At 45.2% G+C, this 57671-nt stretch carries 57 protein-coding genes (1 of these 57 running past the window's edge); 25 read left to right on the top strand and 32 right to left on the bottom strand.

The genetic code is table 11. From position 1 onward, the window contains the following. From atpF to mioC, 9 genes are all read right to left on the bottom strand, one after another. Positions 1–213, bottom strand: partial view of a F0F1 ATP synthase subunit B gene (gene atpF / locus L5M40_RS20400; protein ID WP_006083841.1) — the 5' portion only. Its footprint begins 258 nt before the window's first position; the window shows 213 of its 471 coding nt (coding positions 1–213); its start codon is at positions 211–213; its stop codon lies off the left edge, out of view. 37 nt (positions 214–250) lie between these two features. Next, on the bottom strand, positions 251–502 hold the full coding sequence (gene atpE, locus L5M40_RS20395) for a F0F1 ATP synthase subunit C (protein ID WP_006083840.1): 252 nt from the start codon (positions 500–502) through the stop codon (positions 251–253). 64 nt (positions 503–566) lie between these two features. Continuing rightward, positions 567–1361 (bottom strand): F0F1 ATP synthase subunit A, encoded by a 795-nt coding sequence (atpB, locus tag L5M40_RS20390; RefSeq protein WP_263257153.1) that lies wholly within the window; start codon positions 1359–1361, stop codon positions 567–569. A 12-nt stretch (positions 1362–1373) separates the two neighbouring features. After that, positions 1374–1757, bottom strand: coding sequence for an ATP synthase subunit I (locus L5M40_RS20385; protein WP_105250794.1), 384 nt, complete (start codon positions 1755–1757; stop codon positions 1374–1376). Between the two features lie 225 nt (positions 1758–1982). Then, positions 1983–2861: a ParB/RepB/Spo0J family partition protein gene (locus L5M40_RS20380; RefSeq protein ID WP_131524523.1), complete on the bottom strand. Its 879-nt coding sequence runs from the start codon at positions 2859–2861 to the stop codon at positions 1983–1985. A gap of 9 nt (positions 2862–2870) precedes the next feature. Then, a complete protein-coding gene (locus L5M40_RS20375) occupies positions 2871–3659 on the bottom strand; it encodes a ParA family protein (RefSeq protein WP_131524522.1) in 789 nt (262 codons plus the stop codon). A 73-nt stretch (positions 3660–3732) separates the two neighbouring features. Continuing rightward, the gene (gene rsmG / locus L5M40_RS20370; protein WP_131524521.1) at positions 3733–4353 is read right to left on the bottom strand and encodes a 16S rRNA (guanine(527)-N(7))-methyltransferase RsmG; all 621 of its coding nucleotides are present in this window, start codon (positions 4351–4353) and stop codon (positions 3733–3735) included. Between the two features lie 117 nt (positions 4354–4470). Further along, positions 4471–6360, bottom strand: a complete 1890-nt coding sequence (mnmG, locus tag L5M40_RS20365) for a tRNA uridine-5-carboxymethylaminomethyl(34) synthesis enzyme MnmG (RefSeq protein ID WP_168827624.1) — start codon at positions 6358–6360, stop codon at positions 4471–4473. A 439-nt stretch (positions 6361–6799) separates the two neighbouring features. Continuing rightward, positions 6800–7240: an FMN-binding protein MioC gene (gene mioC / locus L5M40_RS20360; protein ID WP_263176976.1), complete on the bottom strand. Its 441-nt coding sequence runs from the start codon at positions 7238–7240 to the stop codon at positions 6800–6802. Between the two features lie 257 nt (positions 7241–7497). On the opposite strand from mioC, the gene L5M40_RS20355 reads away from it, so the two are divergent. Beyond that, positions 7498–9051 (top strand): oligopeptide:H+ symporter, encoded by a 1554-nt coding sequence (locus L5M40_RS20355; protein ID WP_131524519.1) that lies wholly within the window; start codon positions 7498–7500, stop codon positions 9049–9051. Between the two features lie 90 nt (positions 9052–9141). Here L5M40_RS20355 and mnmE read toward each other — a convergent pair whose 3' ends face one another. From mnmE to rpmH, 5 genes are all read right to left on the bottom strand, one after another. Next, entirely contained in the window at positions 9142–10503 is a 1362-nt protein-coding gene (mnmE, locus tag L5M40_RS20350; protein ID WP_263176975.1) for a tRNA uridine-5-carboxymethylaminomethyl(34) synthesis GTPase MnmE, read from the bottom strand. Between the two features lie 106 nt (positions 10504–10609). Further along, positions 10610–12238 carry a membrane protein insertase YidC gene (gene yidC, locus L5M40_RS20345; RefSeq protein WP_105250801.1) on the bottom strand — a complete coding sequence of 543 codons (1629 nt, stop codon included), beginning with the start codon at positions 12236–12238 and terminating at the stop codon, positions 10610–10612. 3 nt (positions 12239–12241) lie between these two features. Then, positions 12242–12496 carry a membrane protein insertion efficiency factor YidD gene (gene yidD, locus L5M40_RS20340; protein WP_006083829.1) on the bottom strand — a complete coding sequence of 85 codons (255 nt, stop codon included), beginning with the start codon at positions 12494–12496 and terminating at the stop codon, positions 12242–12244. Then, a complete protein-coding gene (rnpA, locus tag L5M40_RS20335; RefSeq protein WP_105250802.1) occupies positions 12463–12819 on the bottom strand; it encodes a ribonuclease P protein component in 357 nt (118 codons plus the stop codon). Before rnpA ends, yidD begins: the two co-directional genes overlap by 34 nt. A gap of 15 nt (positions 12820–12834) precedes the next feature. Continuing rightward, positions 12835–12972, bottom strand: coding sequence for a 50S ribosomal protein L34 (gene rpmH, locus L5M40_RS20330; RefSeq protein WP_006083827.1), 138 nt, complete (start codon positions 12970–12972; stop codon positions 12835–12837). A 445-nt stretch (positions 12973–13417) separates the two neighbouring features. On the opposite strand from rpmH, the gene dnaA reads away from it, so the two are divergent. Genes dnaA through gyrB form a run of 5 tightly spaced genes read left to right on the top strand, consistent with a single transcriptional unit; the run spans position 13418 to position 19644 of the window. Further along, the gene (dnaA, locus tag L5M40_RS20325) at positions 13418–14806 is read left to right on the top strand and encodes a chromosomal replication initiator protein DnaA (RefSeq protein ID WP_113941415.1); all 1389 of its coding nucleotides are present in this window, start codon (positions 13418–13420) and stop codon (positions 14804–14806) included. Between the two features lie 19 nt (positions 14807–14825). Then, positions 14826–15926: a DNA polymerase III subunit beta gene (dnaN, locus tag L5M40_RS20320; protein WP_105250803.1), complete on the top strand. Its 1101-nt coding sequence runs from the start codon at positions 14826–14828 to the stop codon at positions 15924–15926. Then, positions 15901–16131, top strand: coding sequence for a hypothetical protein (locus L5M40_RS20315; protein WP_147250508.1), 231 nt, complete (start codon positions 15901–15903; stop codon positions 16129–16131). The genes dnaN and L5M40_RS20315 overlap by 26 nt, the downstream gene beginning before the upstream one ends. After that, positions 16128–17210 carry a DNA replication/repair protein RecF gene (gene recF / locus L5M40_RS20310; protein WP_219255772.1) on the top strand — a complete coding sequence of 361 codons (1083 nt, stop codon included), beginning with the start codon at positions 16128–16130 and terminating at the stop codon, positions 17208–17210. The genes L5M40_RS20315 and recF overlap by 4 nt, the downstream gene beginning before the upstream one ends. Before the next feature lie 16 nt (positions 17211–17226). Further along, positions 17227–19644: a DNA topoisomerase (ATP-hydrolyzing) subunit B gene (gyrB, locus tag L5M40_RS20305; protein WP_113941413.1), complete on the top strand. Its 2418-nt coding sequence runs from the start codon at positions 17227–17229 to the stop codon at positions 19642–19644. Positions 19645–19742: 98 nt separating this feature from the next. On the opposite strand, the gene L5M40_RS20300 is transcribed toward gyrB, so the two are convergent. After that, a complete protein-coding gene (locus L5M40_RS20300; protein WP_263176974.1) occupies positions 19743–20405 on the bottom strand; it encodes a glutathione S-transferase family protein in 663 nt (220 codons plus the stop codon). A gap of 211 nt (positions 20406–20616) precedes the next feature. On the opposite strand from L5M40_RS20300, the gene L5M40_RS20295 reads away from it, so the two are divergent. The 4 genes from L5M40_RS20295 to L5M40_RS20280 are packed head-to-tail and all read left to right on the top strand — an operon-like array spanning position 20617 to position 22889. Then, complete coding sequence (locus L5M40_RS20295) at positions 20617–20946, top strand: c-type cytochrome (RefSeq protein WP_263176973.1); 330 nt, start codon at positions 20617–20619, stop codon at positions 20944–20946. Between the two features lies 1 nt (position 20947). Continuing rightward, positions 20948–22174 (top strand): sulfite oxidase, encoded by a 1227-nt coding sequence (locus L5M40_RS20290; RefSeq protein ID WP_263176972.1) that lies wholly within the window; start codon positions 20948–20950, stop codon positions 22172–22174. Continuing rightward, the gene (locus L5M40_RS20285) at positions 22174–22557 is read left to right on the top strand and encodes a cytochrome C (RefSeq protein WP_198573715.1); all 384 of its coding nucleotides are present in this window, start codon (positions 22174–22176) and stop codon (positions 22555–22557) included. The genes L5M40_RS20290 and L5M40_RS20285 overlap by 1 nt, the downstream gene beginning before the upstream one ends. Next, positions 22554–22889: a c-type cytochrome gene (locus L5M40_RS20280; RefSeq protein ID WP_198573716.1), complete on the top strand. Its 336-nt coding sequence runs from the start codon at positions 22554–22556 to the stop codon at positions 22887–22889. The genes L5M40_RS20285 and L5M40_RS20280 overlap by 4 nt, the downstream gene beginning before the upstream one ends. Positions 22890–22982: 93 nt before the next feature. Here the strand turns inward: L5M40_RS20280 and L5M40_RS20275 are convergent, their stop codons facing one another. Then, entirely contained in the window at positions 22983–23903 is a 921-nt protein-coding gene (locus tag L5M40_RS20275; RefSeq protein WP_198573717.1) for a biotin-dependent carboxyltransferase family protein, read from the bottom strand. A 333-nt stretch (positions 23904–24236) separates the two neighbouring features. Between L5M40_RS20275 and L5M40_RS20270 the strand changes: the two genes are divergently transcribed. Next, positions 24237–25277, top strand: coding sequence for an HDOD domain-containing protein (locus tag L5M40_RS20270; RefSeq protein WP_263148668.1), 1041 nt, complete (start codon positions 24237–24239; stop codon positions 25275–25277). 101 nt (positions 25278–25378) lie between these two features. Here L5M40_RS20270 and glyS read toward each other — a convergent pair whose 3' ends face one another. Together glyS and glyQ are read right to left on the bottom strand one after the other, a co-directional pair. Beyond that, positions 25379–27448, bottom strand: a complete 2070-nt coding sequence (glyS, locus tag L5M40_RS20265; RefSeq protein WP_263176971.1) for a glycine--tRNA ligase subunit beta — start codon at positions 27446–27448, stop codon at positions 25379–25381. Between the two features lie 10 nt (positions 27449–27458). Beyond that, positions 27459–28364 carry a glycine--tRNA ligase subunit alpha gene (glyQ, locus tag L5M40_RS20260; protein ID WP_006084781.1) on the bottom strand — a complete coding sequence of 302 codons (906 nt, stop codon included), beginning with the start codon at positions 28362–28364 and terminating at the stop codon, positions 27459–27461. Between the two features lie 117 nt (positions 28365–28481). Here glyQ and L5M40_RS20255 point away from each other — a divergent pair, with 117 nt between their 5' ends. Then, positions 28482–29072 (top strand): DNA-3-methyladenine glycosylase I, encoded by a 591-nt coding sequence (locus L5M40_RS20255; protein ID WP_263176970.1) that lies wholly within the window; start codon positions 28482–28484, stop codon positions 29070–29072. Positions 29073–29242: 170 nt separating this feature from the next. Here L5M40_RS20255 and L5M40_RS20250 read toward each other — a convergent pair whose 3' ends face one another. The 6 genes from L5M40_RS20250 to fadB form a co-directional block, all read right to left on the bottom strand. After that, a complete protein-coding gene (locus L5M40_RS20250; RefSeq protein WP_263257152.1) occupies positions 29243–32431 on the bottom strand; it encodes an amidohydrolase family protein in 3189 nt (1062 codons plus the stop codon). Positions 32432–32675: 244 nt separating this feature from the next. Beyond that, a complete protein-coding gene (locus L5M40_RS20245; protein ID WP_113941403.1) occupies positions 32676–33122 on the bottom strand; it encodes an MOSC domain-containing protein in 447 nt (148 codons plus the stop codon). A gap of 48 nt (positions 33123–33170) precedes the next feature. After that, positions 33171–33416, bottom strand: coding sequence for a sulfurtransferase TusA (gene tusA, locus L5M40_RS20240; protein WP_173496110.1), 246 nt, complete (start codon positions 33414–33416; stop codon positions 33171–33173). A gap of 175 nt (positions 33417–33591) precedes the next feature. Then, on the bottom strand, positions 33592–34758 hold the full coding sequence (locus L5M40_RS20235; RefSeq protein WP_263176968.1) for a diguanylate cyclase domain-containing protein: 1167 nt from the start codon (positions 34756–34758) through the stop codon (positions 33592–33594). A gap of 244 nt (positions 34759–35002) precedes the next feature. Next, positions 35003–36166 (bottom strand): acetyl-CoA C-acyltransferase FadA, encoded by a 1164-nt coding sequence (fadA, locus tag L5M40_RS20230; RefSeq protein ID WP_014609502.1) that lies wholly within the window; start codon positions 36164–36166, stop codon positions 35003–35005. Positions 36167–36188: 22 nt separating this feature from the next. Further along, on the bottom strand, positions 36189–38339 hold the full coding sequence (fadB, locus tag L5M40_RS20225; protein WP_263257150.1) for a fatty acid oxidation complex subunit alpha FadB: 2151 nt from the start codon (positions 38337–38339) through the stop codon (positions 36189–36191). A 490-nt stretch (positions 38340–38829) separates the two neighbouring features. Here fadB and pepQ point away from each other — a divergent pair, with 490 nt between their 5' ends. From pepQ to hemG (L5M40_RS20205), 4 genes are all read left to right on the top strand, one after another. After that, positions 38830–40152, top strand: coding sequence for a Xaa-Pro dipeptidase (gene pepQ / locus L5M40_RS20220; protein WP_014609504.1), 1323 nt, complete (start codon positions 38830–38832; stop codon positions 40150–40152). A gap of 27 nt (positions 40153–40179) precedes the next feature. Next, complete coding sequence (locus L5M40_RS20215) at positions 40180–40794, top strand: YigZ family protein (protein WP_105250820.1); 615 nt, start codon at positions 40180–40182, stop codon at positions 40792–40794. 77 nt (positions 40795–40871) lie between these two features. Then, a complete protein-coding gene (locus L5M40_RS20210) occupies positions 40872–42329 on the top strand; it encodes a TrkH family potassium uptake protein (RefSeq protein WP_105250821.1) in 1458 nt (485 codons plus the stop codon). Between the two features lie 2 nt (positions 42330–42331). After that, positions 42332–42856 carry a menaquinone-dependent protoporphyrinogen IX dehydrogenase gene (gene hemG / locus L5M40_RS20205; protein ID WP_263176966.1) on the top strand — a complete coding sequence of 175 codons (525 nt, stop codon included), beginning with the start codon at positions 42332–42334 and terminating at the stop codon, positions 42854–42856. Positions 42857–42919: 63 nt separating this feature from the next. Here the strand turns inward: hemG (L5M40_RS20205) and L5M40_RS20200 are convergent, their stop codons facing one another. Continuing rightward, positions 42920–43228 (bottom strand): ArsR/SmtB family transcription factor, encoded by a 309-nt coding sequence (locus L5M40_RS20200; protein WP_105250823.1) that lies wholly within the window; start codon positions 43226–43228, stop codon positions 42920–42922. Positions 43229–43427: 199 nt separating this feature from the next. Between L5M40_RS20200 and hemG (L5M40_RS20195) the strand changes: the two genes are divergently transcribed. Then, the gene (gene hemG, locus L5M40_RS20195) at positions 43428–43982 is read left to right on the top strand and encodes a menaquinone-dependent protoporphyrinogen IX dehydrogenase (RefSeq protein ID WP_263174260.1); all 555 of its coding nucleotides are present in this window, start codon (positions 43428–43430) and stop codon (positions 43980–43982) included. 54 nt (positions 43983–44036) lie between these two features. On the opposite strand, the gene L5M40_RS20190 is transcribed toward hemG (L5M40_RS20195), so the two are convergent. Genes L5M40_RS20190 through def form a run of 5 tightly spaced genes read right to left on the bottom strand, consistent with a single transcriptional unit; the run spans position 44037 to position 49690 of the window. Continuing rightward, positions 44037–45479, bottom strand: coding sequence for a TrkH family potassium uptake protein (locus tag L5M40_RS20190; protein ID WP_113941395.1), 1443 nt, complete (start codon positions 45477–45479; stop codon positions 44037–44039). Positions 45480–45499: 20 nt separating this feature from the next. Then, on the bottom strand, positions 45500–46909 hold the full coding sequence (gene trkA, locus L5M40_RS20185) for a Trk system potassium transporter TrkA (protein WP_105250826.1): 1410 nt from the start codon (positions 46907–46909) through the stop codon (positions 45500–45502). 15 nt (positions 46910–46924) lie between these two features. Continuing rightward, the gene (gene rsmB / locus L5M40_RS20180; protein WP_263176965.1) at positions 46925–48211 is read right to left on the bottom strand and encodes a 16S rRNA (cytosine(967)-C(5))-methyltransferase RsmB; all 1287 of its coding nucleotides are present in this window, start codon (positions 48209–48211) and stop codon (positions 46925–46927) included. Between the two features lies 1 nt (position 48212). Continuing rightward, entirely contained in the window at positions 48213–49169 is a 957-nt protein-coding gene (fmt, locus tag L5M40_RS20175; protein WP_263176964.1) for a methionyl-tRNA formyltransferase, read from the bottom strand. Between the two features lie 8 nt (positions 49170–49177). Then, the gene (gene def / locus L5M40_RS20170) at positions 49178–49690 is read right to left on the bottom strand and encodes a peptide deformylase (protein ID WP_206766142.1); all 513 of its coding nucleotides are present in this window, start codon (positions 49688–49690) and stop codon (positions 49178–49180) included. A 125-nt stretch (positions 49691–49815) separates the two neighbouring features. On the opposite strand from def, the gene L5M40_RS20165 reads away from it, so the two are divergent. The 6 genes from L5M40_RS20165 (at position 49816) to hemF (ending at position 54853) form a co-directional block, all read left to right on the top strand. Continuing rightward, a complete protein-coding gene (locus L5M40_RS20165; RefSeq protein ID WP_105250830.1) occupies positions 49816–50946 on the top strand; it encodes a LysM peptidoglycan-binding domain-containing protein in 1131 nt (376 codons plus the stop codon). 83 nt (positions 50947–51029) lie between these two features. Then, the gene (gene dprA, locus L5M40_RS20160) at positions 51030–52046 is read left to right on the top strand and encodes a DNA-processing protein DprA (RefSeq protein WP_263176963.1); all 1017 of its coding nucleotides are present in this window, start codon (positions 51030–51032) and stop codon (positions 52044–52046) included. Positions 52047–52048: 2 nt separating this feature from the next. Continuing rightward, a complete protein-coding gene (locus L5M40_RS20155) occupies positions 52049–52522 on the top strand; it encodes a DUF494 family protein (RefSeq protein WP_006083793.1) in 474 nt (157 codons plus the stop codon). Between the two features lie 119 nt (positions 52523–52641). Continuing rightward, positions 52642–53205 (top strand): type I DNA topoisomerase, encoded by a 564-nt coding sequence (locus L5M40_RS20150; RefSeq protein WP_173248520.1) that lies wholly within the window; start codon positions 52642–52644, stop codon positions 53203–53205. 147 nt (positions 53206–53352) lie between these two features. Next, a complete protein-coding gene (locus tag L5M40_RS20145; RefSeq protein WP_263176962.1) occupies positions 53353–53919 on the top strand; it encodes an L-threonylcarbamoyladenylate synthase in 567 nt (188 codons plus the stop codon). A gap of 25 nt (positions 53920–53944) precedes the next feature. After that, a complete protein-coding gene (gene hemF, locus L5M40_RS20140) occupies positions 53945–54853 on the top strand; it encodes an oxygen-dependent coproporphyrinogen oxidase (RefSeq protein WP_131524495.1) in 909 nt (302 codons plus the stop codon). A 34-nt stretch (positions 54854–54887) separates the two neighbouring features. On the opposite strand, the gene L5M40_RS20135 is transcribed toward hemF, so the two are convergent. Continuing rightward, positions 54888–55325, bottom strand: a complete 438-nt coding sequence (locus tag L5M40_RS20135) for a group II truncated hemoglobin (protein ID WP_173248522.1) — start codon at positions 55323–55325, stop codon at positions 54888–54890. A gap of 153 nt (positions 55326–55478) precedes the next feature. On the opposite strand from L5M40_RS20135, the gene aroE reads away from it, so the two are divergent. Beyond that, complete coding sequence (aroE, locus tag L5M40_RS20130; RefSeq protein WP_263176979.1) at positions 55479–56327, top strand: shikimate dehydrogenase; 849 nt, start codon at positions 55479–55481, stop codon at positions 56325–56327. A gap of 5 nt (positions 56328–56332) precedes the next feature. Then, positions 56333–56608: a DUF1488 domain-containing protein gene (locus L5M40_RS20125; RefSeq protein WP_113941387.1), complete on the top strand. Its 276-nt coding sequence runs from the start codon at positions 56333–56335 to the stop codon at positions 56606–56608. 134 nt (positions 56609–56742) lie between these two features. Here L5M40_RS20125 and L5M40_RS20120 read toward each other — a convergent pair whose 3' ends face one another. Then, complete coding sequence (locus L5M40_RS20120) at positions 56743–57291, bottom strand: gamma carbonic anhydrase family protein (RefSeq protein WP_168827558.1); 549 nt, start codon at positions 57289–57291, stop codon at positions 56743–56745. Positions 57292–57671: the final 380 nt, after the last annotated feature.

Below are 57671 nucleotides of genomic sequence, written 5' to 3'. Positions count from 1 at the left end.
CGTTACCTTGGCTTCTTTTAGTTGGTCAGTCGCTTTCGCTTGTGCCAACTCCAGGTCTTTTACCGCACGATCAGCATCAGCTAGACCGTCAGCAATCCTTTTTTGGCGCTCTTCGATGGCATTCATCAAAGGGGGCCATACAAACTTCATGCAAAACCACACGAAGATGATAAAGGCGACCGTCTGACCGATTAGGGTAGCGTTGAAATTCACAACAGCCTCCTATTTAGAGTTAAGACAGAAGCGTTTTTTACAGCATTGCACCCAGTGGGTTGGTAAATAGCATAAATAATGCGATACCAACACCGATCATAGTTACGGCGTCAAGAAGACCCGCTACGATGAACATTTTAACTTGTAGCATAGGAGCCATTTCTGGTTGACGCGCTGCGCCTTCCAAGAACTTACCGCCTAATAAGCCGAAACCGATTGCAGTACCAAGAGCACCCATACCAATCAGCAGAGCAACAGCGATAGCTGTCATGCCTAAAATCGTTTCCATCTGTATCTCCAGTATCTAAATCTATATTAGTTGATGATTTAGTTTAAAATTTCTTCAGCAATCCTTAATGATCTTCATGCGCCATGCTTAAATAAACAATGGTCAACATCATGAAGATAAACGCCTGCAGCGTGATAACCAAAATGTGGAATATTAACCAGCCCAGTTGCAGAGTCACACCTAGGGTAGATAATAACAAGTTGGTACCATACATCAGCGCAATAAGGATGAAGATCAACTCACCTGCGTACAAGTTACCAAAGAGTCGCAATGCCAATGAAATTGGCTTAGCAATCAAAGTAACAGTCTCTAATAGGAGGTTGACGGGTATCATTGCCTTATGGTTAAAGGGCTGTAGTGTCAGTTCTTTAACAAACCCAGACACACCTTTGACCTTAATGCTGTAGAAAATAATCAGCACGAACACACCGATAGCTAAGCTAAAGGTAATGTTAACGTCAGTCGTCGGAACCGCTTTAAGATATGGAATACCCATTAAACTTGCTGCGTGAGGCAGCCAATCTACAGGGATCATATCCATGAAGTTCATCATGAATACCCATACAAAAATGGTCAGAGCTAAAGGTGCGATCAGAGCATTGCGACCATGAAAACTTTCTTTCACGCTGTTATTTACGAACTCAACGAGCATCTCAACAAAACATTGCAGTTTGCCAGGAACACCGGAAGTCGCTTTTTTACCAACGCTGCGGAAAATCCACAGGAACAGAACACCAAGACCAACCGAAAAGAACAACGAATCAATGTGCCATGTCCAAAAGCCTTCACCAACACTTAAGTTGGTAAGGTGATGTTGGATATAGCCCTGCGGTGTTAACGCTTCACCAGTTGCAGCCATGATTCATCCCACTTAACTTTGCTTGAAGTATAAAGGAGCTGTCCAATGCACGATTAGCGTCAGCACATAACAAACAAAAAGCGGCATAAAAGCGACCTTAAGATTGATAAACACAAACGAAAACATTGCGATGGTTAACAGCAACTTTACCGCTTCCCCCCAGTAAAAAGTCTTTATGACTTTTGCAGCTGAACTTGCTCCCGTGTGGGAGAAAGCGAGGGTTGCGAATACAAAATTAGGGAGCACAGCGATTGAACCACCTGCTAATGCAGAATAGCCAAACTGAACTCCCCACACGGCGAAAAAGAGAATTGAAGCACCCCCAGCGACCGCCGCCTGCATCATCACCAATTTATAGGCTGACCACCGGCCACGACGCGCTAAAACCTTACTCAATTCATCCTCTCCGCATTCATACTTTTTGTTTCGATGACCGGATGACAAATACCCGTATTTATGTCGATGCACAAAAAGCTTGCGAAAGTATACCTTTTCACGCCTTCATTGCAACTTTGAGATAAGGAAAAACAACACTTTTAACGTGATCTCGCGCCAAACGAGTTAAAATGTAAGATTAGCATCTGTCACAAATTTACATTAAAAACTGTTAATCTACAGACATTAATGAATTTTACTAAGAATTCCGTCTAATTCAGCCAGATTCTGATAGTTAATTACAATTTTACCCGTGCCCTTACTGCTATGAGCGATCGAAACCTTGGCACCTAATCTTTCAATTAACTGCTGCTCTAAACGACAAACATCTTGATCTTTAGTCGTAGTTTCGGCTTGTTTAGGCGGATTTAAGGTTTGATTAATTAATCGTTCAGTTTCGCGAACGGTTAATTCCTTAGCGGCCACTAATCTCGCAAGATTTGTTTGTTCTTCTCCCTCAATTGCCAACAAAGCGCGAGCATGACCCATATCAATGTCGCCATACTCGAGTAGACGCTTAACAGGCTCATTTAGGCCGTTTAAACGTAACAAGTTAGATACACTCGCTCTGGATTTTCCCACAACATCGGCAACCTGTTGGTGAGTCAGTTCAAACTCTTGCATTAAACGTTGCAATGCAATGGCTTCTTCCATGGCATTTAAGTCTTCACGCTGGATGTTTTCAATCAAAGCAATAGCAACAGCGGCTTCATCAGGTACTTGCTTTACTATGCAGGGGATTTTATTCAAGCCAGCAAGTTGCGCAGCACGCCAACGACGTTCACCCGCAATGATCTCATACATGTTATTCGTCACTTGTCTCACAACGATAGGCTGAATAATGCCTTGATTGCGGATAGAGTGTGCCAGTTCTTCCAACGCTTCGGGGGACATGTCTTTACGAGGTTGATACTTACCTGGCTGTAATAAGTCTAAATCGAGATGGATAAGCTCTTCTTTTTTATCGACAACATCAGCTTCGTCAGTGTGCTTTTTACTGGCGGCATGGCTGTTACTCAGTAGGGCATCTAACCCTTTGCCTAATCCTCTTTTCTTTAACGTCATGGTGATCCTTTACGCTTGCTTAGCCTGAGTTTGTTGTTCTGAACGACGGATCATTTCACCCGCAAGCGCTAGATACGCCTTAGCGCCAGCACTCGATTTATCGTAATACATAGCAGGCGCTCCAAAACTTGGTGCTTCTGCCAGCCTCACATTACGTGGGATAACAGTACGGTAGACTTTGTCACCAAAATGCTGTTTTAGCTGATCGGACACATCATTAGATAAACGATTACGCGGATCATACATAGTACGTAAAATGCCTTCGATGCCAAGTCCAGGATTAACCATAGCAGCAAGCTTAGTGATGGTATCAATCAGCGCAGTTAAGCCTTCAAGGGCATAATATTCACACTGCATAGGCACGAGTACAGAGTCGGCCGCAGACATAGCATTTACGGTCAACATGTTCAATGAAGGAGGGCAGTCGATGAAGATATAATCATATTGATCTTTGATCGGTGCGAGCGCGTTACGCAAACGAACCTCACGGGCAAAAAACTCCATCAATTTGATTTCTGCCGCAGTGACATCGCCATTACTGGCGATCAGATCATACTTACCCGCAGTGTTTTTAATGACGATCTCGTCGAAAGATTTTTCTTCAACCAATAATTCATAGGCTGTATTAGCTACGTCATACTTATCGACACCGCTCCCCATGGTGGCATTACCTTGAGGATCGAGATCGATCAATAATACTTTACGTTTTGTTGCTGCTAACGAAGCGGCGAGGTTAACGCAAGTAGTTGTTTTTCCTACGCCACCTTTCTGGTTAGCCACGGCAATCACTTTACCCACAATATCACCCTGTATGTAAATGCTGGTTTATTGCCCTTGCTTATAAATGATTTATTTATCACTTTTAAGCCTGTTATTCTTTGATTATCTTCAATAAATGTCTTTTTTCATCGAGTTTAGGCACCTTAAGCTCGATAACTTCTTTCACCACAAATCCACTTGGAATATGTTGCATCTCTTCATCATTCAACTGGCCTTTGAGTGCATAAAACTGTCCGTGTTCAGCGGGGAGATGATGGCACCAAGTCAGCATATCTTGGATTGAGGCAAATGCACGACTTAATACACCGTCGAATTTATCCTCCGGTTGATAAGCTTCTACGCGGCTTTCAACTGAGCTGATGTTATGTATGCCTAATTCAAAGGACACTTGTTTTTGAAAACGAATACGTTTACCTAAGCTATCCAATAACACAAATTGTTTATCGGGGTTCATAATGGCTAACGGGATCCCAGGTAAACCCGGTCCAGTGCCTACATCGATAAAACGTTCACCTTGCAGGTGTTTTGAAACCACTAAACTGTCCATGATATGACGGATCAGCATAGCTTCGGGATCTCTCACCGATGTCAGGTTATAGGCTTTATTCCATTTGTTGAGCATACCAACAAAATCAATTAGTTGTTTTTTCTGCTCGACGGTTGCGGGCAAATTAATTTCGGCTAAATAAGCCTCTAACTGGGCAGATAACACTGAGCAACCTCAACAAAGATACGATTATGAACGCGAAGGCTATTATGAAGCCCGAAAACGATGAAGGGAAGCCTGAATGCTTCCCTTCTATGACCTAAGCAGCGATTAAGCTAGCTTTTACGCACTCTTACGTAATAAGCCACGCTTTTTGAGGTGAACCAACAAAATTGAAATAGCCGCAGGCGTAATACCAGAGATCCGTGAGGCTTGGCCTATGGTTTCTGGTTTATGGTTATTTAACTTAGCAATCACCTCGTTCGATAAGCCCGGTACTTCTTTGTAATCGAGCGTCAAAGGTAAACCAGTGTTCTCATTACGCACAGCTTTGTTGATCTCTTCCTGCTGACGTTGAATATATCCAGAATACTTAACTTGGATCTGAACTTGCTCAGCCGCCTGTGGATCTTCAAGCCCTGGACCAAAACCTTCGATCTGCATCAACTTGCTGTAATCCATTTCTGGACGACGCAGTAATTCTTCAAATGATGCTTCGCGAGAGATCGGCGTATTCAAGTGTGGGTTTAACGCATGGATCAAAGGTGAATTTGGATGCACCCATTGAGCGCGCAAACGTTGTAACTCAAGTTCGATCGATTCTAACTTCTCACTAAATGCCGCCCAGCGAGTGTCGTCAACTAAACCTAATTCGCGACCTTTTGCCGTTAAGCGAATATCAGCGTTATCTTCACGAAGTAGCAAACGGTATTCGGCACGGCTAGTAAACATGCGGTACGGTTCTTTGGTACCCAGAGTTGATAAATCGTCAACTAGTACTCCAAGATATGCTTCGTCACGGCGTGGACACCAGGCTTCTTTGCCTTGTACTTGCAGTGAGGCATTCATGCCTGCTAATAAACCTTGAGCACCAGCTTCTTCATAACCTGTAGTGCCGTTTATTTGGCCTGCGAAGAATAAACCGTTGATCGCTTTCGTTTCTAATGAGTTTTTTAGATCTCTTGGATCGAAATAATCGTATTCGATCGCATAACCTGGACGCATGATTTCTGCGTTTTCCATGCCTTTGATCGAACGTACTAAATTCAACTGTACATCAAAAGGTAAGCTAGTAGAGATCCCGTTAGGATAGATCTCATTGGTATTTAAACCTTCTGGTTCGATGAAGATCTGATGCGAAGATTTATCCGCAAAGCGGTGGATCTTGTCTTCAATCGATGGGCAATAACGTGGACCAATACCTTCGATGACGCCTGAATACATAGGGCTTCTGTCTAAACCACCACGAATAATTTCATGGGTTTTTTCATTGGTGTGAGTGATCCAGCAAGAAATCTGTTTTGGATGATGACTGATATCCCCCATAAATGACATGACAGGTAACGGAGAATCGCCCTTCTGTTCAGCCATTTGAGAAAAATCGATCGTGTTTGCATCGATACGTGGCGGTGTACCTGTTTTTAAACGACCGACTCGGATCGGTAATTCACGTAATCGATTTGCTAAAGCAATCGCTGGTGGATCGCCTGCACGACCACCGCTGTAGTTTTCTAAGCCTATATGAATTTTGCCGCTTAAGAATGTACCTGCTGTTAATACAACAGCTGGAGATTCAAAAGCTAAACCCATTTGGGTAACTACACCAACTACTTGATGATTTTCAACAATTAAGTCATCTACGGCTTGTTGGAAAATACGTAAGTTAGGTTGGTTTTGTAATATATTTTGGATTTTTTGACGATACAGTGCACGGTCAGCTTGTGCACGTGTTGCTCGTACTGCTGGGCCTTTACTTGAATTTAAGGTTCTAAATTGGATCCCTGCATAATCGGTTGCGATTGCCATTGCACCACCTAAGGCGTCAATTTCTTTCACTAAATGGCCTTTGCCTATGCCACCGATCGCTGGATTACATGACATTTGTCCTAACGTATCGATATTGTGCGTTAGTAATAATGTTTTTGATCCCATTCTTGCTGCTGCCAACGCGGCTTCAGTTCCGGCATGACCACCACCAACAACAATAACATCAAACCGTTCATGAAAATGCATGCCACTACCTTCAATTGCTAAGAGACTCAGTACGAGCCGATCATTTTAGCATTTGCTTCGTCTTAGGTGAATGATCATTTTACGCTGTTCGATCGAGATGATCCGGACTAATAGATCTTAAGATCTTTATATAGATCTTCTTATTATGTTTACTATTAGGATCGCGCTTTTCTGTGCATAACCCAAATTCATTATATAAATCATTAATTAGCGCGATCTTGATCCTGTGATCTGATCGCGATCTAATGTCATTAAACATGGGGATAGATCGCCTACTTATCCACAAGGCGGATCATTAAGCAGATCGGACTGTGAATAGTACAGAGGTTGATCAGATCTAAATAATAGCTTATCCACATGTTTATACTTTAAATAAGTAAATTGTGGATAAATAGGATCTAAACTGTACATAGATAGGGACCTTATCCAATAAGCGATCTTAAATGTCCTGTTGCCATTGTGCTAACCATGCAAGGGCTGGGTCTTCCGGCACAGGATCAAGCTGTACATCGATCTGGATCTTATCCACAAAGGCTTTTGCATCGCAGTCTTGAATGGCCGAAATTAATTTTTCTGGGCCTTGGCAAAAGGTATCGTAACTTGAGTCACCAATTGCACATAAGGCAAAGTTTACTTGGCTGAGATCCGGTTTTTGGTCGGTAATTTCGTTGAAAAAAGGCTGAATATTATCTGGAAGATCACCAGCTCCATGAGTTGATGACACGATAATCCACAGTGCATGGGTGTCTATTTCGCACAATGTTGGGGTTAAATGAACTTGAACTTGGTGTCCTTGCTCCGTTAATTGGACCATCATTTCGTCGGCAACATACTCTGCACTGCCCAATGTTGTACCAACGATTACTTCAATCTTTGCCATTATGATTTCTCAGTGTGTTGTTGTTGTTGTTTTTAAAACTAATTTCAATTAAATAGATAGCTGAATGGCTATTATTATGTTCATCATAAAGGAAATGTGGATAGGACCACAGAAGCAATATGTGATTTTTGCAGTTTTTGCATCCTTTATATAAGGTTGGTTTCGCTTACATGTTACCTTTAGCTTCTTGATACATAATTAATATATTTAAAAAAGTTAATTTCATTTAAAATCAAATAATTATAATAGGATGATCCATGACAACACCCGTAAATGCGCCCCAGTGGCCACGGCAAATTCCTTACATCATAGCCAGTGAAGCTTGTGAACGTTTTAGCTTTTACGGTATGCGGAATATTCTTACCCCATTCTTGATGACAGCACTTTTGTTGTCTATTCCAGAAGAATTGCGCGGAACTATGGCTAAGGATGTGTTCCATTCCTTTGTCATTGGAGTGTACTTTTTCCCGTTACTCGGTGGTTGGATTGCCGATCGTTTTTTCGGTAAATACAATACTATCTTATGGTTAAGCTTGATTTACTGTGTTGGTCATGCGTTTCTCGCTATTTTTGAACACAGTATTCAAGGGTTTTATACGGGATTATTTTTAATTGCGCTCGGATCGGGCGGGATTAAGCCCTTGGTTTCTTCCTTTATGGGGGATCAATTTGATCAAACCAATAAAACATTGGCGCAGAAAGCGTTTGATCTATTTTATTTTACGATTAACTTTGGCTCCTTCTTCGCCTCGTTATCGATGCCATTACTATTGAAATATTATGGTGCTGCGGTCGCATTTGGGATCCCTGGTGTCTTGATGTTTATTGCAACTGTGTTCTTCTGGTTAGGCCGCAAACGTTATGTGCATATGCCACCCGAACCGAAAAATCCCCATGGTTTTTTACCCGTTATTCGTACCGCATTGCTCACTAAAATCGCTGGTCAAGCCAACATAGGTTTAGTGTTAGCTTTAGTTGGGATAATTTCTGCAGCGTATGCTTTAGTGAATATTCCAACCTTAGGTATCGTTGCTGGTTTGTGTTGTGCGTTAGTGCTTGTGATGGGATTTGTTGGCGCTGGAGCTTCATTGCAACTCGAACGCGCTAGGGGGATCCATCCGGATATCGCCGTTGATGGGGTGCGTTCAGTACTACGGATCTTAATCTTATTTGCGTTAGTGACTCCTTTTTGGTCTTTGTTCGATCAGAAAGCGTCCACATGGATACTGCAAGCCAATGACATGTCTAAACCGGAATGGTTTGAACCTGCCATGATGCAAGCTTTAAACCCATTATTAGTTATGTTATTGATCCCATTTAATAACTTTGTGTTATATCCTGCGATTGAGCGCATGGGGATAAAGTTAACTGCCTTGCGTAAAATGGGGGCTGGGATTGCCATCACGGGCGTGAGTTGGATAGTCGTTGGTAGCATTCAATTGGTGATGGATGGCGGCTCGGTATTATCAATATTTTGGCAGATTGTACCCTATGCTTTGCTCACCTTTGGTGAAGTATTAGTCTCTGCTACTGGGCTAGAGTTTGCTTACAGCCAAGCGCCTAAAGCCATGAAAGGCACTATCATGAGTTTTTGGACCTTATCAGTGACCGTCGGTAACTTATGGGTGTTACTGGCGAACGTCAGTGTGAAAAGTCCGGCTGTGACCGAACAAATTGCCCAGACAGGGATCAGTATTACCGCATTTCAGATGTTTTTCTTCGCAGGTTTTGCCATCTTGGCGGCATTGATGTTTGCGCTTTATGCAAGATCCTATCAAATGCAAGATCATTACCGCCACGTCGAATCATGAGTTAGTCGATGAGTGGAAATATTCAGTTGTAGATAAAAAATCAGCCCATATTGTATGGGCTGATTTATCTGGAAATAATATTAAGGTTAGTTATTTTCCGATACAGAAAGAGCTGAAAATCTTGCCGAGTAAATCGTCAGAAGTGAAGCGGCCAGTGATTTCTGATAGTGCTAATTGGCATATGCGTAACTCTTCTGCTAGCAGTTCTCCTGCTAGATACACTTCTAATTGTTCTTTACCCAATTGCAGATGGCTTGCGGCGAGTTCAAGGGCTTCTAAGTGACGACGCCGGGCGATAAAGCCACCTTCGAGGTTACTCTGGTAGCCCATGAGTGATTTTAAATGCTGCTTTAACTGTTCAACACCTAAGCCCGTTTTAGCCGAGATCCGGTAAACACTATAACCTTGTTCCTCTGTCATCATTAAGTCTTCGCCAGTAAGATCGGCTTTATTGCGGATCACTGTCACACCTAAATTTGAGGGCAGGCGATCGACAAAGTCAGGCCAAATATCATGGGGATTAACGGCGGCAGTGGTGGTGCCATCCACCATAAATAACACCCGATCGGCACTGTTTATTTCATTCCACGCGCGTTCTATACCAATTTGTTCAACGGTATCTGTCGTATCACGTAGACCTGCGGTATCGATAATGTGCAGCGGCATGCCATCTAAGTGGATGTGCTCACGTAATACATCTCGTGTTGTACCAGCAATTTCGGTAACGATAGCCGATTCTTTACCGGCTAAGGCGTTTAATAAGCTGGATTTTCCGGCGTTAGGACGACCCGCGATCACGACTTTCATGCCTTCGCGGATGATAGAACCTTGTTTAGCACTGGCTTGCACTAGGTCAAGTTTGTCGATGATTTTATAGAGTGCATTGGCAATTTTGCCATCACTTAAAAAGTCGACTTCTTCATCGGGGAAATCAATCGCAGCTTCTACATATAAACGTAGGTTAGTGACTTGATCCACCAGCTCATGTACTTCCTTAGAAAATTCACCTTGGAGTGATTGCAGCGCGCTTTTAGCCGCTTGCTCACTGGTGGCATCGATAAGATCGGCAATCGCTTCGGCTTGGGTTAAGTCTAGCTTGTCGTTCATAAAGGCTTGTTCGCTGAACTCACCGGGTTTGGCTATTCGAATACCACCGACTTCCATTACACGTTTGATCAGCATGTCTAGAACGATTTGGCCGCCGTGGCCTTGAAGTTCCAATACATCTTCGCCAGTAAAGGAATTGGGGCCTTTAAAAAACAGCGCTATGCCTTGGTCGATTACTTGGCCTGTTGCACTTTTAAAGTCGCAATAATCGGCATATCTCGTTTTAGGAAGATGACCTAATACGGCCATAGCGACATCACTGGCCTTGTTGCCTGAAATTCGGATGATGCCAACGCCGCCACGTCCGGGCGCGGTGGCTTGAGCCACGATAGTGTCAGTTGTCACGGAAATACCCACCAAACTAATATCTACCAAATCATGTAAAGGAAAAGGCGGCTAATTAAGCCGCCTTTAGTATTATTTTCACTTTATGCTTTGCTAAAGGTAGGGCTTATTTTAAGCCTTTTTTCTCAAGACCTGCATAAATAATCTTCTGCTGCGTGATGGCAACTATGTTACCTACTAACCAGTACAGTACTAGACCTGATGGGAACCACAGGAAGAATACGGTAAAGATTACTGGCATCCATTGCATCATTTTCACTTGCATTGGATCCATTGTCGGCGCAATTGGTTGCATCTTCTGCATTACAAACATAGAGACGCCCATCAGCAGCGGCAGTATGTAGTAAGGATCTTGTACCGATAAATCGTGGATCCACAGCATAAATGGTGCATGACGTAATTCGAAGCTTTCTAGCAATACCCAGTATAAGGCAATGAAGATTGGCATCTGTAAAATAATAGGTAAACAGCCACCCATAGGGTTAACTTTTTCTTTCTTATACAGTTCCATCATGGCTTGACCCATCTTTTGACGGTCATCACCAAAGCGTTCTTTCAAATCTGTCAGCTTAGGTTGCAGGTTACGCATCTTAGCCATTGAGGTGTACTGCGCTTTTGTCAGCGGGAACAGTAAACCACGAACGGTTAATGTGATCAGAATAATTGCCACACCCCAGTTACCGACGAATGATTGATAGAACATCAATAGCCAGTGAATAGGAACCGCTAACCACCATAAGAAACCGTAATCGACCACGAGATTTAAGGTTTCAGAAATCGCTGACAGTGCCGCTTGATCCTTAGGACCAACATAGAACTGTGAGCTAATTTCTTGGCTGGCACCAGGTGCAATATCGTATACCGCGCCGCGGAAACCAATATTAGCTAAACCGCCAGCACTGACACTAGAAAAAATGGTGTTGCTGTCAGTTGCGGGTGGTACCCAAGCTGAAACGAAATAGTGTTGTAACATGGCTGCCCAACCGCCTAAAGTGGCTTGGTTCAGGTTACTTTTGGCCATGTCGTCAAAGTTGTATTTTTCATAGCGCACATCATTCGTTGAGAACGCACCACCACGATAGGTAGGCATCATCATGCTGCTTTCAGATGGCTTGATCGTTTGTTTAATCTGACCGTACATCTGAACTTGCAGCGGTGCTGCTGAAGTGTTGTTGATTTTATAGTCAACATCTATGTTGAACTTACCGCGATGGAATACGAACACTTTAGTGTAAGTTACACCATTGTCAGCGATATAAGTTAACGGTACTTCTAAGGTATCTTGGCCTTCGGCTAAGGTATATTCAGTTGCCGTTGTGCTAAATGCGGCACGGCCTTTTGCGCTGCTATCGATACCATCGCGACCAATTAGGCCGCTTTGAGCGATATAAGTGAAATCATTCGTTTGCTCAAGCAATACGAACGGTTGATCTTTCTCTAGTTCTTTTTTGTGCGAAACTAACGCAGCAAAAACGATGTCACCACCCACTGGATTGATCTGAATGTCTAACTGATCTGTTTTTACCGTAATCAGTTTGCTGTTTGCAGTAACTGCAGCAGCAGGAACACCTGTATCAGCTTCTGGAACATCGGCACTGTGCGAGCTTGCCGCGTTCGCCACTAAGGACGATTCGGTTGCAACGGGTTTAGGAGCTTTGTCTGCTTGCCACTGTTGCCACAGCAAAAAGCTGACAAACAGTAGTCCTATGAGCAATATATTGCGTTGAGATTCCATAGCCTATTTATTACACCTATCATTTTTAGGGGGGACGGGATCACTACCGCCGGGATGTAAAGGGTGACATTTTAATATGCGTTTCAATGCAAACCAACAACCTTTCGCGGTTCCATGCACTTTTATTGCTTCAATAGCGTAGTGAGAGCAGGTGGGATTGAAACGGCATCGAGGGCCCAGTATAGGGCTTATGAATACTTGATAGCCACGAATTAACGTGGTCGCTAGCCATTGTAGCGGCGACTGAGTTTGCGCCATAGCTTTTCTATCAATTTGTTGATTTCAGCGTTTTCCATTTCCATCACGCCATTTCTGACAAGCACAACAATATCAAGATGAGGAATGTCGTGTTGATTTAAGCGAAAACTATCTCTGATCACGCGCTTAATACGGTTACGTTGATTGGCGCGTTTTACATAGCGTTTAGCAACAGTAAGGCCCATACGCGGATGTTGTTCCGTGTTAGGAATAGCGAGCAAGGTAATTTCAGCAGAAGATGCTTTGATGGGATTGGAAAATACAGATTTAAATTGCGCGGGAGTTAACAAACGTAACTCCCGCGAAAAGGTATAGCTAGTCAACTAGTTACCCACTTATTAAGCAGATAAACGAGCGCGACCTTTCGCACGACGACGTGCAAGCACCTTACGGCCGCCTACAGTAGCCATACGAGCGCGGAAGCCGTGAGAACGCTTGCGCTTCAGGTTGCTAGGTTGAAAAGTACGTTTACTCATGATGGCAATCCGTCTTTGTTATTAGTGAACATATCCTTATCTCTAGGATAGAGGTAAGGGCAAAAAAGAGGCCGAATTGTAATCACAATACTTAGTCACGTCAACAACGAAAGTAAGTAAGTGCTTTATTTCTGCCAGCGTATCCTTAGATCAATCCCCAGAATACACCATAAGATGTGGATAACTCTGTGCACGGACACTACATGTAGTAGTGCAGGGGATCTTCGAGCCGATCGAAGGGGCGCCATTATAGATCAATGTGGATCGCTTAATAAAGCAGGATTTGCGGTTAGTGCTGAATAAAAGGATCGTTTTGGATCTTTGATGATCGAGGATATCCACATGGAATGATCTCGCTGGGGATAAATATTTTTTAAGGATAGCGATCCTTGAGATCTCGCTATAGAATACACCTCTTTTTTGATGATCTTTTGGGGATAACTAAGTGGCTGTTTCACTTTGGCAACAATGTATCGGACGACTGCAAGATGAGCTTTCTGCTCAGCAGTTCAGTATGTGGATCAGACCGTTACAAGCCGAAATGGATGGAGATACTCTGGTGCTTTATGCGCCCAACCGCTTCGTGCTTGATTGGGTCAGAGATAAGTACATCAATATCATTAATCAGTTCTTTACTGAGCAAATGGGTAGTGACGCGCCTAAATTGCGTTTCGATATCGGTAGTCGTCCTTCGGCGAAAAAGCCAAGTGTACCGGCACCGATTGCGCCAACTCGAGCACCCAATACCCAAACGAAAGCGACTGTGGGCACGACCTTTAATGTCCAAGCCGAGCCTATGGCGAACGCGAATCACCGCAGTAACATCAATCCTAGCTACCAGTTTGATAACTTCGTAGAAGGTAAGTCGAACCAATTAGGTAAGGCTGCGGCGTTACAAGTGGCTGAAAATCCGGGTGGTGCTTATAACCCACTATTTTTATATGGCGGAACAGGTCTAGGTAAGACTCACTTGTTGCACGCTGTCGGTAACGGGATCATTAAAAATAATCCTAATGCCAAAGTGGTTTACATGCATTCCGAGCGTTTTGTCCAGGACATGGTTAAAGCGCTGCAAAACAACGCGATCGAAGAATTTAAACGTTATTACCGTAGCGTCGATGCCTTGTTTATCGATGATATTCAATTTTTTGCCAATAAAGACAGATCCCAAGAAGAATTCTTCCATACCTTCAATGCGTTGCTTGAAGGAAATCACCAAATTATTTTGACTTCAGATCGTTATCCAAAAGAGATCGACGGTGTTGAAGACAGATTGAAATCGCGTTTCGGTTGGGGTTTAACTGTGGCCATTGAGCCACCAGAGTTAGAAACCCGCGTAGCGATTTTGATGCGTAAAGCTCAAGAGAGCGGCATTAATTTGCCCGATGAAGTGGCTTTCTTTATTGCTAAGCGTTTACGTTCAAACGTGCGCGAGCTAGAAGGGGCATTAAACCGTGTTATCGCCAACGCTAACTTCACGGGTCGGCCAATTACTATTGATTTTGTTCGTGAAGCCTTACGTGACCTCTTGGCACTTCAAGAAAAATTAGTCACTATAGACAATATTCAGAAAACCGTAGCTGAATACTACAAGATCAAGATGGCTGATATGTTGTCTAAGCGTCGTTCACGCAGTGTCGCGCGCCCAAGGCAAGTGGCAATGGCGTTATCCAAAGAATTAACTAACCAAAGCTTGCCGGAAATTGGTGATGCTTTTGGTGGTAGAGATCACACCACAGTGTTGCATGCCTGTCGTAAGATTGCTCAGCTACGGGAAGAGAGCCACGACATTAAAGAAGATTATGCTAATTTGATTAGAACCTTATCTTCTTAAAACAAGGAATTTGGACACGATGAAATTCTCAATTGATAGGGATGCCCTATTAAAGCCGTTGCAATTGGTGTGTGGTGCGGTAGAAAGACGCCATAACTTGCCCATTTTGTCTAACCTCCTTGTAGAAGTAAGTGGTCACTCACTTAAGCTGACTGGTACAGATTTAGAAGTCGAACTCGTGGGCCAAGCTGTGGTTCACGGTGATATCGAAGAAGGTCGTACTACGGTTCCAGCGAAGAAACTGCTCGATATTGTTAAGTCTTTGCCAGAACAAAGCGAACTGAAAGTCGAACAACAAGATAATAAATGGTTGCTGCGCTCAGGCCGTAGCCGTTTTTCCTTAGCGACTTTGCCCGCAGAAGAATACCCTAACGTTGAAGCCTTCCAAGCTGAGATTGAATTTAGCTTGAAGCAGGGCGTGTTGAAGTCAATTATCGACTCGACGCAGTTTTCGATGGCTAACCAAGATGTACGCTATTACCTCAACGGATTATTGTTTGAAACAGAAGGTAATGTTTTGCGTGCGATAGCGACCGACGGTCATCGTTTAGCCTTAAGTCATCGTACGATTGAAGCACAATTACCGGAAAAACAAGTCATTGTGCCCCGTAAAGGCGTAATTGAAATGGCGCGCTTATTGGAGTCTGACGATCTCGATATCACCATTGCTATTGGTGATAATGCTATTCGTGCTACTACGGCTAACACAGTATTTACCAGTAAATTAGTCGATGGTCGCTTCCCTGATTATCGCCGTGTATTGCCAAAGGGCGGTGATAAAATTGTGATTGCGAGTCGTAATCACCTGAAGCAAGCGCTGACGCGGGCTTCTATTTTATCCAATGAAAAATTCCGTGGTGTGCGTATTCAACTCGAAAATGGTCTGCTCAAGATCACCGCTAATAACCCTGAACAGGAAGAAGCGGAAGAAATCATCGATGTGGAATACAACAATCAGGCCCTAGAAATTGGTTTTAACGTCAGTTACTTACTGGACGTGCTCAACAACCTTAAGTCCGATGATGTGCGTATCACACTCATTGATGGTAACTCCAGCGCCCTAATCGAAAACCATTTGGAAGAAGATTCCATGTATGTGGTTATGCCGATGCGCTTATAAACCATCGATTTTTACGTTACCCGTGTCTGTACCTCTGTCTTTGATGTCTATGCCGCTTAACGGCGGCACAGTGTTTAATGCACAGCATTGGCCATTCCTTCACTCATTTACCGATAGTCTTAGCCTGTGGCAGCGATTGAGTTGCTCGTTAAGTGCTATGAATCCTTGCCTACGCCGTTTACGCGGCTTAATGAGTAATGCATGAGCCTGACCCGTCTCAATATCGAAGCGTTTCGCAACATTCAGTCCGCACAGTTAATCCCAGCATCTGGGATTAACGTGATTTATGGTCAAAATGGCAGCGGAAAAACCAGTATTTTAGAAGCCATTTATTTCCTCGGTATGGGGCGCTCGTTTCGCAGTCATTTATCCCAACGAGTGATTAATCACGATGACGATAAATTAACGCTATTTGCGACTTTAAATTTAGCGCGCGGTGACAGTAAAATTGGTTTACGCCGATTTCGCAATGGTGAGACGGAAGTGAAAATCGACGGCGAAAAAGTCAAACGTCTGTCGACCTTAGCCGAAGCTTTACCTATTCAAGTGATCACACCTGAAAGCTTTTCTTTACTGTTTGAAGGCCCAAAATCCCGTCGACAATTTATCGATTGGGGCGCATTTCATGCTGACCCACAGTTTTATGGCGCTTGGACGAATGTTCGTCGCGTTCTTAAGCAAAGAAATCAATTGCTTAGAAACGGTTCGGCTTACAGTCATATTCAATTTTGGGATCAAGAGTTTGTGCGCTATGCCGAGCAGGTCACCGAAATACGAAACCATTATGTAGACTCGTTAAATGAGCTACTTAAGGGTATAATCGGGGAGTTTTTACCGAGTGTAGATGTGAAGGTTTCATTTACGCGCGGCTGGGATAGTAAAACGGATTTTGCAGAACTACTCGAAAACCAATATTCCAGAGATTTGGCCACAGGTCATACCGTCAGCGGTCCCCATAAAGCTGACCTTAGACTTCGTGTAGGCACTTTGCCGGCGCAGGATGCCCTGTCCCGTGGTCAATTGAAATTATTAGTCTGTGCACTGCGTATTGCACAGGGAAAGTTGCTCAAACAACAAATAGATAAAAACAGTATTTATCTTGTGGACGATCTTCCGTCCGAGTTGGATGCACAGCATAGGCAGCTATTGCTTAAGCAGTTAACGGATACCGGAGCACAAGTTTTTGTGACCGCCATTGATCCTGCTGCAATAGTCGATTCGTTACACACGCCTCCCAGTAGGATGTTTCATGTGGAACAGGGACGTGTAACGGTAATTGAATAACCATTGAGAGAATAATATGTCAGAGAATAGTTACGATTCTTCGAGTATTAAGGTCCTTAAGGGCCTTGATGCAGTACGTAAGAGACCTGGGATGTATATTGGTGACACCGACGACGGTACGGGTCTACATCATATGGTGTTCGAAGTAGTCGATAACTCTATCGATGAAGCCTTAGCCGGCCACTGTAGCGATATTACGATTACTATCCATGTAGATGGTTCGGTTTCTGTTAAGGATGACGGCCGTGGTATTCCGGTCTCTATCCATGAGGAAGAAGGCGTATCGGCGGCAGAAGTTATTATGACGGTATTGCATGCCGGCGGTAAGTTCGACGATAACTCCTATAAAGTGTCTGGCGGTCTCCACGGCGTGGGTGTATCGGTTGTAAACGCTTTATCTAAAAAGCTGCAAATGACCATTCGTCGTGCTGGCAAAGTATACGAGCAGTTTTATACTCACGGTGTACCTGATGCGCCGATCAAAGAGATTGGTGACGCGACTAAAACTGGTACCGAAATCCGTTTTTGGCCAAGTGAAGATACCTTCAGCGATGTTGAGTTTCACTTTGAAATTCTGGCAAAGCGTGTGCGTGAACTGTCTTTCCTTAACTCAGGCGTGGGTATTCGTCTGGTTGATGAACGCGACAATAAAAATGAATTCTTTAAATACGAAGGCGGTATTAGCGCATTCGTCGATTACCTGAACCGTAACAAAACCCCAGTCAACAAAGATGTATTCCACTTTATGCAAGAGCGTGAAGATGGCATTACCGTTGAAGTGGCTATGCAGTGGAATGACGGTTATCAAGAAAATATTTTCTGTTTTACCAACAACATCCCACAGCGTGATGGTGGTACTCACTTAGTCGGTTTCCGTAGTGCGTTGACACGTAACCTCAACAGCTACATGGAAAACGAAGGCTATAACAAGAAAGGCAAAACCAGCGCGACTGGCGACGATGCCCGCGAAGGCTTGACTGCCGTTATCTCTGTTAAAGTGCCAGATCCTAAGTTCAGCTCGCAAACCAAAGACAAACTGGTTTCTAGTGAAGTGAAAACCGCGGTTGAACAAACCATGGGTGAGAAGCTGAACGATTATCTGCTGGAAAACCCAGCTGATGCGAAGTTGATCGTCGGTAAGATTGTCGATGCGGCCCGTGCCCGTGAAGCGGCGCGTAAAGCTCGTGAAATGACCCGTCGTAAAGGCGCACTCGATTTAGGTGGTTTGCCAGGTAAGCTGGCTGATTGCCAAGAAAAAGATCCTGGTCTTTCAGAAATTTACATAGTGGAAGGTGACTCTGCTGGCGGTAGCGCTAAGCAGGGACGTAACCGTAAGAACCAAGCGATTCTGCCACTGAAAGGTAAAATTCTAAACGTTGAGAAGGCCCGCTTCGATAAGATGTTGTCTTCTCAAGAAGTGGCCACACTGATCACGGCACTTGGCTGTGGTATTGGTCGCGACGAATATAACCCAGATAAAACCCGTTATCACAACATCATCATCATGACGGATGCTGACGTCGACGGCTCGCACATTCGTACTTTGCTGTTGACCTTCTTCTTCCGTCAAATGCCTGAATTGATTGAACGTGGTTATGTGTATATTGCTCAGCCGCCTTTATTTAAAGTGAAAAAGGGCAAGCAAGAACAGTATTTGAAAGATGAGCCAGCATTGACTCAATACCTCACGACTCAAGCATTGGATGGCACTGTTGTGTATCCAACGCAAGGTGCGATTGGTATGTCAGGTGAGCCGTTAGAGCGTTTAGTGACTCAGTATCGTGAAGTGGAAGCCATTGTGGCTCGTTTAGAGCAGCGCTATCCAACGCACATTACTAACCGTATGCTTTACCATCCAATGATCACCAACGAGATGTTGGCCGATGAAGGCAAGATGAAAGAGTGGATCGATGCCTTTATCCATGAGCTGGTGGAAATGGAAAACAGCGGTGTACTGTATTCTGCTGAGCCGATTCTCGATCCTGAGCGTAAAGTGTATCTGCCTAAGATCACCATTCGTAAGCACGGTATCGATACTAACTATCTGTTTACTTATGACTTCTTCCAATCAAGCGATTATCAACGTATCGGTAAGTTAGGTGCGGCGTTAGATGGCATGATTGAAGAAGGCGGCTATGTACAACGCGGCGATCGTGTTAAAGAAGTCGGCAGCTTCCTCGAAGCGCTAGATTGGACGATTTCTGAAGCCAAACGCGGCTTATACATTCAACGTTATAAAGGATTGGGTGAGATGAACCCTGAGCAATTGTGGGAAACTACAATGGATCCTGAATCACGCCGTATGTTGCAAGTCACGATTGATGATGCTGTGGGTGCCGATCAGTTGTTCACTTGTTTGATGGGTGATCAAGTTGAACCTCGTCGTGAGTTCATCGAAGCGAACGCATTGAACGTGGCTAACTTAGACGTTTAATGCTAGATGTATAATGCGTGTTAAGTGACACGCGTTAGTACGTGAATGATTAAGGGAAAGCCAAGGCTTTCCCTTTTTTATCTCTATGATTTATCTCTTTATCGATCAATACCCGCTTCATCCGCTGCAACAATTTCTGTCTCTGCTTTAGCCGCATTAATCCACGCCTGCATTTCCGGACAGCTGATCACATGCTGCATATAGGCACGGCTTGCCTGCGAGACTTCAATATCGTAGGTAAGAAAACGCATAACCACAGGGGCAAACATCATGTCGGCAATCGACCATTGGCCAAATAACCAAGTACCTTCGGAATTTGATGGGGCAAACTCGGCCATCTGTGCAGACCAAATCGCATCGATGCGCTCAATGTCTTTGCGGACCGCATCAGTGAGCTCAACATAGCGCCTCGCGCGTATGTTCATTGGTAGAGCGTTACGCACGGCATTAAAGCCTGAATGCATTTCACTGGCAATCGATCTAGCCTTGGCTTTTTGTTTAGGATCTTGCGGCCATGCGCTACCTGCAAGATAGGTGTCGTTGAGGTATTCACAAATTGATAGTGAATCCCATACCGTAATGTCACCATCGACTAATGTCGGTACTTTTAAAGTCGGCGAAATGGCTTTGAGTTGCTGATAGAAGCTGTCGGTATCGAGTTGCAGTAATACTTCGTTGAACTGCACGCCAGATTTTGCGGCCATTAACCAAGCTCGCAGTGACCAGCTAGAGTAATTTTTATTGCCGATATAAAGATCCATTGTTTGTCCTTGAGTGAAATGCAGAGTTTCTGCAAAGCTACTATATGGACTCATTTCACCTATGACTAATAAATATTTTACCCTTTCTACATCCGCTAATACGCGTCATTTCTCTTGAGCTTACGAGTCACTTTTATTGAATTTAAACGACTCACAGCATTGAGATAATTTAACCATATCTTAATTACTTTGTTCGATGGATTCTGTCGAGATGAAGGCTAATTGGCGAGATAAATGGATGTGGCAGCGAGTGATTTACCCCGTAAGTGCACTGATTTTTATGCTATCGGCGGTGGCAAACGCCGATGAGGCAAATAAGTTATTGAATATGTGTAAGGCCTGTCATGGCGAGTCCGGTGTGAGTCGTTTTGAGCATATTCCTAACATTGAATGGCAAAACTCAGAATACCTATTGAAGCAACTGCAAGCCTTTAAGGCGGGGGATCGCCAAGATCCCACTATGACTAAAGTCGCCCAACTCTTGACTGAGGCTGATATGCAGCAGATAGCGGATTACTTTTACCTCGGAAAGGATAAATAACATGGATCTTAATCGTCGGGTTTTTATTAAAGGTGCGGTAGCGACGTCTGTGTTATCTGCCTTACCCGTTAAGTGGGTATTTGCCGATCAGCTTCCCGCAGAGGTCATTCCTCTGGATATATCAGCATTAACTTGGACTAAGGGTGAGGACTTGCCGAGTTATTTCAAAGTGTTAAACACTCATCCACTGAATGCGTTTCCGCCGGAGCATAAGCTCGCTCCAGCTGTGACGCCTGCCGATGCCTCGTTTATCCGTTGGAATGGCATAGTGCCTGACTTTAAGGCGTTAGATGCTAAAATTTGGACTTTTCAAGTGGATGGTGAGTCTGTTATTACCCCAAAAACCTACACAATTGATGAACTTAAGCGTCGCTTTAAGCATTACACATTGCAGTTGCTGATTGAATGTGGCGGCAATAGTCGCTCTGGCTTTTTTCCTAGTACTAAGGGTAATCAGTGGAATAATGCCGGCGTATTTTGCTCCGAGTGGACAGGTGTCTTAGTGAGTGATGTGCTTAAGGATTGTGGTATTAAAGCTGATGCTGTTTATACAGGCCACCACGGTGTTGATCGGCATTTGAGCGGCAAAGGTGAGGCGATTTCACGCGGCGTACCAATAAAGGCGGCGCTCGAAGAGCTTGGGCTTATTGCATGGTCGATGAACGGTGAGGACATTCCGTATTTACATGGATATCCCTTACGTATTGTGTTTGGTGGACGGCCAGGCTCCGTTTCGCAAAAAGCGGCGACGGGGATCAGTGTGCGTAATAAAGTCCATGATGGACATAAAATGGAAGCACCAGCGTATCAACTCCCTAAATATCCGATAGCGCCAGGTGAGTCCGTTGATGATAAAGACTATAAAATCATTGAAGAAATGATAGTGAAGTCATTGATCACTCAACCCCAATCTGGAACCGAATTAGCTGTGGGTCAAAAGATGACTATCGCAGGCCATGCTTGGGCGGGATTGCGGGAAGTGGTTAAGGTGGAAGTAAGCTACGATTATGGCACCCGTTGGTTTGCCGCTGAATTAGAAAAACCTAAAAACATAACAGCATGGCAGCAATGGAAGATTGAATTGCAATTACCGTCGCAGGGCTATTATGAAATCTGGGCCAAAGCAACCGATAGTGAAGGTGATAGTCAGCCTGTCGTACAACCGCAATGGAATCCTAAGGGATATATGTTTAACGGCTGCCACCGTATTGCCGTTAGGGTGGTGTGATGAAGTCGCATATCAATAAACTGATATTGCTTGGGCTAGTAGCATCCAGTATTTCGCTAGCCGCTGAGTATCCAGTGGACCCTAAATCGGGTTTGATCATGGCTCCTGGCTGGGAGTTAGTGAACTATCAATGTAATGCCTGCCATACCAGTATGATAGTCGTGCAAAACCACGGCGATAAAGCCTTTTGGAAAGAGACTTTGCAGTGGATGATAGACACTCAGGGTTTATGGGACTTGTCGGATACTTGGGAGCCGACCTTGAGTTATCTAAGCACTCATTATGGGCAGGCTGAAATGGATATGACGATCTTCAGACGTCTACCTTTAGAACCGAACCTGCAGCCTACGCTAGTTAACCCTTTCCCTAAGGAACCAAAATGAAAGCGATTATCATAAGTTTGATTGCGCTATGTGGTTTATCCACAGAGGTTAATGGAGAGGTTTATCAAGCAGATATAGAGCGAGGTCAGGCATTGGCTACAGCACAGTGTGAGTCATGCCATGGCAATGCGGTGATCGCTATGGCCAAGCAATTCCCAAACTTAAAGGGACAAAAATTAGCTTATCTTAATAAACAGCTCGTCGATTTTAAAACCGGTTTACGACTCGATCCTTTGATGCAATCACAAGTCAGCGCGTTAAGCTCTGAGCAATTACAAGATGTGGCGCTGTTTTATAGCCAGCAAGTTACACCGAACCTAAGTGCGAATTAGCGCGAGCATAGTGTGTTATTTGAATTAAACCGATATAGGGTTTAGTAGGGATTACGGGGTGATATTTTGTAGATTTGATTATGTAGTGGTTCGTTAACCTAGGCTACGTTGTAGTCGATAGAAGTAGTCATGCCATTCTGCTTGCGCCGTTGCGGCTTGTTCATCGTCAACCAATTCGAATTTAACTGTCTGCCCTGGGCGAGTTTGCGCGAGTTTCCATAGATCGGCTTCAATAATCACGGCGATTTGAGGATGATTGCTGGTGGTCTTAGCATCGGCAAGTAACACTAAAGGTTGCCCCGAAGCTGACACTTGAATGACTCCGGGCTTGACTGTATGGGATTGAACGGGAAATGGTTTTGCTAAGGTCAATATTTCCCCGTTGAGTATTGCACTTGCACGATTGCTTTCTGCCGACAGTTGCCACTGTGTTTGCCAGAATGTTTGCTGAGATTTCAACGAGAAGGCTTGGGTGTGCTTTGTTGCGAGTGCGCGAATATGCCCATTCCAACTTTTTTGAATTGCGCCAACTTGCCTTCTTAGTGGATGAGCTGAACCTAAGGTCAGGTTATCGCCAGCTTCTAATGCGCGACCATGAAATCCACCGATACCTGAGGTTAAATCAGTTGCAGCAGAATCCATCACTAACGGCACTCTAACGCCGCCATCAATCGCAACATAGGCACGCATGCCTTTATTTCCCCCTCTAAGACTGAGTTTTTGTCCTGCCTTAATGGAGTAGCGCCAGCCGCAAACTATGGGTTTATTGTCTATGCGGGCATCGAAATCGGCACCCGTTAAGGCAATCCAAGCATCACGTTTAAACAAAAAAATCGATTGGCCGAAGGTCAATTCCAGTACGGGTGTATTGTCTGGGTTTGAGAGTAGGCGGTTTGCTAAACACAGTGCAGGTCTATCTAAGGCACCAGCTTGGGTTACGCCTAAATGTCGATATCCCATGCGTCCGATATCTTGAACTGTGGTTAGTGCACCCGCTTTTATTACCTCGATCATCAAATTTTCCGTTGTTAGCTCGCGAGTAGATTGTTAATCACTTAAAGGGAGGCAAAATACGTATCCCTTTATGAATGGTAGGCATATTGTCAGTTAAATGATGCTGAAATGTAAGTTTTTTGAGGTTTCAACTTGTAACCAAGATTGTCTTTGTAAAAGCAGTAATGGTGGGATAGAAGAAGTCCGAAATGAATTGAATATGTTACACTTAAGCTAAGTATTAGCCTGTCTACAATGTCTTAATACACGGCTTGAGCTGATCAAAATGGATTTATGATGGGCAATATTTAAATGACTTTTTAACAATTATTTATAATGACAGGTTGATGCTTCTTGATTAAATCACTTTTTAATAAACTCTTTAATATTCGCGATACGGCGACCGTTGAGAGACCCAAAAGTTTTTCAACGACGGACTTAGGTAAGTCGCTTGAACCTGCGCGAAAGCCTGCTAAACCTCTCGAAGACATTAGCGTGGTATCTGTTGATTTATCTGCTCTCTTTTATAGTTTGTTATTTCCGACACGGGTTAAGGACACTGGCGGTGTAGCGAATAATCTTGAACGTAGAGTCATGGCGGAGATAGAGCAGGCCTTGGCATCGCCACAAGTGATCGCCGAGAAAGTGTTAAAGCTGCCGTCAAAGGTATTGGAATTAGATCGTAAGCTGGCCGATCCTCAGTTTGATATTAAGGATCTATTAGCGCTTATTGAGCGAGATCCTTTATTGAGTGTGGAGGTGCTTAAGCTGTGTAATTCTCCCGCGTTTAAACGTAGCGATAGGGATATCACCAGTTTACAGCAGGCTTTGGTACAGCTTGGCCGCGAACAGTTGAGAAAATTTGTCACTACTTGTTTAGTGCGTGAAATGTTGGATATTAAACCAATCTATTTCCGTCGTTTTGGGGCTGAAATTTGGCGCCATTCGATGCAGGTTGCTTTTCTTGCCAGTGAGTTAAGCGATGAAGATCAAGATACGGCTTTTTTATTGGGCTTATTACACGATGTCGGCAAGTTGGCCATTTTTAAAATGCTTCTCGATGCATTTGTACAGGCAGAGCCGGGAGAACAGCCTAATTCTGGATTATTTAGACAAGTGATGACGACGAAATCGTTAACCTTGAGTTCATTGCTTGCTAAGTATTGGCAGTTACCCAATACCTTTGAAACAGAATTAGACAAGCTCGCCAGTGTAAACTCGCGCCCGCAAGCGGGGCTCGCCGCTGTGGTGTGGCGGGCGAATGTGATTAGCGAGATTTCTATGCTGCATCAAGCAGGGCAATTGTCCCCTGAGATACTGGCGAATTTACTGCAGCAAGTTAACTTAGATCAAACTCAATTTGATGGCTTACATCAAAAACTGACGCAGTTTTGATTGGGCAATTTAATACGTTTGGTATAAGAAATCAGGACAATAAAAAACGCGCTATGAAGCGCGTTTTTTATAAAGCGATAATTTTATAAACCTTAGTATCGTTATTGCAGTAGTGATATATCTGCTACGTGCAGGAACTGCTCGCGTAGATTATTCAACAATGCTAAACGATTGTTTTTCAAAGCTTCATCATCCGCCATAACCATTACATCTTCGAAGAACTGATCCACGCTTTCACGTAGGGCAGCTAACAAAGTTAAGGCCTGTTGGTAATCTGCATTGGCAAACAAAGGTGCCAACTGTGGTTGCAGCTCGTTCAACTTGGCCGCCAATGCTTGCTCTGCGGCTTCGGTCAACAAACTTGCATTGATGGTTGTTGGTAAAGCGCCTTCAATCTTAGCCAGAATGTTGGATACCCGTTTGTTCGCTGCTGCAAGTGCGCCAGAAGCTTCTAGGCTTCTAAAGTGTGATACCGCATTGATACGACTATCAAAATCAGCTGGGCGTGTTGGGCGACGTGCTAGCACGGCTAAGATCACATCAACACCAATGCCTTTATCTTGATACCAAGCGCGGAAGCGAGCCATTAAGAACTCTAACACTTCGTCGCTTGCATTGGCGTTGCTTAAGTTAGTACCGTGGAGCTCCTGAGCTTTAGCAATCAGCGTTACTAAGTCCAGTGGCAGTTTGTTCTCTACGATAATACGCAGCACACCAATGGCGGCACGGCGTAGGGCAAAGGGATCGGCTGCGCCTTTTGGTGCTTGGCCAATACCAAAGATACCGACTAAAGTATCGAGCTTATCTGCTAATGCGACTGCGCAAGATACGCCAGCACTAGGCACTGTATCGCCAGAGAACTTAGGCTTGTATTGCTCTTCCATTGCAACCGCAACGGCTTCGGTTTCACCATCGAGGCGGGCGTAGTGCATGCCCATAGTGCCTTGAGTGTCGGTAAACTCCATCACCATATTGGTCATCAAATCGGTTTTAGATAACAAACCTGCACGGGCTGCATCAACCGCATTCGCGCCAGTTTGCTCGGCAATAAAGGCGGCTAGGGCAGAAATACGATTCACTTTGTCTTTTAAGGTACCGAGCTGCTGTTGGAACAGGACGGTTTCTAGGCTAGGTAAACGCGATTCCAGCGTGTGTTTTTTATCGGTATTAAAAAAGAACTCGGCGTCGGCAAGACGTGGGCGAACGACTTTCTCGTTACCAGAGATAATTTGCGCGGGATCTTTAGATTCGATATTGGCCACAAAGATAAAGTTTGGCAGTAACTTGCCTGCATCATCAAAGACAGGGAAGTATTTTTGATCGCCCTTCATGGTATAGACCAAAGCTTCAGACGGTACACTTAAGAATTTTTCTTCGAAGCTAGCGGTCAATACTACTGGCCATTCAACCAAAGAGGTGACCTCTTCAAGCAGGCTATCTTCGATATCGGCTGTGCCACCAATCTTAGCGGCGGCTTTTTCGGCATCGGCTTTGATTAATGCTTTACGGCTTTCGTAATCGGCGATGACTTTGCCTTTTTCTTTTAGGTCGGCAAGGTAGTGATCAGCGTGTGCTAATTCAAACTGCTTGAGCCCCATAAAGCGGTGACCGCGAACAGTGCGTGCCGATTTGATACCCAGCAATTCACCTTCAATCAACTCACTGCCTAACAACATAGTTGCTGTGTGCACAGGGCGAATAAATTGGGTTTTATTATTGCCCCAACGCATTGGCTTAGGAATGGGCAATTTATCGAGTGCACGTTGAGCCATAGCAGCGATCAAACTTTTGGTTTCGACGCCTTCAACTTTGGCGTTATGGACTAACCATTCGCCTTTATCTGTAACTAAACGTTCGGCTTGTTCAACAGTAATACCATTACCACGTGCCCAACCTTCGGCGGCTTTAGTCGGTTTGCCTTCAGCATCGAATGCTGAACTCACTGCTGGGCCGCGTTTTTCAACGACTTTGTCAGCTTGTGCAAGGGCAAGTTCAGTGACGTTAATTGCCAGACGACGTGGCGCTGCGTACCAAACGGCTGAGCTGAACGCTAAATCGGCTTTGGTGAGTTCTTCAGTAAAGTTAGCTAAAAAGGATTCAGCCAGTTTACGCAGTGACTTAGGTGGTAATTCTTCCGTGCCTAACTCTATGAGTAAGTTTTCAAAATTCATGTTTTTACCTCTACTTACACATTGGGAAGCCAAGCGCTTCGCGTGCCTGATAATAAGATTCAGCGACCGCTTTCGCCATAGTACGAACGCGTAAGATGTAGCGTTGGCGCTCGGTAACTGAAATGGCATGGCGGGCATCGAGCAGGTTGAAGGCGTGTGAGGCTTTCATCACTTGCTCGTAGGCAGGCAGAGGTAAGGGTTTTTCTAGCGACAATAAATGCTGACACATTTTTTCGCACTGATCGAACAGGGTGAACATAAAATCCACATCGGCGTGTTCGAAGTTATAGGTCGATTGCTCGACTTCGTTTTGATGGAACACATCGCCATAGGTGATTAGGCCTAGTGGACCATCGGTCCATACGAGATCATAAACACTATCTACGCCTTGGATATACATGGCCAGACGCTCTAGGCCATAGGTGATTTCACCTGTGACAGGGCTGCATTCGATGCCGCCGACCTGTTGGAAGTAAGTAAACTGAGTCACTTCCATACCATTAAGCCAAACTTCCCAGCCTAAGCCCCAAGCACCTAGTGTTGGTGATTCCCAGTTATCTTCCACAAAGCGGATATCGTGGATTTGAGTATCAATACCCAGTGCTTGCAGTGAGCCTAAATACAGCTCCTGAATATTGTCAGGCGAAGGTTTTAACACGACTTGGAACTGGTAGTAGTGCTGCAGGCGGTTAGGGTTTTCACCGTAACGACCATCCGTAGGGCGGCGCGATGGCTGCACATAGGCACTGCTCATAGGTTCAGGTCCTAAAGAACGTAGGAAAGTTTGTGGGTGGAATGTACCAGCGCCGACTTCCATATCTAGAGGTTGAACAATTGCACAGCCTTGCTGTGCCCAATATTCCTGCAGGGTGAGAATGAAACCCTGAAATGTTTTTACGTCGTGTTTTGTCGTCATGTCTACTTGTCTACTGCCGTCAGCCTGAATAGAAAATGGGTTCGATTATACCTTGTAGATATCTGCTTATGTAGGTTATTTTTTACCTTCTTAATTAAAACAATAAGGTTATATACCATGGAAGAGATCCGCTGTGGCTGGGTAAGTGATGATCCCTTGTATCGTGAGTATCACGACAAAGTGTGGGGGCGACCTGTGTATGATCCAAAAGAGCTGTTTGCTAAGTTGTGTTTAGATGGTCAACAGGCCGGATTATCTTGGATAACTATCCTGAAGAAGCAACAAAACTATGAACAGGCCTTTGCTAATTTTGAACCTGAGATTATTGCGACTTTCGATGAGGCGAAAGTAGAGGAACTCATGTTGAATCCCGGTATAGTGCGCAATCGCTTGAAGGTGAACTCTATCATCAAGAATGCCAAAGGTTATTTAGCCTATACTGCCGATGGGAAGGATTTCTCTGCATTTTTATGGAGCTTTGTGGGCGGAAAACCCATAGTTAATCAGATTACGGCAATGTCGCAGGTTCCAGCACAAACACCAGAATCTGAAGCCATGTCAAAAGCGTTAAAGAAGCTTGGATTTAATTTTGTCGGCCCAACCATTTGTTATGCCTTTATGCAGGCTGTGGGTATGGTGAACGATCACCTTGTCGAGTGTATTTCCTATCAGGCCTGTGTCGATTCCTGTGCTGAGCATTGCCACTAGAATCATTAATCGTTGAGCTGACTGATATTAAAGAAAACTCTTGTAGAGTATCCAAATACAAAAAAGCATGTTCCACGTGGAACATGCTTTTTGAGCTTCGCTGGAACTCATCTTGTTAAACTTAAACGGTCTCAACAGGAAAGCTATTCTCCTTAGACTTGAAAGTGCCCTTAGAGTTTCTCAAAGAAAAACGGCTTACGCTGTGCTTTATCCCCATTAAGTTCATTCATAGTCTCTGCATCAAATAACTTACCATTGACCATAGTATGAGTGACTCTGTCGGTGACTCGAATGTCGGCTAATGGATCACCATCAATAACGATCAAGTCTGCGAGCTTACCTTCTTTGATAGAACCGAGTTGCAGCTCCATGCCAAAGGTCGTCGCTGGATTAATCGTGGCCGTTTTCAACACTTCCATATTGCTCATGCCGCCTTGGGCAAACATCCACATTTCCCAGTGTGCCGCTAAACCCTCACGTTGGCCGTGGGCGCCGATATTGGGGTGAACCCCTAACTTATTGAGCTCGTTAGCCACCTTAGCAACATTGAAATGATTGTAGTGGCTATCTGGAGCATGGGGGCGTCGCATTGATCTTGCTTGTAAAATATCGGCTGGCACATACATGGATAGGCGTGGATGGGCCCACACATCGGTTTTATCATACCAGTAGTTTTCACCAGAAATACCACCATAGGCGACTACTAAGGTTGGGGTGTAACCAACTTGAGTCTGGCTCCAAAACTGTTTGATATCGTTATAGATTGAACCAACGGGGAGTGAGTGCTCAATCGTAGTATGTCCATCGGCGACCATGCTTAAATTATGTTGCAGCAAACTGCCACCTTCTGGGACAACCATCATTTCAAGTTCACGCGCTGCGGCTATGACCTGTTGCCTCTGATTGCGGCGCGGTTGGTTATAACTTTTTACGCTAAAGGCACCGACTTTTTTCAGGCGTTCCAGATGAAACTTGGCATCATCGAGCGAGTCGATATGTGACGTGTAACCCGGTGCATTCGCGCCATAGAGTATGGTGCCGGTGGAGAATATTCGTGGGCCGACAATATTGCCTGCTTTCTGTTGTTCGGAAGCGGCAAATATTTCTGTGGTGTCATTCGATGGATCGTGAATCGTAGTCACGCCTAAAGATAATCCAGAGTAGAGCGCCCAGTTCTGTTGTGGCACAATTTCATCATCTGCTTGCGGTCCATGGGCGTGGGCATCGAATAGTCCTGGCATAATGGATTTGCCTTTGATGTCGATGATCTGCGCATCCTTAGGAATCGCAACATTGGCATCGCCTACGGCGACAATATGATTGTCTTTGACTATGACCACACCATTATCAATCACCTGGTCATTTTCCATCGTAATCACTTTGCCACCGACGAAGGCGATTGTTCCACGTGGAACATCGGCCTTTTCGGTAAAGCCTAAATCGATAATGCTTGGTTGTGCCTTTTCATCTTTGTCGCGATATTGAGTGTCAACCTTGGCTTGGTACAACTCGGGGCCAAGAGTCCAATATAGTTGGTCGCTTTTACTGTTCCAACTGATACTTTCGCCCGCACGGGCACTCAATTGGCTTACGGGTAGATTGCTGGCATTGGGGCCAATCTCAACTGTCTCGCCGTGTTTAGCAAAAGGTGTTACCCAAACCTTAAAGCGTTCAGCAAAGGCGAGTTGCTCGCCATCGGGTGAAACCCTAAATTCAGTTGCATGTTTGCTGCTGTAATGAACCCGCTTATCGAAGCCGTCTAAGTTGATGGATGATAACTGCGGCGTTTCATCTTCGCTGCTATTCATAAAAAAGACGCGATCAGCATTGGCACCGAATTGAGCTTGATAGCCATCGGTACTGATCTTGCTATTTTGTTTACCTTTAATATCGACTTTATATAGCCCGGGCTCCTGCGACCAAGTTCTTGGTGTGAGGTTACCGCCTTGAGTTTTACGATACACTACGAGTTCACCATTGGGTGAAAAGGTGGGTTCGACATACTTTCCTGGCTCAGATGTTAGCTGCTTAGGTTTGCCACCTTTGGCGCTGATCACTTGCACTGTGCCTTGGTCTTGGTCATTCCACGTGGTGAAAACAATATTTTTACCATCGCGCGACCATTGTGGATAAAGTTCTGCAATATTTTTGTCTAGCTCAGTCAAGCGTGACATTCTGCCATCGGGTAAGGATTTTAACCAAATTTTCCCCAGTGCTTCGAAGGCGACTTTGCTACCATCCGGTGAGACCTGCGCCATACGTAGCATTTTTACATCGAAAACGTCTTTATCTATATCTTGCTTAAAGCGCACCGAGGGCTGTACGGCTAACTCAGTTTTTACACTAAAGGGGATATCTGTGAGTGTTTTATTGGCAACATTCAGACGATTAATTTTTCCCTTAGCCCAGAAGAAAATATCCTTGTTATCTTGTGTCCATGCCATTGTTGGATAGACGCCATGAATGGCCCAAGTCTCTTGCATATCACGGTCAAGTTCGCCAAACAGTTTAGTCGTTTCTCCCGACTTAAGGTCGAGTAGGTAGAGTGATGACTGAAAATCATCGCGCTTAATATAGGCGAGCTTAGTGCCGTCTGGGCTCGGCGTTGGCCGAATTGCACCACCCGTGCCTTCGATTAATACTTCAATCTCACCAGTTTGAGTATCGTAGCGTTTGATTTTATAGATACCGTTGACTGAATCCTTTGAGTAATGGAATGTTTTACCCGGCGTGTCATCCTGACTAAAGTAGATATAGCGACCATCGGGTGAATACGCGGGTTCACCTAAATCTTTCTCATCATTAGGACGTTCGGTCAATTTAACGCCTTCACCACCCGCAACGTGGTATAGCCACACTTCGCCCGCACCCAAACTACGACTGGCGGTAAAGTGCTTACGGGCAACCAGATACTGGGAGTCTGGGCTCCAAGCTGGACTGTTTAGCAGTCTGAAGGTTTCTTGGGTAACTGTTCTTGGGTTTTTACCATCGGCATCCATAATCCAAATGTTATCACCACCATCGCCATCGGACGTAAAAGCAATGTGCTTGCCATCAGGGCTATAGACGGGCTGCATCTGCCAAGCTATGCCTTGGACTAATGGCTTAGCTTCACCGCCTGTTACTGGAATTTGGTAGATGTCACCGAGTAAGTCGAAGACGATATATTTACCATCTTGGCTGACACTTAAGTTCATCCAAGTGCCTTCATTAACATCAACTTTGACTTGCAGTAAGGGAGCATTCGCTGGAGCGTTAACATTCCAAGTCGATTCTTTCGTTTCTGTGGCGTTAACTGCGAGGGTATTCATCCCAAGAGTGAGGGCAATATAAAGCGGGGTAAGTTTAGAGTTCAACATGTCACTTCCTGTTATCGTTCTTATGGGCTACATGATCGGTATTAATCACAAGATAAAGTTTTGTTAATACTTGGTGTAGTTATCGCATAAATAGATAGGAAGGAAAACGTAAATACTGTTTCAATTGATGTTCGAGCTAGAAAGCTGATATTTATATTAGGATTGGGACAACAGAAATAGAACCAAGTTATTTGGTTCTATTTATAGAGGAATATGGAGAACTAGCTGAGATAGGCTGATTGGATTAGCGAGGAAAGAAAATTGCTATCTCATCACCTAGGTGGATCATGGCATCATTTAATACCCTGCATGTAACACCTCCTCGCCAATCTGGGGTGAGTGCGGCTTCTAAACCGACATGTGCAATTTCCATTTTTTTACAGGGATCGGTCTCACCTGTAATTTCAAGTAGTAACTCACCAATCTGTAAATGTTTACCAACATCTGCACTGCTAAATACCAGACCATCAACGAGCAGATTTGCTCTGCGAGTCGTCCAAGGCAATTCTGCCTCGATAGCACGACAGGCTTGTTGCCATTGTAGTTTGGAAAGCACAGTGACTTGGCGTTTGCCAGGACGACCAAATACATCTTTCTCTACACCATTTAACTGGGTGACATTGGCACAGAGAACCTCATTCATTGGGCCGCGCTTTACAGTTTTATAGGCAATTGCCAGCAGTTTTGGCATAGTTTCTCACATCCTTTTTTAATGATTAAGTCGCTAAAACGATACGACTTAAAGTCCTTTTTTGATCAAATATTGGTATGGCGGCTGAGCCGTTTCGCTGGCGATAAGGGTGTGATCCATAAACTCACAGAAGCTTGGAATATCGCGTGTCGTTGCAGGGTCATCGGCAATGATCAGCAGTGTCTCGCCAGCAGCCATTTGTCTTACCGTTTTACGCACCATCATTACAGGTTCTGGGCAACGTAAGCCAAGTGCATCGAGTCTATGCTGTGCGGTTGAGAAAGCGTCGTTCATATTACCTCTACTGAACGGTTAAGCAGAATTAGCTAATGTTACTCTAGCCCCCATGATAAACCAAGTTGGCGGTCGCAATTTGTGATGTGGTTTGATTGGTGTGCTTTTTGTCGTTACCAAAGCTAGAGATAAAATGTTCCACGTGGAACAAACTTATGGCTTATGGTAATTAACATTACTCAACGGCTTTATCAGCAGCGCTTTGAGATTGAGAGATTGGATGGATGACAGCTGTACTATTCTCTGGTGCTAAATCATTTGCTGCCGCCATAGTTTGTTGCTGCAATTTGGACGCCCGTTTGTAGCTATACATTTTTTGATCGGCTTTATGAATTAAGCTATTGGCTTCTTCATATTCATAGGGGCCAGTATCTGTAATGCCAAAGCTTAAGGAAATATTGTTTAGACTGAGTTTTATTTTTTGATTAAACCGAGTGATGAAATTGTCGCGAGCTTGTTCCTCACGACAGTTAGGCATGATGATACAGAACTCATCTCCACCATATCGAAAACAATGATCTTCAGCACGAGTGGTTTCTTTAATCGCTTTTGCGACAGCACAAAGTACTTCATCACCTGATCTATGGCCTTGAGTGTCATTAAATAATTTAAAATCATCTACATCTAAGTAGATGACACATACAGGCTCGGCGCGTCTTTGGGCAGCTCTGAGTATGCGAGTTGCGGTTTCTTGTAAGTGCCTTACGTTGAGCAAACCTGTTAAGGGATCGGTTTGCGACAGTTCTTCTAACTGCTGGGTCCGCTCTTTGACTTTGCTTTCCATGCTTTGGGCATATTTCTCGGCCTTATCTTTAGCGTTCTCAATCTCGGAGACTAAACTGCGAATATAAGTATCGAATACTAGTGTGACATCAAACAGCACGAGTTTATCAATTGCGGCTCGAATACGTTCGGCTTGACGTACATCTTGTACTGAGCCGTTGATCACGGCATAGATCAACTCCTTGAGTGTGTGCACCGCAGACAGGTAAAGTTTGGGCTCAACACCAATTCGTTTATGGACTAAACCAATCCGCAGGCGATTGTTTACGTACTCAAGATCATAAACACCATTAAATAAATCAATCACATATCTTCTCTGTGCGGTACGCAGGCGGGCAAGGGTGTCTGAGTCTCCAATCAAGAGCGCAATTTCTGACACACTGGTTTGTAAGCCGTAAAAGTCATCGACGATTTTATCGATGTTTTCTTCGATGATAGGCTTAAAGGATTGCAGGGCCTTTACATCTCCCCCAGTAAAAGAGAAGAGCGCTTTACGAGACTCGATCTCCAGCTCAGTGATCCGCATTTGTTCGAAAAGGGTCTGTTCCGTTTGTAGCATCAGGCATTCCTCTGGTAAAACAACGAATTGCATCCTTGCACTACACTGCCTAGATTTGGCTGATGATTGCTTGCCTGTTGTCGCCCACAATAGCCAGTAATGCCCTTGTAGTTAAGTCGATAACGGACTGATTTTCAAATGAACAGCAGAAGAAATGAGAAATATTAATATTTACGATGGCAGAAGATTTGGCATAAAAAAAACCGGAACAAGTTCCGGCTTTGATAATTATTCGATTAACGAATTAAACACGTTCGAACACAGTGGCGATACCTTGGCCTAAACCAATACACATGGTCGCTAAACCTAAGGTCGCGTCTTTGTCTTCCATCAAGTTGATCAGCGTCGTAGAGATACGCGCACCTGAACAACCCAGTGGGTGACCTAGTGCAATCGCGCCGCCGTTGAGGTTGATTTTGTCGTCAACCACATCCGCTAAGCCTAAATCTTTCACACAAGGTAAAGACTGAGCTGCAAACGCTTCGTTCAGTTCAATCACATCTAAATCGGCAACTGTGATACCGGCACGAGCCAGCGCTTTTTGCGTGGCTGGAACAGGGCCGTAACCCATGATAGCCGCATCACAACCCGCAACCGCCATAGAGCGAATACGTGCACGAATTGGTAAGCCAAGTGCGCGCGCTTTAGATTCTTCCATGATCAGCATGGCTGAAGCGCCATCAGACAGTGCTGAAGAAGTACCCGCAGTGACAGTACCGTTAACTGGATCAAATACCGGACGCAGTGCTGCTAGAGATTCCATAGTAGTTTCTGGGCGGATCACTTCGTCTTGCAGTACTTTAATTAAGGCACCGTTAGCATCGTGACCTTCAATGCCATAGATTTCCTTGGCAAAACGGCCTTCAATCGTCGCAGCATAAGCACGTTGATGAGAACGTACTGCAAAAGCATCTTGCTGTTCACGGGTAATACCGTGCAGTTTACCCAGCATTTCAGCAGTTAACCCCATCATGCCAGAGGCTTTTGCCACGTTATTAGCAAGACCTGGGTGGAAGTCGACACCATGGCTCATAGGCACGTGGCCCATGTGCTCTACGCCACCAATAATAAAGGTGTCGCCCATGCCAGTCATAATCGCCCGCGCAGCTTGATGGATAGCATCCATTGACGAACCACATAGGCGGTTAACCGTCACAGCGCCAGCGGTCTTTGGAATGCCGGCTAATAGTGAAGCATTACGGGCAATATTGAAGCCTTGCTCTAGGGTTTGTTGCACACAACCCCAAATCACGTCTTCAATTAGGTTTGGGTCGAGTTGCGGATTACGCAGCAACAGACCTTTCATCAATTCGGCAGACAGAGTTTCTGCACGTACATTACGAAATACGCCAGCCTTTGAGCGGCCCATCGGAGTACGAATGCAGTCTACGATAACAGCTTGTTTCATGATTAAATTCCTTTCCCGCTAATTAGGCTTGGTAGTAGCTACCGTTATTGGCTGCTAATGTACGCATCGCATCTGTGACTTGATACAGACCGCCCAAGTGAGCATATTTGTCTGCTAAGGCCACAAAGTTTGCGACACCCATGGTATCCAAGTAACGGAACACGCCGCCTCTGAATGGCGGGAAACCTAAGCCATAAACCAGGCCCATATCCGCTTCGGCAGGTGATGCGACAATGCCTTCTTCTAAACAGCGCACGGTTTCGATGATCATAGGGATCATAGTACGGGCAATAATGTCATCGGCTTCAAAGGCTTTTAAGTCGCCAAAGGCCGCTTTCAATAGGCCGTAGCTCGTAGGATCGACATCTTTCTTCGGTTTACCACGGCTATCGACTGAATAGACATAGAAACCTTTGCCATTTTTCTGGCCAAGACGTTTGTTCTCAAACATCACATCAATCGCATCAGTGCCTGATTTACCCATTCGATCAGGGAAACCTTCAGCCATAACGGCTTGGGCGTGATGACCTGTGTCTAAACCCACTACGTCGAGCAGGTAAGCAGGGCCCATTGGCCAACCGAATTGTTTTTCCATTACCTTGTCGATTGCAGTAAAGTCGCCACCTTCGGCAAGTAAGCCATTAAAGCCTGCAAAGTAAGGGAAGAGTACGCGGTTAACGAAGAAGCCTGGGCAATCGTTTACCACGATTGGGGTTTTGCCCATTTTGCTGGCGTAAGCCACAACAGAGGCGATGGTTTCTTCAGAACTGTGCTCACCACGGATAACTTCTACCAACGGCATTTTGTGCACTGGGTTGAAGAAATGCATACCGCAGAAACGCTCAGGTTTCTTCATGCTCTTAGCGAGCAAGTTGATTGAAATCGTTGAGGTGTTTGACGCGATAATTGCATCTTCACTCACATAGCCTTCAACTTCGGCTAAAACCTGTGCTTTAATTTTTGGATGTTCAACAACGGCTTCAACGACGACATCACTGTGTTTGAGCGCAGCATAATCTAATGAAGGCGTGATGTTGTTCAGCACTTTGGCCATTTTTTCTGGCGTTGAACGACCACGAGCAACTTGGGCAGACAGCAGTTTGGCGGCTTCATTGAGGCCTAAATCTAATGCTGGCTGGGCAATGTCTTTCATGACAATCGGTGTGCCTTTGCTGGCGCTTTGGTAGGCGATACCGCCGCCCATAATGCCAGCACCTAATACGGCAGCGTTTTTCACTTCTTTGGCTAATTTACCCGCTTTTTTCGCTTTGCCTTTAACGAATTGATCATTAAGGAAGATACCGATAAGCGCTTTAGCAACGTCAGTTTTAGCCAGTTTGATAAAGGCTTGATGCTCGATTTGCAGTGCTTCGGTGCGGCCTTTAGTCGATGCTTGCTCAATCACGCTTACTGCGGCCATTGGTGCTGGGTAGTGTTTACCCGCAACAGCAAACACCATGCCTTTAGCAGTGGTGAATGACATCATAGCTTCGAGTTTTGGCAGCGTTAGGGCAGACAGCTTGCGGTTACGACGCGCTTGCCAATCTAACTTTTCAGCAACAGCATCTTTGAGCATTTGAATCGCAGCCGCTTCTAATGCTTCTGGCGCAACCACAGCATCCACAGCACCGACTTTCAGTGCATCTTCAGCGCGTTGGTCGTTACCTGTGGTGATCCATTCAAGTGCGTTATCTGCACCAATCACACGTGGCAGACGAACTGTGCCGCCAAAGCCTGGGATGATGCCGAGTTTAGTTTCAGGTAAACCGATTTTGGCTGTGGTATCTGCGATACGAAAATCCGTTGCCAGAATGGTTTCACAGCCGCCACCTAAGGCAAAGCCTTTGATTGCAGATGCTGTTGGGAAAGGTAAGTCTTCGAGTTTGTTGAAGACAGCGTTGGCTTGTTCAACCCAAGAGAGCAGTACGGCGTCATCTTGTGCGAATAGGCCTAAAAATTCGGTAATGTCGGCACCCACAATAAAGGTATCTTTACTTGAGGTCAGCACTAACGCTTTGATATTGGAATTTTGCTTGATGCTGTCTAATGCGGCATCGAGCGAAGCGAGGGTTTCTCTGTCGAATTTGTTCACCGAACCGGGTGCGTTAAAGCACAGCTTGGCAATATTATCCTCGAGTAACTCAACTTGAATTGTAGGACTTTGGTAGATCATTGCTTGCTTCCTTTTGGCTTAGAAGTGATACCCACCATTATGTGTTGGTGCTAGTACGACTCTCTATCTCACAGCAGCTTCGGCCATCATTTGACCAGTTGTGTGCCAGTGTGCTTCGAAATTCGATAAATTACAACACCCAATTTAAACGACTGTTTAATTTCTTGTCGGCTAGAGTGATTTTTCACCTTTGTGATACACTGCAAAGAGTGTAGAACACCTAGAATGCGTTAAATCACTTTGCGGATAAATAGGTCTTTGTGGCTGTTTTCCTTAGACGTTTAAACGCTGTAGCCATGCTAGGGTTGAATAGAATTATTAAAAATAATCATGATGTTATCGCTTTAATGTTCTTTATTCAGCAGCCATGTATTTTAGATTGAGTGACAGTTTAACGTTTTGATTGAATCTGTTGTTCATGATCAGATTAAGATTATGTGGGCAAATTTGGCTCATAATATTAACTTTTATTCATTGCAGGAGATGACAAATGGATCAGTTGGCTCATCACTATCGTGCCCATATTGCCGAGTTAAACCGCCGAGTCGCAGAGATTTTGTCTCGAGAAGCCTTGTCTGGTTTAGTGATCCATTCGGGTCAGCCGCATCGGATGTTTTTGGATGATATCAATTATCCCTTTAAAGCAAACCCGCACTTCAAGGCATGGTTGCCAGTGTTAGATAATCCGAATTGCTGGTTAGTCGTCAATGGTCGCGATAAGCCGCAGCTGATTTTTTATCGTCCTGTGGATTTTTGGCACAAAGTATCCGATGTGCCGGATATGTTCTGGACCGAGCATTTTGATATTAAGCTGTTAACTAAGGCCGATAAGGTCGCTGAGCTGTTACCCAAAGACACAGTTAATTGGGCTTATTTGGGTGAGCATTTAGATGTAGCCGAAGTGCTGGGTTTTACCAGTCGCAACCCCGATGCTGTGATGAGCTATTTGCATTACCACAGAACCACTAAAACTGAATATGAGCTAGAATGTATGCGCCGCGCCAACCAAATTGCGGTGCAGGGACATTTGGCTGCTAAAAATGCCTTTTATAATGGTGCGAGCGAGTTCGAGATCCAGCAGCACTATTTATCTGCAGTTGGCCAGAGCGAAAATGAAGTGCCCTACGGCAATATTATCGCTCTTAATCAAAATGCGGCGATTTTGCATTACACCGCGCTCGAGCATCAAAGTCCTGCGAAACGTTTGTCTTTTCTTATCGATGCGGGTGCGAGCTACTTTGGTTATGCGTCTGATATCACTAGAACCTATGCATTCGAGAAGAATCGTTTCGATGAGTTGATCGCTGCGATGAATAAGGCGCAGCTGGAGCTCATCGACATGATGCGCCCCGGCGTTCGTTATCCTGATTTACACTTAGCGACTCACGCTAAAGTAGCGCAAATGCTATTGGATTTTGATTTAGCCACGGGTGATGCCCAAGGTTTGGTTGAAGAAGGCATTACCAGTGCTTTCTTCCCCCATGGTTTAGGCCACATGTTAGGTTTACAAGTACATGATGTGGGTGGCTTCTCCCACGATGAGCGCGGTACCCATATCGCGGCACCCGAGGCCCACCCATTCTTGCGCTGCACCCGCATTTTAGCGCCAAACCAAGTGCTGACTATGGAACCTGGGTTATACATCATAGATACTTTGCTCAATGAGCTTAAACAAGATAGTCGTGGCCAACAGATCAACTGGCAAACGGTTGATGAGTTAAGGCCTTTTGGCGGTATTCGTATCGAAGATAACGTCATAGTGCATCAAGACAGAAACGAGAACATGACCCGTGAGCTCGGCTTAGCCGATTGATGTTTGAAAATAGATTAGGGCGAATTTGTGCTCGAAAGTTATAACGTTCCCTGTGATGAAATCGTCATTGAAGAAGAGATAAAGCATAGTCGCTTTATCTCTTTTCTTTTTCATTGCGATAGTGTCGATAAATTAAAGTTAGTACTTACTGACATAAAGCGTGACTATCCCGGCGCAAGCCACTATTGCTCAGCTTTTGTTGCTGGCGCACCGGATGATAGCGTCTTAATTGGTTCGAGTGATGACGGTGAGCCCGCTGGCAGTGCAGGCCGCCCTATGTTAGCTGTGTTGCAAGGGGCACATATTGGCGAAGTTGGCGCCGTTGTCGTGCGTTACTATGGCGGTACTAAGCTAGGCGTAGGTGGACTCGTTCGGGCTTATACGTCGGGCTTAAGGCAAGGCTTGATTCAATTACCGACGCGACTCAAACAGTTACGGTATCCCGCCAAGTTGCATTGTGATTATGCGCAGCTGCGCGATGTCGAGCATCTATTACAGCAAGTGGATGCCGTGATCATCGATAAGCAATTTGCCGCAGCGGTCGATATTGTGTTTGAGATAGGGCGAGAGCAACAGGCATGGCTTTGTGAGTCACTGGCGACACTGAGTCAAGGAAGTTTGAGGCCCGAGTTTGAGCTGTGATGCCTGCGTAAATTATGCCAAAATAGCCCAAATGCTGAAAATACCTTTACAGCCAATGGAATAATTGAACTCGCGTAATGCAATATAAAACCATAATTAGAATCATAGGCCTGCTGATTGGTTTATTTTCAATCACTATGCTGCCACCAGCACTGATCGCTGTTTGGTATAACGATGGCGGCGGCACGGCGTTTATGCAGGCATTTTTTGTTAGCCTATTTATTGGTTTTTGGCTCTGGTATCCAAACCGCCACTGCAAAGAAGAATTGCGTACGCGAGAGGGCTTCCTGATTGTCGTGCTGTTCTGGACTGTACTGGGTTCTATTGGTGCCTTGCCGTTTATCTTTTCGAGTCAGCCAGACTTAAGCTGGACAGACAGCTTCTTTGAATCTTTTTCAGCGTTAACCACCACCGGAGCCACTGTCATTGTCGGGCTCGATTTCCTACCTAAGGCCATTTTGTTTTACCGCCATATGCTGCAATGGCTTGGCGGCATGGGGATTATTGTGCTCGCAGTGGCTATTTTACCTGTGCTCGGTGTGGGAGGAATGCAGCTTTATCGCGCAGAAATTCCGGGGCCAGTGAAAGACAGTAAGATGACCCCGCGGATAGCCGAAACTGCTAAAGCACTGTGGTATATCTATTTACTGCTAACGATTTCCTGTGCGACGGCTTATTGGTGGGCGGGCATGAGTATTTTTGACGCCATTTGTCATTCATTTTCGACCATAGCCATCGGAGGTTTTTCGACCCACGATGCCAGCATGGGCTATTTCGATAGTCCTACTATTAACCTTATTTGTGTGTTCTTTTTAATTGTTTCTGCGGTTAACTTTAGCGTGCATTTTGCGGCATTTTCACGACGTGGGATTAACGTTAGAGTCTATTTTAAAGATGCTGAATTTAAGATGCTGGTGGCGATTCAACTTATTCTCACAGCGATTTGTTTCTTCACACTTTATCGTTCTGGTATTTATGATTCGCCAGAAGAAACCTTAGATCATGCTTTATTTCAGGCAGTTTCAGTTGCCACTACGGCTGGATTTGGCACTGATAGCTTCCATCTGTGGCCATTGTTTTTACCCATACTATTAATGTTTTCGAGTTTTATCGGTGGCTGTGGTGGCTCAACTGCGGGTGGGATTAAGGTCATTCGAGTAATTTTACTGCTGTTACAGGGTTCCCGTGAATTGAAACGACTCGTTCACCCTAAGGCAATGTTTTCGATTAGGATTGGCTCTAAAGCCTTACCCGACCGCGTGGTTGATGCTGTTTGGGGATTCTTTTCTGCCTATGCGCTGGTGTTTGTGATTTGTATGCTTGCACTCATGGCGATGGGATTAGATGATATTACGGCTTTTAGTGCCACGGCGGCATGCTTAAACAACCTAGGCCCAGGTTTAGGTGAGGTAGCGAGCAATTATGCCAGTATTGGTGATGGAGCCAAGTGGGTATTGGTCGTGGCTATGCTGTTTGGTCGCCTCGAAGTATTTACCTTACTGATTTTGTTTACGCCAACTTTTTGGAAGAATTAATCATGCAGACGTTAATAATCTATTCGACGATAGATGGCCAAACATTGGCAATTTGCCAAAAAATGAAGACGATTGTTGAACAGGCGGGAGAGCAGGTTTCGCTCGCCACATTAGAGCAGGCGGAAGCGTTGAGCTTAGTGGATTTTGATAAAGTGCTGATTGGTGCCAGTATTCGTTATGGTAAACATAGACCAGAGCTTTATCAGTATGTGAATCGCCACCATGCAGTGCTAGATACTAAGATTAATGGTTTTTTTACCGTTAACGTAGTAGCGCGCAAACCCTTAAAAAATACGCCTGAAACCAATCCTTATATGCAAAAGTTTCTCAAGCTTTCACTGTGGCAACCCCAGCAGTTAGAAGTGTTTGCGGGCAAGATTGATTACCCTAAATACGGTTTCTTCGACCGGACCATGATACGTTTTATCATGTGGTTGACTAAAGGGCCAACGGATATCACAGGCACTTTTGAGTTTACCGATTGGGCAAAAGTCGATGCCTTCGGTAACCGTTTTAGCCAACATTGAAAACCATTAAGCCCTAATCACTTGCAAGAGGTTAGGGCTTAAATTTAGGCTAATTTTGCAGTGTTAGGCCGCGCAGTAGCGGCTATGCAGAATTGAAATCACTTGGGTGACTTGCTCGTTCTTGAGTTTATAGTAAACAATCTGCGAGCTCTTACGGGTATCCACGAGATCTTCTGCGCGTAATACGGCTAAATGCTGGGATAGGGCCGACTGGCTTAATGGCACTGTGGCGTTGAGCTCGGTTACGCTCAACTCTTTGTCTAGTAATAGACATAAAATCATTAGGCGATAAGGGTTCGCTATGGCCTTGAGCCATTTAGCCGCACTTTCCGCATTAGTTACCATTGCATCTACATCTATATCATTTTGCATAAGGTCACTCACTTTATCGCTTTTGATTAGATAATTCTAATTGAACACATGTGTTTACGCAATCATACTGCTCGGCAATGCAGATCTCAATTTTTGCATCTCAGAATATGAGATACGACTGATTTGTGATCCTATCAGAGGTTTATTTAACGTAACCTTGCCACAATGGTGGTATTACTCAGTGGATCGGGAATTGCCTATGACACGCGTCCTCGTACTTTATTTTACCCGTGGTGGCCATACGGCCAAGATTGCCAGTGCAATTGCCGAGCAATTAAGATTTCGTGACGCTAAGGTTGACCTCATCGATATCAACAGTGCTGCCGCGACTTGTATTAATTGGCCTGATTATGATGTCGTTGCCTTAGGTGCCTGCGTGCTCTATGGCACCTATGATAAGAGCGTTTTTCAATTTATTGAGCAGCATGCACAGGCTCTGGGCGCATTGCCAAACAGTTTTTTCTGCGTCAATGTTGTGGCGAGAAATCCTGAAAAACGTATCCCTGCAAATAATAAATATCTGCAAAAGTTCATTGCGTTATCGCCATGGACGCCTGCTGATCTTAAAATTATTGCGGGCAAAGTGGATTATCCTTCATGGCCTTGGTATGACAGATTGGCGATTCAGTTGATTATGAAGATGACTAAGGGTCCAACTGATCCTAAGTCAGTTATCGATTATACCGACTGGGCAGATGTGAATGTTTATGCTGATCATCTGTTGGAATTAGCTGACGTTACTGCAACAGCTTAATAAAAAAGGCGCTTAACAAGTTAAGCGCCTTTTTAGTATTCAAGCTCTACTGAATTAGTACTTCCAGAAACTCGGGTGAAACAACACCGCCACGGTTAAGATTTCTAAACGACCGAGGAGCATGCCGAGTGACAACGCCCATTTAGCGACATCGGGTAGCGTTGAGAAGTTACCTACAGGTCCAATAATCGGGCCTAAACCAGGGCCCACGTTAGTGACTGCCGTAATCGCGCCCGTGAAACTGGTCATAGGATCGAGACCCGTGAGCACTAAAATCACTGACAAGCCTACAATCACCATCACAAACAGCAGGACGAAAGTGATCAGAGATCGGACGATATCATCACTGATGATGCGGTTGTTGTAACGTTCCCTAAAGATACCGTTTGGATGACATTGCTGTTTCAATTGCTCGCGCATAATGGCCCCAGCAATTTGAAAACGGAAGATCTTAATCCCGCCCGAAGTGGAACCAGAGCAACTACCGACAAACATTAAAAACAGGAAGGCGATATTGGCAAAGGCGCCCCAAGCACCGTAGTCCGTTAAGCCATAACCTGTAGTGGTGACTACCGATACCACGTTAAAGCTGGATAAACGCAGTGCATCTAGAAGCTCAATGTCGCGGGTTTGCCACAGCCAGAAGCCAATAGAACAAGATACAAATGTGAGGAAAAATAAGAAGCCTTTGACCTGAGCATCGTTCCAAATCCGTAGATCCCTTTGCTGTATGGTTTGTACAAACATGAGTAGTGGCAAGCCACCTGCTGCCATAAAGAAAATCCCAACCCAGTGTGCAGAGTTGGAGAACGCCGCCATTGAGCTATCTGAGGTCGAGTAGCCACCAGTCGAGAGGGTGGTCATTGCATGATTGATGGCCTGAAACCAAGTCATTCCCGCCAGATGATAGGCAACACAGCAGATACTCGTTAGTAAAATATATATAAAGAATAAATACTTAGCCATGCTTTGGGTGCGCGGCACGGCTTTATCGCTCCAATCGGATGATTCAGTGCGGAATAGCCGCATCCCGCCGACGTTTAAGAAGGGTAGAATCGCCACCGCCATTACGATAAAACCAATCCCACCTAGCCATTGCAATAAAGAGCGCCAGATTAAGATACTGTGATCCATAGTATCCAACCCTGAGAGTACAGTAGAACCTGTGGTCGTGATGCCGGACATGGTTTCAAAGAAGGCGTCGGTATAACCAATACCGTGATAAAGGGTAAATGGCATGGCCGCGAATAGGCTTACGATCAACCACGTTAGGCTGGTTAGTAGGAACATATCGCGGATATTGAGGTTAATGCTTTTGCTCTGGCCATTGTGTAAACACAGGCTTGAGCTAATGCCTGTGACTAATGCCGACACCATAAAAGAGCCCACAGTTTCCTCTCCTTTGTATGCGGCGAGGAGCAGTGGGATCAGCATGAAAGCTGTCAGCATGGACAAAAACAGCCCTAAAATAAACAATAGCGGTCTAAAGTTCAGCATAAGTTGGCTTACTAAGGTTCTTAGAAGAAGAAAGCACTTGGTTGGAAAAGCTTCTCGACTTCGCCGACAAACTTTTTATTCACTAAGAACAAGATCACGTGATCTCCTTGCTCTATCACGGTTTTGTCGTGGGCCATCAGCACTTCATCATTGCGGACAATAGCGCCAATCGTTGTCCCCGGTGGCAACTTAATATCACCAATGGCTTTGCCAACGACTTTAGAAGTGCTGGCATCTCCGTGGGCAATGGCTTCAATTGCCTCGGCCGCCCCACGACGTAAAGAGTAAACGTTACAGATATCACCCTGACGAATATGAGTTAATAGTGCCGAAATCGTCGCTTGTTGTGGTGATATTGCAATATCGATGTTGGCTTCTTGCACTATATCCACATAGGCTTCGCGTTGAATAAGCACCATGACCTTTTTCGCGCCCATACGTTTTGCTAGCAGGGCGGACATAATATTGGCTTCGTCGTCATTGGTGACCGCAATAAATACGTCAGTTTGGTCTATGTGTTCTTCGAGCAGTAATTCTTGATCTGAGGCATCACCGCAGAACACTGTGGTATTTTCCAGCTGCTCCGATAAGGCTTCTGCACGTTCTAATTTATGCTCAATCAGTTTGACCGAGTGGGTGCGCTCAAGGCGTTTTGCTAAACCTAGGCCTATGTTACCGCCACCGGCGATCATAATGTTGCGGTAGGAGTTATCGAGCTTTTGCATTTCGCTCATGACAGCACGAATGTGGCGACTGTCTGCAACGAAGAAGACTTCATCATCGGCTTCGATAATGGTCGTTCCGCGAGGCATAATAGCGCGGCCTTGGCGGAAGATCGCCGCGACCCGGGTATCAATATTGGGCATGTGTTCGCGAAGTGCCGCTAATGCATTCCCCACCAGTGGGCCGCCGTAATAGGCTCGAACAGCCACTAGGCTCAACCGGCCTTCCGCAAATTCAAGCACTTGCAATGCGCCTGGATATTCTACGAGTCGCTGGATGTAAGCGGTCACTAACTGTTCAGGGGCGATTAATTCATCGATCACGAAGCCGCCACGGGGACGACCATCGCTATTTTTGGTTTCACTGTCGATAAAGAGTTTATCGCGCATCGCCAAATACGGTTCTGAGCGGATACGGGCAATTTTAGTCGGCGTACCAAAAAGGGTATAGGCAATCTGGCAGGCAGCCATATTGCATTCATCACTATTGGTTACGGCGATAAGCATGTCGGCATCTTCTGCGCCTGCTTCTCTGAGAACATCAGGGTGAGCGGCATGGCCCGCTACGACGCGAAGGTCATATTTATCTTGCAGGGCGCGTAATCTGGATTTGTCATAATCGACAATGGTGATGTCATTGTTCTCACCCACCAAATTTTCGGCCAAGGTTCCCCCAACTTGACCCGCACCTAATATGATAATTTTCATGGCCTTGCTTACTTCCTAATCAGTCGCTTTCAATAAACGGGCATAATAAAACCCATCCATATTGTCTTGTCCTGGCGTGATTTGCCAACCTATATCCTGTGGCGAATTTTGCTGGACAAGTGTGTCTAGTTTAGCATCTACCGTTCTATCTAAAAACGCACTGATCTGGTCGCGGTTTTCCTGCGGTAAAATCGAACAAGTGGCATAAAGAAGCGTGCCACCGGGTTTTAGCCACTTCCAGCAATGATCGAGAATTTGCTGTTGAAGTTCAGCCAATTCTTCAATGTCATGGTTTTTTCGCAACCATTTAATATCGGGATGGCGGCGGATCACTCCCGTGGCCGAGCAAGGCGCGTCCAGTAAGATACGATCAAATTGTCCGCCTTGCCACCATGAGTCTATGTTGGCCGCATCACCATGGATAAGCTCCGCTTTTAATGATAAGCGGTCAAGGTTCTGTTGCACACGTTCAAGGCGTTTAGCATCAAAATCAACAGCGACTAATTTGATACTCGGCTCAAGTTCGAGTAAGTGACAACTTTTGCCACCGGGTGCCGCGCAGGCATCGAGTATTAATTCATTCGCTTGCGGGGCAAGTAATGTCGCCGCCCATTGTGCCGCGCCATCTTGCACTGATGCAGCACCTTCATGAAAGTATGGCAGTGTGGCGACATCCTTTGGATGCGCTAGGAGAATGGCATCGGCACTGTTGCCTTCGCTCGCTTCAATGTCGATTTCGGCTAGGGCAGCGAGGTATTCGGCACGGCTCTGGGATAAGCGATTGTTACGCAGCCACATGGGCGGGCGTTCATGGCTTTGTTGAATGATGTCTTGCCACTGCTCGGGATAGGCTTCTTTTAAGCGCTTAATTAACCAAGCGGGTGTGTTATAGCTTAAGGTATCTGATTCTGTGCTTAGCGGCGATAGCTGGCGCTGAATGTTGCGCAGTACACCATTAACGACCTTGACCATGCCTTCAAATTTTAACTGGCGACAGGCTTCGGCGGTTTCTGAAATCGCGGCGTGGCTTGGAATGCGAGTGAAGTAAAGTTGATAGCAACCTATGATCAGCAGCTGGTGGATAATCCTTTGCTTACCTTTGAGTGGTTTCGCTAGGCATTCACTGATGCGTTTCTCTATTTGCGGCAGAGTGCGCATCACGCCGTAACAGATCTCGGCGAGTAGGGCTTTATCTTTGCCGCTGGCAAGGTGCTTTTGTTGATCGGGCAGTGCCACTGAGAGTGACACGCCTTTTTCTAATACTTCGAAGATGGCTTTCGCAGCCAGCGCGCGCAAGTTCATACTATTGTGCCTCATTTGCGAGGCGAGTATTCGGGCTAAACCATTCACCTCGAGCATTGAGAATATCGGCAACATTGAGCGGCTTTTTCCCTGGCAGCTGCATACTCAGCAGGGTTAACACGCCGTCGGCAGTAGCGACTTCTATGCCTTTTTTGCTGGCGCTGATAATAGTGCCCGGAGCAGCTGTGCTGGTGGTTTCGCTGACTTGGGTTTGCCACACTTTAATAGTGTTACCTTGGTGCTCAAAGTAACTCACAGGCCAAGGATTAAAGGCACGGACTTCTTGCCATAACTGTTTAGCGGATTTATTCCAGTCGAGCCTGGCTTCTTCTTTGCTGAGTTTTTCTGCGTAGTTCGCTAAGGCTTCATCTTGTTTTTCAGCGGCTAAGGTACCGTTTGCTAAACCCTCGAGGGCTTGCAATAGGGCAACGGGACCTTGTTCTGCCAGTTTCTCGTAAAGGCTGGCTGACGTGTCGTTATCTTCGATCGGCAGATAGGTTTTAAGCAGCATGTCACCAGTATCTAAACCCACATCCATCTGCATAACGGTCACGCCGGTTTCTTTGTCGCCGGCCCAAAGTGCGCGTTGGATCGGTGCGGCACCGCGCCAGCGTGGCAAAATAGAACCATGAACGTTAATACAACCTAAACGCGGTGTATCTAACACGACTTTTGGCAAGATCAGACCGTAGGCAACTACCACCATAATATCGGCGTTGAGTGCGGCAAGTTCTTGTTGTGCGGGTTCTTTACGTAATGAGCCGGGTTGAAACACTGGAATACTATTGGCGATAGCAAGTTCTTTTACTGGGCTGGCGGTCAGTTTCTTGCCGCGGCCAGCGGGTCTATCGGGCTGAGTGTAAACGCCAATCACATTATGGTGTGAGTTTAAAAGTGCTTGTAAGTGGCGAGCGGCAAAATCCGGTGTTCCGGCAAAGATGATGTTGAGTGGTTTCAAATCTGATCCTATGCTTCTTTGGCGTCCAATCGGGCGGCTTTTTCAAGTTTTTGTTTGATCCGCTGACGTTTTAGCGGCGACAAATAATCGACAAACAATTTGCCTTTGAGGTGATCCATTTCGTGTTGAATACAAATGGCAAATAACTCATCGGCCTCAACTATAAATTCGTTACCGTGCCTGTCTAAGGCTTTTACCGTGACAAATTCGGCGCGATCGACTTTGGCGTAAATCCCCGGAACCGACAGGCAACCTTCTTCATTGCAGAAGTCACCGCTGCTGGCGATAATTTCGGGGTTTATAAACACTTTGGGTCGTTCGACTTCATCCTGTAAGTCCATGACAATAAGTTGTTTATGGTAATCAACTTGGGTCGCGGCCAGACCGATACCTTTTTCTTGGTACATGGTTTCGAACATATCATCAATTTGAGTCTGCAGCTCGGCATTAAACTCTGTGATGGGTGTGGCTTGTGTTCGTAATCTTTCGTCAGGGAATTGTAATACTTTTAATAGTGTCATACATAAACTCTTAACAAGTCTGTCAAATCTCTGCCAGTTAGTTATACTGACTGATGCTAATGAGTTAATTTTAATCTTTAGTGCCTACCAATAACAGTAAAAGCTCAAACTAAGAGTTAAACAACATGGAAATACCCATGAAACGGTTAATTTTACTCGCGTTAATGACATTCAATTGCACGTTTGTTGCCGCAGATACCCTGACGCTTAAGGCGGGGCATCCTGAGTCATATGTAGTGAAAAAGGGCGATACTCTTTGGGATATCTCCGCCGCGTTTCTGAATGACCCATGGAAATGGCCAAGTCTTTGGGATGTAAACCCACAAATTGCTAATCCCCACCTTATTTACCCTGGCGATCAACTCACTCTGGTATTTATTGATGGTCAGCCCCGCCTTGTGCGTAATGGTGCTACTGTCGATAGTGCTAAACCCCATGTAAAAAAGAGTCCCGAGGGACGTGTCATTGCTAAGAGTAATGCTATTCCAGCCGTTGATTTAGCCTTGATTGAACAATATTTAGTGCAGAATCGGGTCGTCGAGACTCACTGGCTTACTGAGCAACCTATGGTGCTGGCAGGTGAAAGCCCATCGCGTCACCATATTGTGGGTGATGTGATTTATATTGATGCTGAACTGCCAATAAACCAAAAGTATGGTATTTACGAACGCGGTCGCGAGTTTTTCAATAAAGAGTCAGGCGAAGCGTTAGGACAAGAAGCCATTTTGTCGTCTACTGGTCAAGTGATTGAGTCTGGTAAGGTTTCAAAAATTAAGTTGCTAACGAGCTTTCGTGAAACCAAAGCGGGCTTCAGAGTATTGCCGATGGAAAGTGATTCCTTGATGTCAGCTTACTTTACTCCTAAACCTGCGGAATTAAAGATACCGGCTTTAGTGTTAGCGACAGAATCAAATTTGCGTGAAGCGGGTAAGTTGAATGTCGTGTACTTAGATAAAGGTACTCAGGATGGCGTCGAGCCTGGGGTGGTATTTTCTATTTACCGTGATGGTGAGGTTATTGTTATCAACAATGATGGTATGCCGGTTCCTGCAATTGAACGTACTGCCTATGATAACCTAATGGCGTCAGTCTCTTCGGATCGTGCAGTTAAGATGCCGGATGTTTATCATGGTAAGTTGTTAGTGTTTAAAGTGTTTGATAAGGCGAGCTTAGGTTTGATTGTCTCCACCGAGCGGCCTGTTCGTGTCGACGATAAGTTAATCGCCCCAGAATCTTTAGCCTTAAGAGGTCTATAATCTCTGAAAATTTGGTCGATTGGTTAGTTGTTTGTGCTGTATCTGGGCTAGGACCCGCTCGGATCCAACAATTATTAACGCACATGGAAGTGGACGACCTCAGACAAAGGTTAGAGCATGAGAGACAAGCGCTACCTTTATCTGATCATCTGCTCCATAGCCTTGTTATTGATTATCAAAAAGTGGATGTCGCCCTCGAATGGCAACAGCAAGCCGCCGATCATCATCTGCTTTGTTTCTCTGATCCGTTTTATCCACCATTATTAAAACAACTCTCAGATCCGCCCGCCGTCCTGTTTGTTAAAGGTTGCTTAGAGGCGTTAGCCCTTCCTTATCTTGCTATTGTTGGCAGTCGTAATGCTTCTCCTGGGGGATTACAGGTCGCTTACCAACTGGCTGCTGAGATGTCCTCAATGGGATTTGGTATCTGTAGTGGCATGGCGATGGGGATTGATGGGGCGGCCCATAAAGCCTGTGTTGACCATCAAGGGCGCACTATTGCCGTACTAGGAACGGGCATAGAGATCATTTATCCACGAAAACATCGACAGCTTTATCATGATATTCAGCGGCAAGGCTGTATACTTAGCGAGTTTTGGCCTGATACTGGTCCCTTTGCGGGTAATTTTCCGAAACGAAATCGCATTATTAGCGGTCTATCTTTAGGTACTCTTGTGGTTGAAGCCTGTCGCAAAAGCGGCTCTTTAATCACTGCTAGGTTGGCGATGGAACAAGGGCGTGAGGTGTTTGCCGTTCCGGGCTCAATCTTAGGTGGTTACCATCAAGGCTGCCATGATTTATTACGTGATGGAGCAAAGCTTGTGGAAACCGCTGCCGATATAGTGGAAGAGTTGGCAAGTTTAACCGCTTTCCACCTTGAAGAATTGAAGTTATGCCACCATATACAGCAAGGCGAGATTTGTAATTTGCCATTTTCGTCTCTGTTAGCTAGTGTAGGTTATGAAACTACATCAATTGATGCAGTCGTTGAACATAGTGGAAAAACGATAGATCTGGTGTTAGAACAAATGCTTGAACTTGAGTTGCAAGGTTGGGTAATAGCAGTACCCGGTGGTTACGTCAGAGTAAAGAGGAGCTAGCCATGTTTGATATCCTCATGTATCTATTTGAAAACTATGTTCACAGTGAAGTTGAACTACTAGTTGATGAAGACGAGTTAACCAAGGAACTCACTCGTGCCGGATTTCATCAATCCGAGATTTTAAAAGCGTTAACTTGGTTAGAGCGCTTAGCTGAATTACAAGAAGGGGATAAACCTTATCTTTGTAATCACGATCAGCATTCGTTTCGTATCTATACGAAGGACGAAATGGACAAGCTGGATGTAGAATCCCGCGGTTTCTTGTTGTTTTTAGAGCAAGTTAAAGTGCTGAATGTCGAAACCCGTGAAATGGTGATCGATAGAGTTATGGAGTTGGATGAACCAACCCTGATTTTAGAAGATCTCAAATGGGTTATCTTAATGGTGTTGTTTAACGCTCCTGGTCATGAGTCCGCTTATGAGCAAATGGAAGATTTAATCTTCGAACAGCCCGAAGGCCGACTGCATTCTTAATCGTTGTGAAAGATGAATTATGAGAGAAAGGAGGCTAAGACCTCCTTTTTTGATGCCATAAATTCCTTGATGGCACTGCGCTTGATATCCTAATGCGCTACGACAGGTGGTGAATGATTATGTCTAAGATTGATGAACAATTATTTAGTGCCCACGAACACGCACTGGAAAAAGAATACGAACTTTGCCCTGAATGTGGCAGCGAGTTATCGGTTAAACACAGTAAGCACGGCGGTTTTATTGGCTGTAATAATTACCCTAGCTGTAATTACACTCGTCCCTTAGTGCAACACGAATCCATTGAAACTCAAGTGATTGAAGGTTCTGTATGTCCTGAATGCGGCCACGAGCTGGCGGTAAAATCTGGTCGATTTGGGATCTTTATCGGGTGTACTCAATATCCTAGCTGCACGCATATTGAAAAACAGGATCAAGCGAGTGATAAGCCTGAAATTCCTTGCCCTGAATGCAAAGCGGGTAAGCTTGAGCACAGAACTAGTCGCTTCGGAAAGAGTTTTTATGCCTGCAGTGCTTACCCTAAGTGTAAGTTTATTGTGAATTATCCTCCGGTTGCTGAAGCTTGCCCTAGTTGTGGTTTTGGGATCTTAGTCGAGCGTAAAGGTGCGGCTGGGATGCGTTTAGAATGCCCGCAAAAAAGCTGTAAATACAAAAGACCACTTTAGTTTATTGTGTGACCTGCATCTTAATATTTGGCCGATGAAAGTGGCTTGCGTATAATCCTCGGCTGACCGCTGATGGGGCGGTCAGTATTCGAATTTATCCAATAATTTGATTGTTGAAATCGACAATACTCAAAAGGTGATCCTAAGATGTTGCAGCTGCACCCATCTGACATAAAAGATATTGTGCTTAACGGTGGTGTTATCGCTTATCCAACCGAGGCGGTTTATGGCCTAGGTTGCGACCCAGATAATGACACCGCTATCCAAAAGTTATTGGCGGTAAAACAGCGCCCATGGCAAAAAGGACTGATCTTAGTCGCCAGTGATTTTCAGCAGCTTTTAGCCTATGTTGATGAATCGCAATTAACTGTTGAGCAGCTCGAGTTTGCATTTTCCAAGTGGCCGGGGCCTTTTACCTTTGTAATGCCAATCAAAGCGCAGGTTTCAAAATACCTCTGTGGTGAATTTGACTCTATCGCAGTGCGAGTATCTGCCCATACTGGGGTGCAAGCCCTGTGCCGCGCGCTCAATAAACCTTTAGTGTCGACCAGCGCTAACCTTGCAGGCGAAGAGCCAGCATTAACTGCCGATGAAATTCTCGCAGATTTTACAGGTAAAATTGATGCACTCGTATTAGGTGAACTCGGTGAGCAACGTCAGCCCTCGACCATTATCGATGCGCGAAGCGGTAAGATTTTACGAAATGGGCAATGAGCAAACTAATAATAAGGATAACAAGATGAGTGTGCCTGATGTTGCAGTGGTAAAAGCGTTTTTAATCGATCTACAAAACCGAATTTGTGCTGGTTTACAGGCGCTGGATGGCCAGGCGACCTTTGCCGCTGATTCATGGACTCGCGCCGAAGGCGGTGGTGGCACGAGCCGAGTATTAACCCAAGGTGCAGTGTTCGAGCAAGCTGGGGTTAACTTTTCCCATGTGACTGGCGCTGCTATGCCTGCGTCGGCTACGGCGCATCGCCCTGAGTTAGCGGGCCGTAGTTTTGAAGCTATGGGGGTTTCTTTAGTGATTCATCCTAATAATCCTTATATCCCAACGACTCATGCCAATGTGCGTTTCTTTATCGCTCAAAAAGAGGGTGCCGATCCCGTGTGGTGGTTTGGTGGTGGCTTTGATTTAACGCCTTATTATCCGTTCGAGGAAGATGTGCGCGAGTGGCACCAGACTTCTAAGGATATTTGCGCGCCTTTCGGGGATGAGGTTTATCCCAAGTATAAGAAATGGTGCGATGAGTATTTCTTCCTACCGCATCGTAATGAAACCCGCGGCGTGGGTGGATTGTTTTTCGATGACTTGAATCAAGCAGGATTCGAGCAAAGCTTTAGCTTTATGCAAGCTGTAGGTAATGGCTTCTTAACGGCCTATGCGCCGATTGTCGAGCGTCGTAAAGAGACTGAATTCGGTGAGCGTGAGCGTCAGTTCCAACTCTATCGTCGTGGTCGTTATGTTGAGTTCAACTTAGTCTACGACAGAGGCACTTTGTTTGGCCTACAGACGGGCGGCCGTACCGAGTCTATCTTAATGTCGATGCCGCCATTAGTGCGTTGGCAATATGCTTATACACCAGAGGCGGGAAGCCCAGAGGCAGATTTGTACGATAACTACCTCAAACCCCGCGACTGGGTTTAGCCATTAATCTTAAAAAGTGGATGCGATGTCCACTTTATTGATTACGCATATGATCAGCCAGAGTTGAAATCGCCTCAAAGATGGCGGCTCGATGCTCTGGCTTATTAATGTTTTCTTCAATCGCAAATTTCATACAGAACAGCCATTGATCCCGCATCGCCTCATCGACGGCGAAATGCATGTGTCGTGCTCGCAATGCGGGATGACCATATTTCTGCTGGTAGAGCTGTGGCCCGCCGAGCCAACCACTTAAAAATTCGAACAACTTCTGCTCTGATTCCGCAATTGGCGCTCTATGAATGGCAAGCAGTGTTGTCGTTTCTGCGGAGCTTGCCATCTTCTGATAAAAACATTTGGTGATAGCGCGGATCACTTTTTCGCCGCCGATTAAGTCGTAAGCGTTAGATTGGCTCGGATCGCGATCATCCTGCGGTGGAGTGTGTTTGCTAAAAATCTTTTTAAGCCAGTTCATTGGAATAGTCGTTCACTAAAATAGAGAGTATTGAGCCGATGGCGCATTATAGCGTGAAACCCAACGTGAAATTTAGTTGAACATAATTCGTCTTGCCTAGGCTCAAAAGCGCGGTAGACTGCAAAGCCATTGAACCTAAAATTTAATATCGCTATGACAGACAGATACGCAGTGTTTGGCAATCCAATTAGCCACAGTAAATCGCCGTTCATTCATGGACAATTTGCCGCGCCCACCCGAGAGTTATTAACCTATGAAGCCATTCTTGCTCCGGTCGATGGTTTTGAAGACTCACTGACGGCGTTTTTCAATGCGGGCGGCAAGGGCGCGAATGTGACAGTGCCTTTTAAGGAGCAAGCTTTTGCGCTGTGTGACAGTCTCAGCCCAGAGGCCAAGCTTGCTGGCGCGGTAAACACCTTAAGTTTATTGGCCGATGGCACTATTCGCGGTGATAACACCGATGGCTTAGGGCTGGTGGCCGATCTCATCGCTAACTTAGGCAGACTGCAAGATAAGCGCGTGTTACTTATTGGTGCTGGTGGTGCGGCGCGCGGTTGTATTCTGCCGTTATTAAATGCGGGAATTGCGCAGCTGATCATCAGTAATCGCACTCACACTAAGGCACAGCTTCTGGTCGATATCTTTACTTCGGTGGATAACGGTGCTTTCGCAAATAGAGTCACCGCCGTAGAAATGAATGAGCTTGTGGGCGAGTTCGATGTCATCATCAATTCAACCTCGGCGAGTCTTGCGGGCGAGTTGCCACCTTTGCCAGCACATATCATCACGACCCAAACCGTTTGTTATGACATGATGTATGGCGCCTCGGTCACCGCGTTTAACCAATGGGCGCTATCTCAAGGTGCAGCTAAGGTTATTGATGGGCTCGGCATGTTAGTCGGACAAGCGGCTAAGAGTTTTACCCTATGGCGAGGTATCGAGCCCGACACTCAAGTGGTATTAAATCTTTTGAGGGATAAACTAATGGCCGAGCCTAAGTAGGAAGCATGAATCAAAGTATTCTTTTCCCCGAACTGCAATATTGGGACGACGCCCACAAGCGAGTCTGCTTTATCGCGCAGTCACAGGGGATGAACATCAAGTGCTATATCAGTGTGAATAAGTTAGCCGAGCTGAATGATTTCTCTGAACAGCCGAGTGCCAATGAAGCCGCCGCTATGCTGGCATTGTTTGATGCGGTGAGATTTGATGCCGAAGAAATGGCGGAAGACTTAATTGAAGCCGAAGAGTTTGATGAGTTTGGGGCAGTACACTTAGGCTAAACTTATCGAACTCAGATAGTTTTCTGAATCAGCGAATAGCAAAAGGCGGTAGAGACTCAATGAGTCTCTACCGCCTTTCTTATATAGCTATAGTGGCACTAAGCGACTAACTATAAGAGATTGGCTATAAGTGATTAGATGTTTTGTAACTCAACTAAGTATTCGTTTTTCAGTCTGACATAGTTGTCGGCAGATTCTGGCAAAAAGGCAATTTCGGCTGGCGTTAATGGGCGAGCCTGCTTAACTGGGCTGCCTACATATAAATAGCCACTCTGTAATACCTTGCCCGGTGGCACTAAAGACCCCGCACCTAAGATCACATCATCTTCTAAAATCGCACCGTCGAGAATAATCGCGCCCATGCCCACTAATACCCGGTTACCGACTTTGCAACCGTGAAGCATAGCCTTGTGACCAATAGTCACATCATCACCAATAATCAGTGGATGACCATCGGGACGAGCAGCTGACTTACGCGTCACATGTAATATGCTACCGTCTTGTACGTTCGAGCGCTTACCAATACGAATATGGTTAACATCACCACGCGCCGCCACCATAGGCCAAATACTGGCATCAGTATCTAACGCAATATCGCCAACAAGCACCGAAGCTTCATCTACATATACGTTATTGCCTAATTGAGGATGAATACCTTGGTAAGTTCTGAGTGGCCCTGACATAGAAAAGTCCCTAATTGAGTGGTTTTTAGCATTATAAAGGTTAAAAACTAGCGGGTCAGGTCAAATATCCAACGAACAGTGAGAAAATGACAATTATCTTAAAAATAGGGGTTGCGGACTTTCTCAATCTCCCTATAATGCGCATCCACTGACACGGCAGACAGCGAAAGCAAGCTGACGGGTTAGGTTGAATTGAGTCGCTTTTAAGCACTTAATTCAATCGCAGCAAGAAGTTGAAAAAAACTCCTTGACGCGAAACGGGAAATGCGTAGAATACGCAGCCCTAGCCAACTGGAAGCGTTCGACGCTCAGTGTGGTACTCAAGTTCTCTTACGAATATTGAGTTGCTCTTTAACAAGATAAAACAAGAAATCTGTGTG

The sequence above is a fragment of the Shewanella sp. SM68 genome, from assembly GCF_025653925.1.
GTDB classification, from domain to species: domain Bacteria; phylum Pseudomonadota; class Gammaproteobacteria; order Enterobacterales; family Shewanellaceae; genus Shewanella; species Shewanella oncorhynchi.
The sequence above is the reverse complement of the archived record's forward strand: the minus strand, read 5'-3'. Positions and strand labels throughout refer to the sequence as shown.

Excerpts from the sequence above, each read along its gene's own strand:
- atpE (WP_006083840.1), bottom strand. The coding sequence starts at position 502 with ATGGAAACGATTTTAGGCATGACAGCTATCGCTGTTGCTCTGCTGATT.
- atpB (WP_263257153.1), bottom strand. The coding sequence starts at position 1,361 with ATGGCTGCAACTGGTGAAGCGTTAACACCGCAGGGCTATATCCAACAT.
- L5M40_RS20380 (WP_131524523.1), bottom strand. The coding sequence starts at position 2,861 with ATGACGTTAAAGAAAAGAGGATTAGGCAAAGGGTTAGATGCCCTACTG.
- mnmG (WP_168827624.1), bottom strand. The coding sequence starts at position 6,360 with ATGCATTTTCATGAACGGTTTGATGTTATTGTTGTTGGTGGTGGTCAT.
- mioC (WP_263176976.1), bottom strand. The coding sequence starts at position 7,240 with ATGGCAAAGATTGAAGTAATCGTTGGTACAACATTGGGCAGTGCAGAG.
- L5M40_RS20355 (WP_131524519.1), top strand. The coding sequence starts at position 7,498 with ATGACAACACCCGTAAATGCGCCCCAGTGGCCACGGCAAATTCCTTAC.
- yidC (WP_105250801.1), bottom strand. The coding sequence starts at position 12,238 with ATGGAATCTCAACGCAATATATTGCTCATAGGACTACTGTTTGTCAGC.
- yidD (WP_006083829.1), bottom strand. The coding sequence starts at position 12,496 with ATGGCGCAAACTCAGTCGCCGCTACAATGGCTAGCGACCACGTTAATT.
- rpmH (WP_006083827.1), bottom strand. The coding sequence starts at position 12,972 with ATGAGTAAACGTACTTTTCAACCTAGCAACCTGAAGCGCAAGCGTTCT.
- dnaN (WP_105250803.1), top strand. The coding sequence starts at position 14,826 with ATGAAATTCTCAATTGATAGGGATGCCCTATTAAAGCCGTTGCAATTG.
- L5M40_RS20315 (WP_147250508.1), top strand. The coding sequence starts at position 15,901 with ATGTGGTTATGCCGATGCGCTTATAAACCATCGATTTTTACGTTACCC.
- recF (WP_219255772.1), top strand. The coding sequence starts at position 16,128 with ATGAGCCTGACCCGTCTCAATATCGAAGCGTTTCGCAACATTCAGTCC.
- gyrB (WP_113941413.1), top strand. The coding sequence starts at position 17,227 with ATGTCAGAGAATAGTTACGATTCTTCGAGTATTAAGGTCCTTAAGGGC.
- L5M40_RS20300 (WP_263176974.1), bottom strand. The coding sequence starts at position 20,405 with ATGGATCTTTATATCGGCAATAAAAATTACTCTAGCTGGTCACTGCGA.
- L5M40_RS20295 (WP_263176973.1), top strand. The coding sequence starts at position 20,617 with ATGAAGGCTAATTGGCGAGATAAATGGATGTGGCAGCGAGTGATTTAC.
- L5M40_RS20290 (WP_263176972.1), top strand. The coding sequence starts at position 20,948 with ATGGATCTTAATCGTCGGGTTTTTATTAAAGGTGCGGTAGCGACGTCT.
- L5M40_RS20285 (WP_198573715.1), top strand. The coding sequence starts at position 22,174 with ATGAAGTCGCATATCAATAAACTGATATTGCTTGGGCTAGTAGCATCC.
- L5M40_RS20280 (WP_198573716.1), top strand. The coding sequence starts at position 22,554 with ATGAAAGCGATTATCATAAGTTTGATTGCGCTATGTGGTTTATCCACA.
- L5M40_RS20275 (WP_198573717.1), bottom strand. The coding sequence starts at position 23,903 with ATGATCGAGGTAATAAAAGCGGGTGCACTAACCACAGTTCAAGATATC.
- glyS (WP_263176971.1), bottom strand. The coding sequence starts at position 27,448 with ATGAATTTTGAAAACTTACTCATAGAGTTAGGCACGGAAGAATTACCA.
- glyQ (WP_006084781.1), bottom strand. The coding sequence starts at position 28,364 with ATGACGACAAAACACGACGTAAAAACATTTCAGGGTTTCATTCTCACC.
- L5M40_RS20255 (WP_263176970.1), top strand. The coding sequence starts at position 28,482 with ATGGAAGAGATCCGCTGTGGCTGGGTAAGTGATGATCCCTTGTATCGT.
- L5M40_RS20250 (WP_263257152.1), bottom strand. The coding sequence starts at position 32,431 with ATGTTGAACTCTAAACTTACCCCGCTTTATATTGCCCTCACTCTTGGG.
- L5M40_RS20245 (WP_113941403.1), bottom strand. The coding sequence starts at position 33,122 with ATGCCAAAACTGCTGGCAATTGCCTATAAAACTGTAAAGCGCGGCCCA.
- tusA (WP_173496110.1), bottom strand. The coding sequence starts at position 33,416 with ATGAACGACGCTTTCTCAACCGCACAGCATAGACTCGATGCACTTGGC.
- L5M40_RS20235 (WP_263176968.1), bottom strand. The coding sequence starts at position 34,758 with ATGCTACAAACGGAACAGACCCTTTTCGAACAAATGCGGATCACTGAG.
- fadA (WP_014609502.1), bottom strand. The coding sequence starts at position 36,166 with ATGAAACAAGCTGTTATCGTAGACTGCATTCGTACTCCGATGGGCCGC.
- fadB (WP_263257150.1), bottom strand. The coding sequence starts at position 38,339 with ATGATCTACCAAAGTCCTACAATTCAAGTTGAGTTACTCGAGGATAAT.
- pepQ (WP_014609504.1), top strand. The coding sequence starts at position 38,830 with ATGGATCAGTTGGCTCATCACTATCGTGCCCATATTGCCGAGTTAAAC.
- L5M40_RS20210 (WP_105250821.1), top strand. The coding sequence starts at position 40,872 with ATGCAATATAAAACCATAATTAGAATCATAGGCCTGCTGATTGGTTTA.
- hemG (WP_263176966.1), top strand. The coding sequence starts at position 42,332 with ATGCAGACGTTAATAATCTATTCGACGATAGATGGCCAAACATTGGCA.
- L5M40_RS20200 (WP_105250823.1), bottom strand. The coding sequence starts at position 43,228 with ATGCAAAATGATATAGATGTAGATGCAATGGTAACTAATGCGGAAAGT.
- hemG (WP_263174260.1), top strand. The coding sequence starts at position 43,428 with ATGACACGCGTCCTCGTACTTTATTTTACCCGTGGTGGCCATACGGCC.
- L5M40_RS20190 (WP_113941395.1), bottom strand. The coding sequence starts at position 45,479 with ATGCTGAACTTTAGACCGCTATTGTTTATTTTAGGGCTGTTTTTGTCC.
- trkA (WP_105250826.1), bottom strand. The coding sequence starts at position 46,909 with ATGAAAATTATCATATTAGGTGCGGGTCAAGTTGGGGGAACCTTGGCC.
- rsmB (WP_263176965.1), bottom strand. The coding sequence starts at position 48,211 with ATGAACTTGCGCGCGCTGGCTGCGAAAGCCATCTTCGAAGTATTAGAA.
- def (WP_206766142.1), bottom strand. The coding sequence starts at position 49,690 with ATGACACTATTAAAAGTATTACAATTCCCTGACGAAAGATTACGAACA.
- L5M40_RS20165 (WP_105250830.1), top strand. The coding sequence starts at position 49,816 with ATGGAAATACCCATGAAACGGTTAATTTTACTCGCGTTAATGACATTC.
- dprA (WP_263176963.1), top strand. The coding sequence starts at position 51,030 with ATGGAAGTGGACGACCTCAGACAAAGGTTAGAGCATGAGAGACAAGCG.
- L5M40_RS20155 (WP_006083793.1), top strand. The coding sequence starts at position 52,049 with ATGTTTGATATCCTCATGTATCTATTTGAAAACTATGTTCACAGTGAA.
- L5M40_RS20150 (WP_173248520.1), top strand. The coding sequence starts at position 52,642 with ATGTCTAAGATTGATGAACAATTATTTAGTGCCCACGAACACGCACTG.
- L5M40_RS20145 (WP_263176962.1), top strand. The coding sequence starts at position 53,353 with ATGTTGCAGCTGCACCCATCTGACATAAAAGATATTGTGCTTAACGGT.
- hemF (WP_131524495.1), top strand. The coding sequence starts at position 53,945 with ATGAGTGTGCCTGATGTTGCAGTGGTAAAAGCGTTTTTAATCGATCTA.
- L5M40_RS20135 (WP_173248522.1), bottom strand. The coding sequence starts at position 55,325 with ATGAACTGGCTTAAAAAGATTTTTAGCAAACACACTCCACCGCAGGAT.
- aroE (WP_263176979.1), top strand. The coding sequence starts at position 55,479 with ATGACAGACAGATACGCAGTGTTTGGCAATCCAATTAGCCACAGTAAA.
- L5M40_RS20125 (WP_113941387.1), top strand. The coding sequence starts at position 56,333 with ATGAATCAAAGTATTCTTTTCCCCGAACTGCAATATTGGGACGACGCC.
- L5M40_RS20120 (WP_168827558.1), bottom strand. The coding sequence starts at position 57,291 with ATGTCAGGGCCACTCAGAACTTACCAAGGTATTCATCCTCAATTAGGC.